Raw genomic sequence first — 57,352 nt, 5'->3', positions numbered from 1 at the left:
ATCGGCCTGCTGCGGACCATCGTCCTGGGCGTCGTCGGCTCGGTCGTGGGTGGCTTCCTGTTCGGCCTGCTGACCGTCGGCTTCCGTGGGTTCCAACCGGCGGGATGGATCGGGTCGGTCATCGGCGCGATCATCGTCCTGGTCATCTACAACAAGGTGACCGGCCGCAAGAGCCGTCCGCGCGGGTGAGCAGGGTGTCGCCGAGTACCAGGACTCCATCCGGGTGATCACGCTTGTCGGCGGCAACGCCCTAGTCGGCAGGTGCGTGAAGCCGGTGGTGAGCCATCCCACCCGACTGCAGGGTGTGGCGGAGTACGGGCTCTTGGGCGGTTTCGTCGAAGTGCACCCAGCGCGCACCAGGCCGCGGCGGAGGAATCGAAGGTGAACTGCCCGCAGGACACCACGGGTCTGCGGGGGATGAGCGTGGACCACCCGGACTGATCACGCGTCACAGGAAAGCGTGACGCCGGTCCACGGTCGACGTCCATCGACCGTGGAAGTCTTGACGAAGTCCGGCGCAGGTCACAATTCTTCCGCGACCTGAACGAGCTTCTTCCTCATCCAGGCTGCGCGACGGCACCTTCTCGATGCAGACTTGTCGGGGTTGACCGCGCTCAGCGAATGGAACAAGGGGCGATGTTCGAAGGTTTCGAGCTCGAAAACGTCGATGTCGGCGAGGTGACCTTGAGGGTCCGTCACGGCGGTTCAGGCCCGCCTCTCGTTCTCCTGCACGGTCATCCCCGCACCCACACCACCTGGTACGACGTCGCGCCCCGGCTCACGGACGCGTTCACCGTCGTCTGCCCGGATCTCCCCGGCTACGGCCAGTCCTCGAAACCCGAGTCCACCGAGGACCACTCCGCCCACTCGAAGCGCGCCATGGCCCGGCACATCGTCGCGCTCATGCGGCATCTCGGCCACGAACGGTTCGCCGTCGCGGGGCACGACCGGGGAAGCTCGGTCGCGTACCGGCTCACTCTCGATCACTCCGAGGCCGTCACGAAACTCGCGGTTCTCGACGGCCTTCCCCTCGGCGAGCACCTTTCTCGTGCTGATGCGACCTTCGCTCAAGCCTGGTGGCATTGGTTCTTCTTCGGCCAGCTCGCGAAACCCGCCGAGCGTGTGATCAACGCGGATCCGGACGCCTGGTACGGCGGCGATCCCGAAGCGATGGGCGCCGAGAACCACGCCGATTTCCTGCGCGCGATCCACGATCCCGAGACCGTCCACGCGATGCTCGAGGACTATCGCGCGGGCCTCGGGCCCGACCGCGAAGCCGACGACGCCGACAAAGCGGCTGGGAACAAGATCACCTGCCCCGTCCTCGTGCTGTGGTCCAGCCGCGACGATCTCGAAGACCTCTACGGCAATCCCGTCGCCGTCTGGCAGGAGTGGGCCGGGGACGTCCGCGGGCATCCCATCGAGTCCGGCCACCACATGGCCGAGGACAACCCCGCAGACCTCGCCGCAGCGCTCCGCGAATTCTTCCGATGACGGTGGAACGACGAATCGGAAGCGTAGTCATCCCCCCGTTTCTCGACAGTTTTCGCACGGCGCTTAGAGCACTGCGCGAGCGGGTAGATCACGCGGTATGAGTTGGTTGAAGTCGGTGCGTGGACGGCGCCAGTCTGGTCTGATCCCCTTCGCCGATGCGTTGGAGGCGGTGGGTGGCGACGGAGCCATGGGCACGTATGCGGATGAGGTTCCGCTGCCTCAGGTGCTTGGCTCGGTCTCGCGGTCCGACGATTTCGATCACCGGTTCAGGCCCCGCCGGCACACAGCCCGGTACGAATCCGTCCTCGCGCGGTTCCGTGCCGGGGAGGCCCCTCCGCCTGTCGAGATTGTTCGGCTCGGGCAGCTCTACTTCGTGTCCGACGGACACCATCGAGTGGCCGCGGCTCGAGCGCAGGGCTGGACCCACATCCCCGCCATCGTCCGGCGGATCTGTTCCGTCGCCTACGTGTGCAGTTGTGTGTCGGTAGTCGACCTGCCAGCCAAGGCAGCCGAACGGCGATTCCTGGAAGAGGTCCCGCTGCCCGCAGCTCTCCGCCGCGACCTGTGGCTCGACCGTCCCGCGGACTGGTCGCGACTGGCCGACTCCGCACTCGCGTGGGGATTCCGACGCCAACGCGACGGCGAGGCCACCCGTGCCGATGCCGACGCGCACAGCCTCGCCGGCACCTGGTGGGTCGAAGAGGTCGCACCGGCAGTCGACCGCATCCGCGGGAACGCCCCGACCGACCTCGTCGACGTGCAGCTCTACATCACCGAGCTGGCCCGCCGCGATGGCGTAGCGGAACTTCGCTGGCCGGCCCCTCATTGCTGCCCCGACCACACCCGGCAATCCTGAGAACCTCCAGCCAGAGGCCGGGCGAACGTCCAGCTCAGTGCCATGGTCCCGCCGTAGGCCACTGTCCACTCAGGATTTCACAAGCCGTTAGGCCGATCGTGATCAGGGTTCACTCGTCCTGGTCTCTCTCCCCGAACGGGGTTCCGGAAGAGGTGTGACTGCGAGGTCCTCGACCTATGGCGACGGAGGCGAAGGTGTGGAGTTTGCCGAAGCCGCGCGGTGCCTGAAGTGAGCGTCTTCTTCGGGTGATGGCCGACCGGAGGATTGCCCGGCGTCGGGAGCATAAGTCCGTCCGACCCACGACATGACCTTCACGTAGGCGGCGATGCGGCCGACCTGGGCCGAAAGCTGTCCCGTCAGAACGGCGACACCGACGTAGACGCTGGATAGCGGGTATCGCATCCCCACAGCTACCACGCCGCAGAACACGAGCCCGACGATGTCCAAGGACTCGACGCGCTTTCGTCGCCCGGCAGGCGCTGGCTCACAAATGAGTCGACAGCCAGATCGCCATCCATAACAGGCACCCCATCGCTCCCCCGACACCGAAAGCGAGCAGCATTCGCCGAATGGCGGCGATCTCACCTGACCGTCCGGTCGTTTCGGTCATCCCCACGCGTGTGCCGGCCATCTGGGTCATGCGACTGAACTTCCCCGCCGGCCGACGCTTTACACCTGGATCACCGTTTATGGTGAGGTCGCTCGTGCGCATGCGCCCAACCCGATGGCATCAGCGTAGTCGGCTAGGCCGCCTGTGCGACGAGAGTTCGCAGACCGCGCGGACGTCCTCACGCGAGAGCGGCCGTAGCGAGACGGTCATTGCTCAAGGGCGAGAAGGCTCGTGGGACGAGCGACATCTCAGCGGCAGCGTGGTCGGTGTGGACAGGAAGGACGCGTTCGAGGCGGAGTGCCTTGATGGGTCGCAGGACGGCATGATGGCTCGCGATGACCGCGCAGGCGATGCCATGCGAGTGGGCGGTGGTGACCGCCTCGAGCAGGATCGCCAGCCCACGGCCGGAGATGAAAGTGACGTCGGTGAGGTCGACGATCAGGGCAGCGGGTCGGCGATGTACTTCATCGGCGAGCTTTTCCCGGAAACGCGCGGTGACGGCTAGGGCGTGGCCCGTAAGTCTGTTCGATGGGCTTCGTGATCCAGGTGGTTCCTGACGGTGCGGGCGGATCGGCCTCGTACCGGGTCGTACTCGGCCGCGTCCGCCCGTGCCGTCAGGGGCCGCCTGGGCGCGGAGACCGCGAACATGGCTTATGAAACACGCCCTAGGTCCAGGTCGCCGGTGGCGGTGACGGTGGTGGTCACCGGGGGACGTGTAGATCGCCGTTCCGGGTTCCTCGTTCGTTGCCGAGGCGGCGTCGGCGCGACGGTGGTGGAAAGCATGTGGTGGCCTCCTCGTCCTGCGGGAAGCCACCGGCCTTCCGCAGGTGTCGGGCGGCCATGTGCGGGGCCGGACCAGGCAGATGTCGGGCGACGGCTGCTGGGCTCAACCGCTACGCCACGACGGATTCACCTACGTCTCGCCTGGCGCGGGCCCGGAACCGGGCACAGATGTAGTGCCCAGCCTCGCTCTCTCTTAATCGTCCGACGACCTGGCCTGCGAGAGAAGCCGTCCTCGCCGCGGTCGTGGGTCAGAGAGAGCAGGGCGAGCTGGGTGCGTCCTGGCTCATGATCATGACAGGGCGCAAGTACCCCGTCAGGCGCTCAGCGAGGGTCACATCGCTTTCCCTGATCCCGGTCGGAGTCGTACTGGAGCGGCCGTGGTCCTCACGCTCACATACTTCACGCGTGAATGCGGCGACGGCCGTCGGCGAGGGAAGAATCTCGAGCCCGTGGTAGGCCACCGTGACCAGGTCTTCGCTGCTGTTCGTCTCGAGCGCCAGGGACCAGCCGTACCGCTCGTCCCATACCAGCGCGACGTCCTGGTCGGGATGATCGGGTAGCTTCCGGTCCAGGGCGATGTACGCGCCAGCCGTCGGTTCGAGTTGAGCGTAGAAGGCGTCGCCGTGCATCCCGAGCTCTTCGATCACCAACCGGACGTAACGATGAAGTCCATGGATGACCGCTTCTCCGAATCCCGATTCCATCGTGAAAGCCACCTCGCACTGATCACTCTGCGGGCGCCGGCTGCTTGACGCGGAACGCGTGGAAAGTCCCCTCGGCGCACAGAATGACCACTGGGTGACGGCTTCAAACCTCATCGGCGGATCGGCCTGCACCTGCGTGAGGGAGCAGGAGGCGTGCCTCGTCCGGAAAGCCCGCGGTTCGACGCCGAAATACGCGGGTAACCGTGGAGTGGCCGAGTGGCAAGTTCGACGGCGGCTCCGGCAGGCCGGGCGTCAGTTCACTGAACGAAGATCCGCCACGGCGAGGGCGATGTGCCGATCGGGGTAGTGATCGAGAACGGCGATCATGCCGGTGGCGACCATCGCGCGGTAGGCGACAGAGCGCGGGCCGAGTGCTATCCGGAGCGTGACGCCTTTGGCGGCGGCTTGATCGACGGCGGCATGCAGCGCCTGAATGCCGGCCACACTCAGGAAAGTCACCTCGGCGAGATCCATCACGATCGCTCGAATTCCCCGGCTTCGGGCGAGTGCCGTCGCGACCGCCATTTCCACGACGATGGCGGTGTGCGAATCCAGTTCACCGGTCAAGACGATGACGGCCGGACGCGCCGGTGAACACGACATCCGCACAGCTGCCGCGGACGCGAGGCCCGGTATCCAGATTCTTTCCATGCGCACCCGATAACTCTCGCGTTCCCACGGGGGAACACTGGCGGTAACCCGGGCAGTCACGGTAAAACCAGCTCTCGGGATTTCGCAAGCGGTCGTGAGCCGACTCAGTCTCTTGGGTGTCCGGTGATCCTTGTGCTACAAGAAAAGGGCCGTGCTCGTGCTCCGCGTCGAATTCCTCTGGCGGGCAAGGAGAGCGTTACCCGATTGGACCACCGGTTGCGCGGTCAGGGGACCGCGGCGCCCACACGATGGTGGATCGGCATGGAAAAGAGCGGGTGACCTCAGTACGTTTCCGTGACACAGGACGAAAGCACACTTCTCTTGCCGTCCTGTTCAATGCAATCGCCTTTCAAGGAGAATCCATGCTGAAGAAGATCGGCTTCGTCGCGGCCGCCATGGCCGCCGGCGCCTTCGTCGGCGGTGGGGTCGCGTCCGCCGACACCCCCGACGACTACTACGACTACGGCCACGACGTGAGCGAGCAGGTCGGCCTGGTCAACCTGAACAACATCGACGCGCTGCACAACGTGAACGGCACGCTGGGTGTGTGCGGCAACGACGTGAACGTGCTCGGGGTCCAGGTCCCGATCCGTGACTCGCTCAACGGAATCGGTGTGCCGATCCTGTCGCCGGGTGCGCACGAGGCCAGCGGCGAGTCCCCGTACAACTGCGCCGCCGGTGGCATCACCGACGGCGGAACTTCTCAAGGCAACTAGTAACTTCTCTGCCGAGGCTGCCCGTTGTGTGTGCGGAAGCCGGCCGAGGCAGGGGATCCGGCGAGGCGCATCGGAGTCGTGAGGCGCGCCCGGAACACGGAGAAGAGATGCACACTCCGCTGCGTGTTCCGGGCCCGCTGCGACGCGAAGCGACGCCGGCACGGGTGGGGCCGGTTCATCCTGCCCAGGAGCTGACCGGCCCCATCCAGCGTGAACTGCACGATAGTCGATATCCCTGGGTGCGGCGAATCGAAGTTCGCCGCCCGGGTTCCCCCTCGCCGGGTTCATCCGGCGGGTTCCTCTAGGAGTTTTTCTGTGATCAAGCAGCTTGGGTTCGTCGCTACCGCTTTGGCGGCCGGAATGGCGATGGCCGGCGGGTCCGCGTCGGCGGCCGGTGTCACTGTGGCGGGTCAGCCGGTGGACCACAATGGTCAGCTGGGTCTGGCGAACGTGCAGAACCTCGACGCGGTGCACAACCTCAACGTCGTCGGTGGTGTCTGCGACAACAACGTGAACGTGCTCGGGGTTCAGGTCCCGGTCCGTGACGTCGCCGAGGGTATCGCCGTGCCGGTTCTGTCTCCGGGTGAGACCGAGGCCGAGGGTGCCACCCCGGACAACTGTGCCGGTGGCGGCATCGTCGACGGCGGGACCGTTCAGGAGAACTGACCGATCCCGCGAAACAGCCGCCGCACGGATGCCCCTCCGTGCGGCGGCTTTCTCGTGCGGTTGGAAGCCGGCTGTCTCTGCGGTGTACCGCGGGTGAGGTCAGGCTCCCGGCACGGCCCGGGCCGCCTGACCTCACCGCTTTCGCCGCCCCGAACAGCGACTGAGCAAAATTCTGCCCACAGGTCTTCGTCGTCGCGACTCGAGTCATCCGATCCGGGACGGCGTTGTTCCCCGAGTTGCAAAACGGTTCAGCCACACCGTTTCCGGCCGGGGCAACCGCGAAGGAACTTGACGACAGGACCTCGCGGGAGGACCTCGTGCAGGCCCGGTGCCCCGTCCGGCCATTCGATGGACAGGGCGATGGACGAGGAGTTGTTGCCGTAGTTCGACTCCGCCAAGGTCCGGTCGTCGTTCACGGTGTTCACCAGGTCGTAGGTTCCCGACGGCACATCGGTGATGTCCAGCCACTGGAAGTCGACGTCGTACTTGTAGTCGTCACCGGATCCGACGGAGATTCCCTCGACCACGTCGAGTGCGTCCGGTTCATGATGACGGCATTTGTTCGCTCGCAGGCGTTGGGCGAGTTCCGCGTCAGGGCCGAATTCGCCAGGGACCCGCCCGAGCTTGTCGATGTCCGCGACACGAAAGCGATCGCCGAGGCAGAAGCCGTTCTTGCGATCGGTGACGACGGTTTTTCCCTGCTTCGAGACGAGTGCGAAATGCTCGAAGTTCATCAGGTGCCAATGCTGGTGGTCCATGGCCGGTTCGTAGTAAGTGAAGGTGCGGGTGGAGCGTTGCGCTTCGTCGTAATTCGACGGTATCGACCCGTCCGCGGCGTTGCGCAGAGCTTGCCGGACGGTCATGCGGTTCTGCGCCGTGTCACCGCGTCGGCCGTAGAGCAGCAGCGGTCCGTCACCGATGTTCTCTTCTGAGCTGGTGAATCTCAGTCTGACGGCTTGCGCGGCGGCGGGGAGGACACAGCGGCCGTTCGGTGCCGCCGGATCGATCACCATGCACACGTCCCAGTCGACGCATTTCAGAACGTCCCCGGAGAAACCTCCAGCGCATCCCGGGGGAGTCTGCCGGAGATCGGGCAGCAGAACTTGCGGTGACGCGTCAGAGCTGGGAACGGCGGTCGTGACGGCCGTCATCAGTATCACCGCGGCGAGTGAGGCATATTTCTTGAGCAAAGGGATGGACCCGATCTGTGCTGACATCTTCGACAGGTTGACCCTATTCGAGTAAGCACTTTTCTGGTGAAACATATAACCGGATCACACCATGGATTGATTTTTTCACCATGACCGTGGGTCCGGTGAGTAGCGTGCGTGAAAACCCGCTCCGAAAGGACGTCCGAATGTCGATCGCCGCCGACCTCCGCGCACCGAAGACGGATCACCGAGGTGCGTCGCGCTCACAAACGGCCGGCGGTGTCGTACTGGTCTGCGGGACCCGGCCGGAACTCATCAAGCTGGCGCCGCTGATGCGTCACTTCGGGGAGAACGGTGCGATCGTCTACACAGGACAGCACTACGACGACTCGCTGTACTCGCGTATCCGGGCGGACTTGCCGCCCTCGAAGCAGTTCCACGAACTGGGGGTGACCGCCAGCGGCCGTGGCGCGCAGCTCGGTGAGGCGATCAGCGCCGTCGACGAGGTCCTGAACGCCTACCCGCACCCGGTCGTGCTGGTGCAGGGCGACACGACCTCCGCGCTCGCCGGTGCGCTGGCCGCCAACGCGCGCGCACTTCCGCTGGTGCACGTCGAGGCCGGGCTACGCAGTCACGACCGTGCGATGCCAGAGGAACACAACCGGGTCCTGATCGACCATGTCGCCGATCTCTGCTGCGCTCCGACCGATCTCAACCGGCTGAACCTCCTGGCCGAGAACATCCCGTCCGAGCGGATCGCCGTCACGGGCAACACCGTCGTGGAGGCACTGCGGGCGGCGCTCCCGGCCGCTGGGGATCGTGCCGACGTCTTGGCCGCTCGCGGACTGTATCGGGACGAGTACGTCCTCGCCACCATCCACCGGCCGGAGAACGTCGACGATCCCGAGCGCCTGGCGGAGATCCTGCGCGAGCTCGGTGAGCTGCCGCTCCCGGTCGTGTTCCCGTTGCACCCTCGGACCGGCAAGAGCGTGGAACGGTTCGGGCTGACCAGGCTTCTGGGACCTCTTATGGTTCTCGAGCCACAGGCCTATCCGGCGTTCCTCGCCTTGGCCGCCGAAGCCGCCGTGATCGTCTCGGATTCCGGTGGTATCCAAGAAGAAGTGAGCGTGCTGAAACGACCGGTGGTCGTGGTGCGGCGGAGCACCGAGCGCCCCGAAATCTCCGGCCTGTTCGGGGTTCTGGTACCGCCCGGACCACTTATCGGGGCGGAGACCGCGGTGTGGCTGAACGACGTCGCGGGGCACCGCGAGCGACTCAGCCGTCTTCCCTCGCCGTACGGGGACGGGTCGGCCTGCCGCCGGATCGCCGACGCGATCGAGGCGAGGTTCCCGCTGATATGAGGGACTGAGGTAAGCAAAGGGGTCGAGTTGGTCGTGGGGGGGGGGGGGGGGTTTTACCCCCAACCCCCCCCCCCCCCACGACCACCGGTCACGGTACCCGTGCTCCGACCTCACGCCGTCCGAGGTCGTCGAGGAGCCGGTCGGTCACGTCATTCACGAGCTTGACGCTCGAGTTCCAACTCGTCACGTCCGGGTAGACGTGTGCGGTGGTGGCCAACCGCAGGCTCGTTCCGTCCACAGTGGTGGGTGGTCGCTGCGCGAGATAGCCCAGTGGGTAGACCGGTTCGACGAACGGCGCCTTGAACACCCGCACGTCCTCGACATCGTCCGTCGTGAGTTCGGGGAAGAGGTCGATGAGCTGGGCCGTCCACTGTGCGGCGATCCCGGCCGTGTCACGGGCGAAGAGCCGCGAAGCGCGATCGGTGTAGCGCATGACATAGACGAGATGGGAGCCCCCGTAGGCTTCCGAGCCGGCGAGCGCGGACATTTCGACCACGCCGTCGAACCCGGTGCCCGAGCGCAGCACGGGGGTCCAGTAGTGCCCCGTCAACGGGCGGCGGAGGAAGAACGCGGCGGTGACCACACCCTGATAGGCGAGTTCGGTCCGGGGAAGGCGGACAGCGAGTTCCTCGTCGGCGAGTCCGCGCAGTACCGGCAGGGGCACCGTCGAAATCACCTGGTCGACGGTGAGTACTTCACCGTCGTTCAGGGTCAGGGAACTGCCGTCGGCGGTGCTGTGCAACCGATGGACCGGTACAGACGTGCGGACGGTCCCGCCGGCGTCCTCGATGGCCGCGCGCAACGCGTCGATGATCGCCTTGTAGCCGCCGCCGGGGTATCCCCGCGTCGCGACGTTCCGTTCGCGTCCCAGCCGTTGCCACAGGTACAGGGCGGGGACATCGCCGAAAGAGGAGCCGAACTTCGAACCGAACATCGGAGCGAAGAGCTCCTCCCACACGCGACGGCCGTAGAGCCCTCGCAACCAGTCCTCGGTGCGGAGCGTGTCGAGGTCTCGTCCCCGCCCCGATCGTCGCAACAACAGTGACACGGCGCCGAACCGCACCCTCTCGTGGAACCGGAGCGGTGTGAACCGCAGCAGGTCGAGTGCCGAGTTGAACCGGTGCCGTCGGCCGTCGACGACCATGCCCATGGTCGTTTTACGCCATCGGACCGAGTCTGCCAGGCCCAGCTCCTCCAGCAGCTGAAGGAGGTCGTCGTCGGTCGGCATGACGCAGTGGTAGAACCGCTCCACCCACTGGTCCTGATGCGCGAAGAAGCTTCCGAGGCCGCCGAGCTGGTCACTGGCTTCCAACAGCGTCACGCGGACACCGTGGCGGGCGAGCCGGTGAGCGGCGGCCAGGCCGCAGATGCCGCCGCCGATCACCGCGACGTGCGAGGAAGAGGTCGTCACCAGGTTCACAGCTTCCGGAAGGGCGCCGGGCTGAGCCGATCGCGGGCGAGCAATTTCACGTACTGCAGGATCGTCCGGCGGAGCTTCAGCTTGCTCGGCCCCTGTTTGCGGTCGTAGCGCAGCGCCAGCGGGATCTCCGTGATCACCGGGCTGCAGTGGCGGAGTTTGAGCAGCAGTTCCACCATGCAGGCGAAACCCTGTTCTTCGATGAGCCGCTCTCCCCAGTGGTCGGAAGCCCTCTTCAGAAGTGTGGCACGGTAAGCGCGGTAGCCACTGGTGAAGTCGCGGACTCCCTCGACGGCGAGCGCGCGCCGGAAGAGCTGTCCCGCCCCGCGGGAGAGTAGCCGCCTGCCGAAGGGAGCGGTCCGATCGTCGCCGCCGGCGACGAAACGCGAGCAGATGGCGACGTCCGAACCGGTCGCGATCTCCGCCTGCAGCAAGCTGATCAACCCGGGATCGTGAGTGTCGTCGGCGTCCATGACCACGACGATGTCGTCGGGACCCGACTCTCCCAGCGCCGCGCGGAGCCCGGACAGGACGGCACGACCCAATCCGAGATTGACCGCGTGCCGCACGACGCGTACCTCGAGCCCGCCGAAACCGGACTCCGCCACCGCCGCGGAACGGTCGGACGAACCGTCGTCGACGACCCAGACGGTGAGCTGTTCGGTGAGCGCCACGTCGGCGAGTCGCCGGAGCAGGGCGGGCAACGCCGCTTCTTCGTTGAACGCGGGCAGGACCACGTGCGCGCGTCCGCCTGTTCTCGCGTCTCGTTCTGGTTCCGCTCTGGTGGCCAGAGCGGTCTTCTCCACTGCCACGGTTCCCCTTCGGCGACTCGATATGGTCTGCGGCCGTAAACCTCAATTCGGCCGACAGCTCATATTCGGCTATGTTGAGCCCTTTCTTTAGGGCCTCCCAAGGTCCCCCGAAAGGAGGGTCAAACGTGCGACTACGTGGCGTTCACCTGCGTAGCTCAACGGGGTTCACCGTGTTCCCCGATCGTGCCTTTGCCTTGCAACAGAAGGTAAGCGCTCGTCGGCGGAACCGCACCGACCCCGAATGGATGAGCTTTGCCGGAGGCGGGGAATGACCATAGCGGAAGAAGTCATGAGATGTGGGACGTGCGACACGCGGCATTTCCGCGTATTTCGGAAAGGGTGGCGGCGGTGACCGAATTGAGAACGCCCACCCCAGCCGGGATGCTGCCGGGTCAGCGACGGCGCAAGCCTGCCGCGACACGGAAGCGGCCGTTGCTGATGAGGGTCAACGCCGTGGCGTTTCTGCTGCTGGCGGTCGATCTCGGCGCCTGGCTGGCGGCCACCGTGCTGACCGGCGCGGACCTGCCCGAAGCGGCCGTCGCCGGTGTGGCACTGGGGATCGCGCGGGTCGCCGGAAGAGTCCATCGGCGTCGCCTGTGGCTTTCCTGGTTGCAGGACCTGCCGCGATCGGTGGCCACGACCGGGATCGCGTTCACCTTGGTGGCCTGCGTGGCGCTGGTGGCCGACCCGCGGGCGCACGGGATGTCCGCGGCGCAGGAACTCGTGGTGATGTTCGCCCTGTTCAGTGAATGCGCCCGACCGTGGGTTTTCGCGCTCGGCCGGTGGGGACGCCGACGGCTCCGAAGGTGTGACCGTGCCATCGTCGTGGGAGCGGGGGAGAGTGGCGGCGAACTGATCCGGACCATGTTGCGGCACCCCGAATTCGGGCTGCTGCCGGTCGGCTTCGTTCCCTCCGACTCGGACCCGCGCAACGATCACCTCCCGGTGGAGGTGATTCACGATGGCCTGGCCGAAGCCATCACCCGTCATCACGCGGGGACGGTCGTGTTCGCTCACTCAAGTGACAGCGACAGCGCGGTCGTCGACGCGGCGGTCACGGCGCACAGGTTCGGTTGCGTCACACTGGTGCTGCCTCGTCTGTCGGTGCTCTGCCCGGACAGGTCAGGGACCGACCGGCTACGCAGTCATCCGTTGGTGTGGCTGGCCGGCGCGCCGACCCGTCGGCCCAGTTGGCGAATCAAGCGGGTGCTCGAGGCCGCCTTGGCGGCCGCCGCGCTCGGTGTCCTGGCGCCGGTCATCGCGGTATGCGCGCTGGCCGTCGTGATGGAGAGCGGGTTCCCGGTGATCTTCCGCCAGGTGCGGGTCGGGGTGGACGGCCGGACCTTTCTGCTCTACAAGATCCGCAGTGTGCGACAGGACACTGTGGACGACTCGCAGACGCGCTGGTCGGTGGCGGGGGATCGCCGGGTCGGCCCGGTCGGCCGGTTTCTTCGAAAGTCCTCTTTGGACGAGATACCGCAGTTGTGGAACGTCGTACGCGGGGACATGGCGCTCGTCGGCCCGCGCCCGGAGCGACCGGTGTTCGTCGAAGAGTTCTCCGCCGTCCATGATCTGTACTGGGCCAGGCACAGGGTCCCCACCGGCTTGACCGGCCTCGCGCAGGTGCACGGCCTCCGCGGGGACACCTCGATCGCGGACCGGGCACGCTACGACAACTATTACATCGCGAACTGGTCGCTTTGGCTGGACCTGAAGATCATCATCCTCACGGTGGGAGAACTGTGGTGCCGAAAGCAACGCTGAGGCGCGATCACCCGACGGCGACCAGGCTTTTCGCCGGATGCGCCGCGCTCGTACTGGCCGCGGGGTGCGTGGCCGGATGCACCTCGAGTTCGGCCGACGAGGTTTCGGCGCCGCCGCCGAAACCCTTGGCACCCTGCGCTTGGTGGTACGGGATCGGACAACCCCCGACGGCAGGCGACCTCGAACTGGCCGCGCGGCGCTATGACGTGGTGGTGCTCAACGCCGACCAGGCCCCGGCGATGCGGAAACTACGCGAACTCAACCCGCGGATCAAAATACTGGTGTACAAGGACTTGTCCAGCACCCGCAACTATGCGGGCGCGGTGAACGGCGGCGAGGACGCGGAGTTCCTGCCCAGCGGGATCGGCTACGTCGCGGCGCAGCGCGCGCACCCCGAGTGGTTCGCGACCGATACCCGCGGCGGCCGCATCGAGTGGCAGGGATACCCGAAACACTGGCAAATGACGGTGTGGGACGCGGCCTACCAGCAGGCATGGAAGACCGCCGTGGTGGCGGAGGTGACCCGGGAGGGCTGGGACGGAATCCTCGCCGACAACGACTTCAACTCGTTGAGTCACTACTCGTCGGCGATCCTCACCGGTACCGCGACCGCCGCCGAAACCGACCGGAAGCTGCGTGACGGTCTCGACGCTTTCCTGTCACTGGTGGGTGATGCGCTCCAGAAGGCGGGCAAACTGTTCGTACCGAACGTGTCCGAAACCCACCTGCTGCCAGGGCGCTGGACGGCGCACTCGCGGTTCGGCGGTGCCATGGAGGAGAACTTCGGCTTCCGCGAGAACGGGGGGAGCGGCGGTCTGCTCACCTTTCGCGGCAACGAGTTCCAGGAGCTACGAGCCCAGGCCGCGCTCGGTGAGTCCCTGTTGCTGCTGGTCACCCGGACGAGGTCGGCTCAGCAGGACAGGGCGGGATACGCCAGCGCGGCGCTGCTGGCGGGCCCCCGGACGTGCTGGACCCCGGCGACCACGGACGACTACCGCGATCCCGAATGGTCGAAACTGCAGGGCAGCGGCCTCGGAGAAGCGGTGGACGCCGCCGGCCGCCAGCCGAACGGGGTCTGGACCCGGACGTTCACCAGCGGCTGGGTCGCCGTGAACCCGACCTCGACGACACAGACCGTGACGCCTCCCGACGGTCTTGTGCCTGCGGGTAGTCCGCCCACCCGGTCCACGACTCCTGCACCGATCACGTCATCCGCGTCGTCGGCACCACCGTCATCTCCGCCACCGCCTGCCACCATCGACTTGGCGGCGGCCGACGCGGTGGTGATGGTCAAACCGAAGTAGCGACTCGTAGAGTTCGAGATGACGCCGCGCACAGACCTCCGGTGCGAACCGTTGCCGGGCTCGCGCGGCGAGCAGGACGCCGGTCCGGGCCTGAGCCGGATCGGCGAACAGCGTGCGCAAACGCGCAGCCAGTGCGCGAACGTCACCCGGCGGCACCACATGGCCCGGTCCCAGCATGTCGGCGACACCGCCGGTATCGGTGGCGATGACGGGCTTTCCGGCCGCCATCGCTTCCGCCACGACGAGGGGCTGCTGTTCCATGGTGGACGGCAGCACCAAGGCATCCGCGTTCGTCAGCAGCGCGGGAACGTCCGGCCGGAAGCCCAAGAACGTCACGCGCCCGCGCAAGGGAGGCTCCTGTGCGGCCTGTTCGGCTTCGGCCCGTTGCGGGCCGTCACCCACGACGGTCAGCCTGGCATCGCGGGGAAAGACACCGAGCGACGCGAGTGCGGCGAGCAGGTCGAGGATTCCTTTGCGTTCCACCAGCAATCCGACGAAGATCAGGTGACGGACCGGTCCTTTCGGTGGACTCGGCTCCGGCAGTTCGACACAGTTGTCGATCCGCGTCAGGCGTCCTGAGGGCACCCGAAGCCGTCGGTGCAGGAACCGGCCCATCGCTTCGGCGGGCACGATCGTGTGATCCAGGACCCGCGCGACCGCGGCGTCCCCGGTCAAGACCGCTCGCGTGTAGGCGGACGGCCCGTCAGCGCTCGGTGTGTCACGGAACCACGGTTCGGTCACGTCGTCCGGGACGCCGTGGTAGGTCTGTACGAGCGCCGGCCGGGTACCGAGCCCGGCGCGCAGGCCGGCGATCACGAGCCCCGCCCGCCGGTCCTGGGCGTGCACGACGTCCGGCCGCCACGCCCGGATCGCCGCCCGGGCACGACCGGCCGCGGACAGATTCTGTTTGCCTTCCACGAGAAGGTGTTCGTGATGGCCTTCGATCAACTCGGCTCCACGGGCGGGCACAGGACCGAAGACACGGACGTCGACACCCTCGTGGAGCAGGGTCGCGGCGAGACGCACGGTGACGTCCACCGGACCGCCCCGGTCCTGAGTCAGCAGATAGGCGATGCGTTTCACCGGATTCGCTCCGTGGAGGTGAGTTTGTCGACGAGGACGGCGAGCTGGTCGGTCATCCGGCTCCGGTCGAAGGACAGCTCCGCGCGGCGGCGTCCCCGTTCGCCTTCGCACCGGGCCAGTTCGGGGTCGGCGAGCCGGGCCGCCACCGCGTCGGCGAGCAGACCGAGATCACCCGGCGGCAGTACGGCTCCCGCGTCGGCGATGCTCTGACGTATCCCGCCGACGTCGAACGCGACCACCGACCGGGCGCACGCCATGGCCTCCAGCGGCACGAGCGCCATGCCTTCGGCCCGCGACGGGAGCACCACGACGTCCGCGGCCGTGTAGAACGCCGCGGAGTCGTCGGCATGGCCTGACCACCGCACCGAAGAATGCGTCGCGACGGGGTGACGTTCCCGCCACACGGCGCCCATCGGTCCGTCACCGGCGAGGACGAGCTTCGCGTTCGGAATGCGCCGCAGGACATCCGGCCAAGCGGACAAGAGCTGGTCCTGTCCTTTGAGCTCGGCCAGCCTGCCGAGGCAGACGACGATCGGCGCCTGTTCGGGCAAGCCGAGCCGTCGCCGCGCGGCCGCCCGGTCTCCCGGCGAGAACTTCGCCGTGTCGACGCCGTTGCAGACGACCTCCGCGTCGGCGGTGATGCCCGCACCCTGACCGGCGGCGAGTTCGTCGTCACTCACGCAGACGACGAGATCGGTCCACCGGGAGGCGACCCGTTCCCATGCGGCCGACGCCCGGCGCAGTGGTCCGCGCGCGGTTTCGAAGGACCACAGGTGCGGCTGGAACACTGTCGGACGGCTACCGCGCAGGGCCACGCGCCCGGCCAGGCCCGCCTTCGAGCTGTGCAGGTGCACGACGTCCGGCCGCAGCTCCGCCAAGAGCCGGTGCAGGCGTACCGTTTCCGCGATCGCACCGGGGCCGGGGGAGCGGCTGGCCCGCCAGCCGCGCACGTCGATGCCGAGACCGCGGGCGCTCGTGGCCAGCCAGCCGGAAGGCGGACACACCACGGTCACCGACCAGCCCCGATCCCGCTGCGCCACCGCGAGGTCCAGGACGACGACGGCCACTCCAGCCGTCGTCGGCTGGGAAACGTGCACGATCTTCACCGCGGCCCGCCTCGCCGTAGCGCGGACAGTTCGCCGCGCTGGAGCACGAGCGTCGCCCCGGCGTATCCGGCGAGGAGGACAACACCTTCACCGAGAGCGCCCGGAACCGAATCCGCGGGCCCGAACAATCCTGAGTTGGCCAGGAGCACGGCGGGCACCATGCCCACCGCGCACGCGCCGAGAACCCGAGCCGAGATCCCGGCCAATTCGCGCGCCGGTGGCGCGACGCGGAGTCCCGCCAGGACACGCCAAGCGATCGGCACCATCAACCAGGCGGCACCGAACTGGACGGCGGCGACGGCCGTGATCCCGAGCTGGGTCATCAGCACCAACCCCGCCGCGAGCAGCAGGAGATGAGCGCATTCCAGCGCCAGGTACCGCCGTGCGTGTCCGGTCGCCTTCACCGCCTGGTACCAGATCTGCAGCAGTCCGATCCCCAGGCCGTATCCCGCCAGCAGCGTCAGCGGGCCCGCCGCGTCCGCCCAGCGCGCGCCCAGCAGGACGACGCGATCGGCGAGGACGGCCAGTACGAGGTACAGGCCGCCGGTGACCACGAGCACGGCGCGGGTGAATCGGGTGACGGCCTCCGTCAGCGAACCGCGTTCGCGACGCAACCGCGTGAACACCGGGAAGGCGACCGCGCCCAGCACGACCGCCACCATGATGTACGGGACCCAGGCGAGCCGGTAGGCCAGCGAGTAGACGCCGACCGCATCCGGTCCGAGCACGTGCCCGACCGTCAAATAGTCGAGGTTGACCAGCAGCGCTCCCACCAGGGCGGCCGGTCCCACGACCGCGGCCCAGCGCAGCGCTTCACTCGCCGCGGCGGTGTCCCACTGAGGCCGCACTCCGCCGCCTGCCAGCGCACCGAACAGCGGTTGAGCGACGGCCGTGCACACGAGACCGATCACCAGCGAGGGAGGTCCGGCACCACCGGTGGCGAGCACGACCGTCACTACGGCACCGAGGATCGCGCTGCCGCCGTCGGGCAGCAGGCGGCGGCGGAAGTCCAGCTTCCGGTGCATCAAACCCATCTGCACCCCGCCCGCGGCCGAGAACGGCAGGCCGAGCGCGGCCAGCCGGACCAGCCCGGCGGCGTCCGGGGCACCGAGCAACGCGGTGATCGGCCCCGCCGCGGCGGCGAGGACGACGGCCAGGACCAGCCCGGCACCCACGCTCATCGTCAGTACCGTGCCCGCCATCCGGCGCGGATCCCGTTCGGTGCGGCCGATCACGTCGTAGACACCGACCGACTGCACCACCTGACCGAGGTTGACCAGCGACACCGCGAGTGCGACGACGCCGAGCTGGCCCTCCGTCAGCAGCGCCGCCAGCACCAGGGTGACCAGCATCTGGCTGCTCTTGCTGACCAGGTTGACAGCGCCGAGCCACAGCGAACCCCGTACCGCCCGGGTGCCGAGGTCGCCGGTCATCCGCCGCTCCCGGCCGCGACCGGCAGGGCGGTGGGCGCCCTGGTCAGCCGGACGGCGGTGGCGACGAGCAGGCACCACGCGGCGACGACGGCGACCCCGTCGACCGTGACGGCCGCGCGCGTGCCGAGCACCGAAACCACTGCCGAGTCCACTATGTACAGATGCGCGAACGGCACCGCCAGCGCGAGTACCGCGAACCCGGCCGCGCCCCACCCCGGCTCGGACCGGTTTCGCCACCACAGCGCGGCCACCGCCGCCAGCGCGGGCACGGTGATCAGCACGTCACCGGGCTGATGCACCACGCAGACCACCACGGCGAGACAGGTGAGCAGGTCCGCGACGGGCGTCGATCCCGCACGGTCCAGCCGCCGCACGAGCAGGACACTCGCGGCGAGCACACCGGCCAGGACGGTCAGCTCGATGCCGGACGGAACCCAGCCGGTGACCCGGAACAGTACGGCCGCGACGTCGATCCGTTGCGCTGTCGGGGAATCGACAGCGCCGTAGTCGGTGCCAGTGGCATGAGTGAGATTCGCTACGACGACGTCGAGGAACGCCCCGATCCCACCGCCACGGATCACCAGCAGCATCACGACCGGCAGGCTCGCGGCCGCCGCCACGGCGGTCCCGGCCAGTGCCACCCGCCGTGAACCCCTGGCGTACAACAGGATCGCCAGCGGAAAGCCGTACTGAGGTTTCAGCCACGCGAGAGCGAGGGCCAACGCCGCCCAGCCCGGCCGGTCCCGCCGGACGAGCAGCGCCCCCGCCGCGCCGACCGCGATCAGCGGATTGACCTGGCCGACGTAGAGCTGGGCCTTGCCGACCTGGCTCGCCAGCAGCAATGCCGCGACCACCGCGGTGGTGACCACGACCGGGACGGGAAGCAGCCGCCGGACCGCGTGCGCGGCCATCACCGCGAGCGCGAGCAGCAGCAGCGCGCCGAACACCGTGAAGGCCACCGCGCCCGCCCGGTAGCCGGGCAGCGCGAACGGCAGCTGGATCAACAGGTGGTACGGCTGGTAGAGATTGAAGTCCTGCCGCACCGGCCAGTGGGTGAACATCGCGGCCGGGTCGTAGGGGTTGCCGCCCGCGAGGAACTCCCGGATCGGGAAGTACAGCGCGTCACGGAAGTCCTGCAGCCGTTCCTCGGCCAGGTTCGCCGCATTCGGCAACGGCACCTGCCAGGAGGGCGCGAGGGCGTGCCAGGCGCTGAGCAAGCCGACGACGGCCGCGACGAGCACGACAACGCGGTGTCTCGTGCTCACGCCAGCACCACCGCCATGAGGACGGCACCGGACGGAAGCAGGCCGGCGACCGCGGTCAGCTCGTCGTATCGCCGTCCGGCTACCGCCACTACGGCGTCGCCGGTTCCGTTGCGGTCGGTCGAAAGCGAGGCAGCCAGCTTCGCGGCCGCCTCGCTGAATTCCGGAGCGACAGGCACCACGCGCAATGGTGAACCGGCCGCGAGCCCGAGCACGGCCAACCGATCGGCGGTTTCCGGGTCATCGGCCCGCAGCACCGTCACCGGACGGTGGATTCCCGCCGCGGCCAGTGATCGGCGCACTGAACCCACCTCACCGCGTAGCCTCCCCGGCGACAGCCGTCGGATCGCCGCCGTCGCGAGCCCTGCGGCCACCGCGGCGACCAAGGACAGCCCTGCCACCAAGGGCACGTCCGGTGCGATCACGGCCACGTCGGGCCGGGAGTCCAGCGGCCGCAGCCGACCCACCGGAGCCATCAGGTTCGCGTCGATCATCGCCTTGCCCAGTGCCGACGCGGTCGCTTCGGCTTGCCCCGCTGACGGCGCCCGCACGGAGAGACGCGCCAGCCCGGACGCCGGCACCAGCTCAACCGACACCTGTCGTCCGAGTTCTTCCGGTGAGAAGCCGGAAACAGGCGCCGCCGCCCGCAGAACCGAGGGGCTGCGGGCGAGTTCGACCAAGGCGGGCAAAGCAAGGGAGACGACCTCGCCGTACTGCGCGGTCGAGCCGTCTCCTTGGCCGGAAGGTTCGGCCAGCAAGCTCACCCGGCCCTGATACTGCTCTCCCCGGGTCAGGCCCACGGTCAGGACGAGGACGCCGATCGCGAGCGCCGCCGCACAGCTGATGACGGCGGTCCGCGCCGCCGGGTTCTTCACCGGCCACCTTCGATCGTGGTCCGGAGCAGTTCGTCGTAGGCCTTCATCACGGTGTGCGCGTCGTACTCCCGTTGGACGGTGCGCAGCCCCTCGGCGGCGACGTGCTCCCGGGCGGCCCGATCGTCCAGCAACAAGCCCAGCGCTTTCGCGGCGGCCGCAGGGTCACCGGGTGGCACCACCAGTCCGGCCCCGCCGGAGAGCACGTCACGGACGCCGCCGACATCGGTCGCGACGACCGGGCGCCCGGCCGCCATCGCTTCGAGCACGGCCAGTGGAAGCCCTTCCCAATCACTGGTCAGCACCATCACGTCGGCCGCCGCGAGCAGATCGGGCACATCTTTGCGAGTGCCGAGGAACCGGACCCGCCCGCCCAGCGGCTCGCTGAGTGCCTCGAGTTCCTCGCGAAGGCTCCCGTCGCCGGCCAGCCACAACACCGGCCCGCCTTCGAGCCGGGCCCAGGCGTCCAGGAGTACGTCGTGGCGCTTCTGCGGCTCCAGCCGGGCGAGGCAGAGCGCGACTGGTGTGTCATCCGCGACCCCGAGCGCGGCGCGGACCCTCGCGCGGCCGAACACCGGCCGCTGGGCGAACACGGCGTTGCGGATCACGGTCAGGTTGCTCAAACCCGCTTCGGCCAGCTGGTCGGCGGTGGCGGAGGAGACCGCGACGACGCGGTCCGACGTGCGCCGCACGATCCGCGCGGCCGCGGGGAGGTCGTGGGCGGCGACGCCGTGGAAGACGGTCACCAACGGCGGCCGTCGTCCGGGTATCAGCGCGAGCCGGGAGACCAGGCTCGCACCGACGTTGTGGGACAGCACGGCGTCCGGGCGGAACTCGGCGATCGCCCGGCGCACCGCCCACGCGGACCGCAGCGCGCCCGTCCTGCTGCGGAGGGCGAGCGGTACGGGGAAGGTCCGCACGCCGTCGTCGGCCAGCGTGTCGGCGCGGAATCCACCATTACTGGCGACAGCGGACGTCCAGCCGTACTCCTCACCGCGAGCCACCATGCCCGCCACGAGGGTTTCGGCCCCGCCGGCACCCATCTCACTGATCACGTGCAGGACACGCATCGGCACTATTCCTCTCCACGATCTTGTCGGCGAGCTCGGAGTTCGGCCGCCACGGCGAGCGCGGCCAACGACCACAACGGCAGGTAGTACTGCTCGGACAGGAACGTCGAGGCGACCAGCACGGCCAGCAACGACGCCTGGATCGCGACGGCCTCGATCCGGCCGGGGCTCCACAAGGCCATCAGCCGGATCGTCCGTTCGCTCGCCACTCCGGCGATACCGATCACCGACGCGAACAGCGCGAACCCCGGCAGCCCCAGTTCCGCGGCCACCTCGAGATACATGTTGTGCGCCACGGGTGTCTGCTCGTCGATCTCCGCGTTGTGCGACTCGGCCGCGTAGGACTCGCGGAAGCCGCCGGGACCCACACCCAGGACCGGTCGTTCCGTGACCATCCGGGCCGCGGCCTGCCAGCGCAGTTCCCGGGTGTCCACATTGGACGCGGCGATGAAGCTCTTTTCCTGTACCGCTCGCTCGATCTGCGGCCCGGCGAAATGGACGGCCCCGAGTCCCAGCAGCGCGACCGCCGAGGCGGTGACGGCGAGGGCGCGCCACGGCAGTACCCGGCGCAAGGCCAGCCAGCCGACCGCCGCGGTCAGTCCCAGTGCGCCGCCGCGGGAGAACGTGGCCATCGCGCCCGCCACCAGCACGGTACCGCCGAGTGCCGCGATGACCCGCTGATACAACGCCCTACCCGACAAGGAAAGGACGGGAATCGCGGCGACGAGAAAGTAGGCAAGGTCGTTCGGATCCGACTGCGGGCCGCTCGCCCGGGCCTCCCCGTCGACGATCAAGCTGTACAGCGCGCCGAGCCCGGCCACAGTGGCTCCCGTGGCCATGGCCAGCAGCAGCCCCCGGATCGGGACCTCTCGGCTGGCCACGTCCGCGAGAACCGCGGTGACGATGAGGAAGGGCAGCCAGCGCAGCGTGTATTCCGCGGTGAACGCGCCTGGCGAATGGATCGCGGCCGTCGTCGCCACGGTCACGGCGAGAAGTGCCAGCACCGCATGCAAGGGAGTCGGCCGGGGGAGTCGGCGTTCCCGGAGACGGACGACGAGCCAAGCGACGATCAGCAGCGCGGGAGCGACTTTGCCCAGGTGGGCGTTCACCGCCGTCAGGTAACCCTCGACCGGCGCCAGCCCCACCGTGGCGTACGCGAGAACCCGTAGTGTCATCTTCGGGGCTCCAGCCGCGTCACCGCGCGCTCCCGCCGCAACTCCGTCCGGCCGACGTACTCGCCGGTGCCGACGACGTCGAAGTGCTCGCGCAAGGTCTTCAGCACCCAGCCCAGCCAAGCGACTTTCCGGCTCCCCTGAACGGCCATGCCCGGGAAGAACTCCATACCGGGGGCTTCGGCACCACCGAGAACGTCGGTCGGGTGCAGGAGCAGGGAAGGCGCGACGCCACGGACGAGGCACAGCCGAAGCGCGGTCTTGAAGTACGCGCGCGCCAGACGAGGGGAGATTCCGTGCAGCTGGAGGAGATAGGAACCGTGGATGGGGGTGCGCAGCAGGGGCATCGTGGTCACCGGCAGTTCCACCAGAGTGCTGCCCGCGGCCGTCCGCCAGCGGTAGGCGTGAACCGGTGCCAGCACCCGGGAAAAGCCGCCGAACAGCTCGCCACGCCCGTCGTCGACCGACGGGGGCGCGGTGCGGTTGTGGTAGGCCCTGGCCACCGGGCCGATCCAGGTCGGCAAAGTGCTGGCATCGTAGGCGTAGCCTCGATCCTCCAGAACCTCGATGAGCTCGCGCGTGACACTGAAACCGGGACCGCGAAAGCCGACGGGAGGCGGCGCACCCGCCGTGACGATCGCGTCTTCGGTCCGCCGCAACTCTTCTTCGAGACGGTCACGCGAATACCGGTGCAGCCAGGGCTCGTGGCCGAAGGAGTGGTTGCCGATTTCGTGGCCCGCGGCGGCGATCTCGTTGACAGCCTTGGCACCGTCTTCACGGACGACGTCGGCGCCGACCGCGAACACCGTCGTCGTCAGCCGCTGATCACCGAGAACCTCCAGCAACCGAGGCACGGCCGAGGGAAGGAAACTGGGGTACCGGCGCCAGTCGGGGTCGCCATGTGTCTTGAGATAGGCCCACAGGTTGTCGAGATCGATCGACACACTCGCCAGCGGTCGCGCGATCATGCCGCGGTCTCCAACGCGTCGATCGGGGTGGTGGCCCGTGATCGCGAACCGAGCACCAGTACACCGATCACCACCGCGGTGAGCCCGAGGGTGACCCAGGCCTCGGTTCCCTCGGCGACTCGGTCGCCGAGCACCGTGATGCCGGTGACGGAGGACAACACGATCGTCGTTGCGTCGGCAGTGGCCACGACCGCGGTCGCCAGGCCGCGTTGCAGGGCGACCGCCATCGAGGCCTGCCCGAGCACGGCGGCGGCCAGCATCAACCAGGTCAGCGGGTTTCCCGGCAGTGCCGTCAAATCCAGATGCGCCAGTGTGCGGCTCGTGATCGCCACGACGGCGAACGCCGTACCGGAGAGGATCGCGGGGAGAAGGAACGTGGTGGTCCGGCTCACCTGGGCCATGGCGACGCCGATCCCGAGCAAGACGCCCGTCAGGACCAGAGCCGTGGCAGGCGAGAGATCCGCGGCGACCGACGGTTCCGAAGAACCGGCGAGGACGACGAGGCCGGCCGCCATCAGTACCAGCATCACCGTCTCGGTGGTCCGCAATCGCCACCGCAGCACCAGGATTCCGAATACGGTGGCCAGGCCGATCGCCGAGGACGAGGCGGTCTGGACCAGATACAGCGGCAACGACTCGCGAGCGAAGAAGGCGAGTGCGAAACCACCCGCCTGCCCGCCGAATCCCAGCAGGTACAAGGGATCGGAGGCAAGACGGGCGAGGAGCCCCAGCCCCGTGCCCGGCCGGCGTCCGGCCCGCCGGGCGGCGACGCTCTGGGCGACGATCCCCATCGCGTACAACGCGGCGGAAGCGATGAGTATCCCGTAAGCGACCACGAACGGCTCCTATACCCACGACGCGGACCGGCCCGAAAGACGGCCTCGTCACGCTGGTTTTCGGAAAGCGTAGAGGCGGAGCGGAAGCATCACTTTCGAAGGACGGATCGACGTTTTCGTCACGCAGGGAAAGAATTCGTGAAGGCGCCGACGGCACGGAAGTGTTTCAAGGCAGTACTTGATCTTCGGTCAAGTACTGCGCGTGACCGACGCGCGTCGAAGATCGCGGCTACAGTCGATTCTAGGGCAGCAGAACGCACGACGGCAAACGCGGGCAATACCCTTTCGGACTACAAGAACCTCGGTCAGCAGCCGTGCAGCACCACCCGATGATGCGAACGACGGCGAACAGTCGCTTTCGCCTCTGTACGTTTGCCCCCGCGGCACGGAGGCGTACTTTCCCCGGCGCCTCGCCGACACCATTCCGATTCGAGAGGTACTCATGCTGAAGAAGATCGGCTTCGTCACCGCCGCGATGGCGGCCGGAGCGTTCCTGACCGGCGGGATCGCGTCCGCCGGAACCCCGGACGAGGAGGGCCACGGCCACCCCACGCACGATGTGAGCGAGCAGGTCGGCCTGGCCAACCTGAACAACATCGACGTGCTGCACAACGTCAACGCCGTGGTCGGTGCGTGCGACAACAACGTGAACGTCCTCGGCGTCCAGGTGCCGGTCCGTGACGCGCTCAACGGCATCGGCGTGCCGGTCCTGTCGCCGGGCTCGCACGAAGCCAGCGGCGAGTCCCCGTACAACTGCGCCGCGGGCAGCGTGCTGGACGGCGGGTCGGCCCAGCACAACTGAGTCCAGGTACCCGTTGGGTGCACGGGAACCGACGATTCTTGTGTGAAGTGCCCGGTACGGGGTGAGCGATCCCTCCGTACCGGGCACTTCGCCTTTCTTGAGGGCATAAGGTGGGAGAATCCCGAGAACAGCAGCGTGCCCGTGAACTCGCTGCTCTGCGAGCCGCGCACCGGCCGGTTCCGCGCGCGACGCCGAAACTCGAGCGTGTCATCGAGATCAAGTTGTGTCGCGACACGAACAACACTCACGACCGTCCCTTGTGGAGTGCCGAATGGAGTCTTCGGGGGGCGAACCTGGGTATCGAGCGCAGCGACGAGGACATCGCGGACCTCGTCGAGAATGTCCTCAAGGACGCTCGGCTCCTGGCCGAACACTATGCCGTGCGACTCGAATGGTCCCTCGCCGGCGAAATCATCGAAGGCGGGATCGTGGAAGGCATCATGTTGCCGGATTTCGTTTCTTGACCCTTGGCCAAAATCGGTCAACCGCCTGACCGAGTGGTTTCCTGTAGCGGTGAGCGGGTAAATTTCGAGTGACCCCGGCTGGTGTTCCCGGGTCGGCGGTGAGTCGTTGCCCGACGTTCGCGCGGCCCACCAGACGTGGCCGGTTTCCCCGCTGTGCGCGCACGGGGAAGCCGGCCACTTCCACGTTTGTTCATCTTTCTCATAGTGAAGGCCCCCTTCCTTGGGCCTAGCAAGGAAGGAGGCCTTCGCGTGTTTCTAGTGAATTACGCCGCTCATCGACGGTCGAACGTGTGGCGGTCGTCGTTCCAGTCGTCCACGTCGGCGACCGAGCTCACCTCATGGGTGACGGCACCGTCCTCGTCGGCCGAGATGTTCCACTTGTGGTAGCTGGTGTACTGGGGCTTGGCGACAGCCTTGACACCTTCGGATTCGGCTCCGTCAGGACCCGCCGAGAGATCACTGGCTTCGTACACCGCGTGATTGTCGCCGGCGTGGCTGGCGACATGCGACGAGGTCGCACCGTCCTCGTCCGCCGTCTTGGTGGACTCGGCGTAGGCCACGTGACCGTGGTGAGCCTTCCGGACAGGGTGCGTGTCCCGGACGGGGTGGACCTCGCGGACGGGGCGGGCTTCCCGGACCGGGAGGGTCTTCGCGGGACGGGTGGACGAGACTTCGTCGACGTCGGTATGGGTGACCGGGCGCTTCCCGTGGAAGTGGCTCGGGCGACCGGGTTTGTCGTTGTCGTTCCAGTCGTTGTCGTTCCAGTCGTCGTCCGTGTCGAAGTCGGACTCCTCGTTGTGCCACACGACGGCACCCATGGGGCCCGCCAGAACCGCGCTTTCCTCCGTCCACCGATTTCCGTGGTGGTCGTAACCGGAATCACTGTGGATCGTCCCGGCACCACCGATACCGGCGTAGGTCGCCGACGTCTCGGAGGTACCGGCCGTCCAGGGGCTACCGCCCAGGTCGGCTGACGCGATGCCGGCGGAGGCGAGGGACAGCGGGATGGCGGCCGCCGCCGCGAGCGCCAAGCGACGCAATTCAGTCATGATTGTTGTGATCCTTTCCGGGTTGGTGATACCTAACACGAAATTGAGTCACGAGAATCGACTCCGGGCGAGAAGTCCGCCCGCTCAAGGACATTACCCGGATCTAACATGGGCAAAAGTACGGACGAGCCATCACACCCGTTCGGTACCTTCGGCATGTGGATCTTCCAGGGCGATCTGACCCGACGGCGGTACCGCTGTGTGTCCGGCTGTTGTCCTTGTGTGGCAACAAAGTCCACCGATCTGCACTGCGCCGTCGCTCGGGCGCTGGTGAGGGGAAAGGTGAAGGTCGCGTGCTCTCGGGTTGGTCGTGAGTGGCGATTCGTGTTCCAACCCGAACCGCCACTCACGGCCGCAGCCGCAAAGCGAACGTGCGCCCGTCTTCTCACTGACAGGCGAGAGTGTGAGCACTGGGGTTCGATGGCTCAAGGCTCTGTCGAACCGGGCTCGAGTGGGGCGGCACTGCCGACGAAAGAGCGTCCCGGCGCTGCCCGCGCCGGGACGCTCACCCCGCTGAATTCCGTCCGGCCGACGCTTTCGTGTCAGGTCCCAGCACCGGAGGTCGGGCTTTCAGCTGACTTCGACCTTAATGGACTGTTCGCCGCATTTGAAGTGGTGCGCGGTCGCGACATTCTTAAGAGTGTCTTTCCGGCGAAAGGAAAATAGAATGGTTACCCTGCTCGAAATGGGTCAAACTACTCTGATGGGGTGAAGCTGAAGTGGGGCCGGTACTTCGCCCTGTGTTGGGATGTCAGTGAAAAGTCAGCCAGGTTGAGGATCTTACGGCCCCAGCCGGGTGCTTTGGGTACACAGAGTGTTCATCCGCGTTCGAAGGCGGCAGAGAGTTTCACGCGAACCTCACGTTTATTTCGCCGTACCCGTTCCGGGTGTGCACTCTGTGAAATTGCCTCCAGCCCGAGGAGAGCGATGTCCGTTCGCGCTATTCGGGTGGAGGGCTCACGATGATTCCAGTCGACAGCGGAACCCAAAGGAGTGCGACATGAGGAGTCAACTGACGAGGGCTTTCACCATTCTCGTCACCGCCGCGTCCGTGACGCTGGCAGGTGCGGGCGTCGCCACGGCGGCCGGGCCCGGTGGTAACGGATCGTCCAGTACCACCAGTGTGGCCGCGGAAGTGCAGACGATGCGCGACGCGCTGGTCTCGCGTGCGGACAGCGGCGACGTGCCGGGGACGCAGGCCACCCTCGGCCGGCTCGCTCCTGTGCTCACCGAGCTGGCGCAGGGCCAGCGGTACATGATCCAGGCAGAGGCGAAGGACAGCGCGGCCACGGCCCGGCAGGAGAACGCCACGGCGAAACAGGGCGTCGACGAACTGGCGACGGACGTGGAATCCCGGGTGGGACTGCCGCCGGTGTCGGCGTTGCTCAACGCGCTGCTGCAACGACTCCTGATCAGCTTGTCGTCGCTGGTGAACGACCTCCTTGGTGGGCTGACCGTCCCGGTCGCTTAACGCGACCGGACCCCGGACGGGGGTGCCCCGGCGAAAGGCCCGGTGCGGGATTTCCTTCGCACCGGGCCTTCGTTGTGCCAGGGGATCGATCACCCCAGCTGAGGAACGTCGTTCGGGAAACCGAGGGGAAGTTCGTACAGACCGCGCGCCGCGCGCCCGCCACCAAGCCAGCCGTGGAAGAAGATGTGCCCGTCCACCACGTCGGCGCCGCCTGGCCCGTCGACCTTGCCGCCGAGAAGGTCGGTCGAAAGAAACTGGGCGTCTGCCTTCACGAACGGCCCGTTCAGTGTGGGCGCGGAGGCATAGCCCGTGTGATAGCCGGAACTCTGAAAGGTGTCGGCCGAATAGAAGAGCAGATAGCGACTGGGGGTCTTCACCACCGACGGAGCCTCGACGACCGCCTTCTCGGAAGTAAGGTCGGCGCGCAGGAGCTCGATTCGCGGACCGGTCGGTGTCCGGCCGTCGGGAAGCATCTTCTGTGACCAGATCGCCGCGGGCGGGCCTGTGGCCGCGCCGTCGCTCTTGTAGAGCAGGTATCGCGTCCCGTCGGTGTCCACAAAGGTCTGTGGATCGATGTCGCCGCCGTCGCCCGGAACGCAGACGAGGGGCGTGTCGCCGACGGGGGTATACGGGCCTTCGACTTTGGCCGAGGAGGCGGTCCCGATGCACATTTCCCCGCCGGGAGCGACCGCCGCGGAGAAGTAGAGCAGAAACGTGCCGTCCGGCAGCTGGGTCACGTCGGGAGCCCAGAATCCGCCGTCGGGTTTGGCCCACGTCGGTACGGACGCGAGAGCATCACCGATCACACGCCAAGGACCCTCGGGTGCCGGAGCACCGGCAAGGGGCACCTTCACCGCGCCGGTACTCGTGGAAAACGCGAAGTAGCCGGTGCCGGTCTTGACGACATCGGGATCGGGGAAGTCCTGTTGGAGAAGGAGCCGAGGTGCGCTGGCGGCGGATGCCGCAGGGCAGGTCGCGAGTGTCAGAAGGCCGACGGCGACGACAGCCAGCAGGCGAATCTTGTTTCTCATGAACGACTCATCTCGGATGACGCGCGAAAGCCGCCGCACGGAGGGGGCGTCCGTGCGGCGGCTGTTTCGCGGGATCGGTCAGTTCTCCTGGACGGTCCCGCCGTCGACGATGCCGCCACCGGCACAGTTGTCCGGGGTGGCACCCTCGGCTTCGGTCTCGCCCGGGGACAGGACCGGCACGGCGATCCCTTCGGCGACGTCACGGACCGGGACCTGGACCCCGAGCACGTTGACGTTGTTGTCGCAGACACCCACGACGGCGTTGAGGTTGTGCACCGCGTCGAGGTTCTGCACGTTCGCCACACCGAGCTGACCGTTGTGGTCCACCGGGTGGTCCGCGATGGTGGCACCGGCCGCCGAGGCGGACCCGCCGGCGATCGCCATTCCGGCGGCCAGAGCGGTAGCGACGAACCCAAGCTGCTTGATCACAGAAAAACTCCTAGCGAGGAAAGACACAGGACGGCGTGCCGTCGGCGCGCCGTCCCGGGAACGGTGGTCATGGTGCTTTTCACGCCGGGTGGGGCCGGTCAACTCCTGGGCAGGATGAACCGGCCCCACCCGTGCCGACGTCGCGTCCGCATCGCGGCGGCGCCGGAACACGCAGCGGAGTGTGCATCTCTTCTTCGTGTTCCGGGCCTTACGACTGTGACGCGAATCGCCGGACCCCATGCCTAAGCCGGTTTCCGCACACCACCGCGGAGGGCTTCGGCAGGGAGAATCAGTTGTCCTGGACGGTGCCGCCGTCGGTCACGGCACCCGCGGCGCAGTTGTACGGGGACTCGCCGCTGGCCTCGTGCGCACCCGGCGACAGGATCGGCACACCGATTCCGTTGAGCGAGTTCCGGATCGGGACCTGGACCCCGAGCACGTTCACATCGTTGCCGCAGGCGCCGACCACGGCGTTGACGTTGTGCAGTGCGTCGAGGTTGTTGACGTTGACCAAGCCCACCTGGCCGCTGTGGTCGTATCCACCGTCGTGGTCCCAGTCCGGGGTGTCGGCGGACGCGATGCCGCCGCTCAGGATCGCTCCGGCGGCCATGGTGGCCGCGACAAAACCGATTTTCTTCAGCATGGATTCTCCTTGAATCGACGATTGCGTCGTGCGGGACGGCAGTAAAGGTGTGTTCCCGTCCAGTGTGGGGAAACGTACTGACCATCGGCTGTCTTTTCCAACCCGGTCCACCATCGTGTGGGCACGGCGGTCCGCTGACCGCGTGAAAGGTGGTCCAATCGGGTTACGAGAATTCTCCTGTTGGCAACCGGTCAGCGAAATGAGTCCGAGGACGCTGTTTGCCGACAAGAAGGGGATCCTGGGCACGACAAGTAGCCTTGCTTCGCCGTGGAGTGCGCGAAGCAAGGCTGCTCGAATTCATATTTGTTTATCCGGGCCAGGCCTCGGCTTCCGCGGTGAGCGCCGTCGCGACGTCGATCTCCCTCGAGCGCACGCGCCAGGCCAGCGAACCCGGCCGGGGTTGCATGAGCAACCAGCCCGCGACGTCATTGTCCGTGTAGCAAGGGTTTTCGTCGTCGCCGATACCCAGCGAGGTGAAGTACTGACGGGCGGGCCAGGTCTCGGGAACCCAAGTGCGTGCCCAGCGCACCACAATGCGAGCGAGGTCGTTGTGGCTGTCCGCCGGATGTATGAGACGGTCGCCCGCCGTGCAGATCAGACGTGGCGTAAAAGCGGCGCCCAAAGGCGCGATCACATGACGGTCGTTCAATTCTCCCCCGATCCACGGATGTGGACCATGTTCATCGATGACAGATGCGCTAACCGCGCGAACAAGGAAGGACGGCCAGTGGAGGACTCGGTGACACGGGTCCGTACTTCCACGGCTCCTGTTTGAACCGATCGCCATCCTAGTAAAGGCTAAATCCGACCGGAAGCCGGGTCCTGCGAGTGAAGGGCCGACACGTTCCCGTGAAGGCGAGTGTGAACTCGTTCAGCCTGGGTATGCCATCGTTGATCGACCGTTCGTCGCCGAATTTCGAAAGAAGGATCGAAATGAAACAGGTACTACGGAAAACGACCTGTGCGGGTGTGCTGGCCGCCACCATCCTGCTGACCGGAGCGGGCCCCGCGGTCGCGACCGGCGAACCCGTTCCGACGGTGCCGGCTTCGTGGTACGCGGCCGACGACGGAAACGGGAGTCCGCGCGACGATCGGTCCGATGCCGACGGGGGTGACAACGGACTTTGGGGTCTACTCGGTTTGGTGGGCTTGCTCGGACTCGCCGGACTCGCCCGGCGAGGTCCGAAACCCGGCGCGATGGCCGGATACCCGGCTTCGGGCGCCGATGCTCCGCCCGTGAACACTTATCCGCCCGCTGAGCCGCGACGCCATCCTCCAGGCATCTGACCATGCTCTCCGCGGGAGCGGAACCGCCCAGTTCTTGTCTCCTCCGACGGACTCCGGCGCTCCGCGTCGGAGTCCGTGTACCCGACGGGATTCGCACCTTCTTGCTGCGTGCCAATGCCAGTGGGCCGTTTTTTCGACCGTTGCCGATAATAGCGCCGCGTTGCCGGGATGAGAAGGGATCCGGGTCAGAGCACTTCCTAAGGGTGTATTTCTGGGCAGGCAAAACCTTCAATGATTACCCACTGAATCGTGAGTGTAAACGACACGAACGAGTGGAGTCGGCGAGGCTTGTCAAGCTGGGGCGTACGGTTTCCTGCCAGGAACAACGTCTGATATGCGCATAAGAGTGATCAAGTCGGGCTAAGGTAACGGAAGGTGATCATGGAGAGAAAGGCGTGCACGGAAGAGAAGCAGATGCTGACGGGATGACGAAGCGCTATCGCATGATACGAATCGGTGTTTCACGAAAAAGGTAAACCACGCAAGGCGGGACGGCGGAAATCGTCGGCGTTACCGGATTGGCGTAGGTTCACCCTGGGCTATTCGTAGAGGACGTAAGCCGGGGTGGGCGCCAGCGCGAGGACCTCCGCCGGGGTCATCAGGGCCGCCCCTCGGCGGGTGTCCTCGTCGAAGAAGAGTTTGAAGCCCGCTCGCACGTGGCCGGGCTTGCTCGGCATGAGCGTTTTCCACGTCGCCTTCTTGGCGGCGGCGGAACCGATTCCGTCCACGACCTTCACCACGGAGACGCCAGGGTGGGGTTTCAGTAGTCCCTCGTCGCGTACCACCGACGAAGCCACCTGGTGGTAGACCATGACCTTGGCGGGTAGGCGGTGAAGCTGCGCCAGTTCGCCGAGGTAGTGGGCGACCCCGTCGAGTTCGGCGCCGGTGGTGCGTCCGAATTTCTTCCCGGGGACGACACCTGGTTCGACAGCCCACTCGGGATCGAGCGCGACCCCGACGTCGGGCTCCTTCAACCAGTGCTCGTAGGCCCGCACCTCAGGCAGGAAGTCCGCGCGACCGGGCTGAATATCGAGTAGCAGCAGGCCGTTCATCGCGCGTGCGGCGTCGAGGTATGCCCGCACGGTTTCGTCGCCGCATCGGCTGCGGTACATGCCGTCGGCACCAGGCGAGCGGTGCACGGTGGTCGCGATCAACTCCACCACCGGTGTGATCGGCCGCTCCTGTGGAAAGGTGCCGATTTGTTTCCGCAGCTCGCGGCTTGCGGCGGCGAGGTCCCCGGTCATCCGGCCGAGCGCCTTCGCGCCCGGCGCTCCACAAAAGCCGACCAGCAGGTTCGTCGCGAGTGGGTCGGCGGGCGGCTGGGCGACCGCCGGTGCCGCGGCCGGGGCGGACGCCATCGGCGCCGCGGCCGCGCTGCCTCGTCGGGGCGCGCCGCAGGCACTCGCCGCGAGTCCCGCCAGCCCGACGGTGAGGACGAAACGGCGGCTGTGGTCGGTCATCCGGTCTCCTTCAAAGCTGCGCTCATGTTTTCGTTGCCAGTCCAGGAAAGTACCCGTGTTGATCTTCGTGCAAACCCAGCCGCCGACGATCACCAGATCGTGCCGGGCCCGATTCCGGGCCGGATGCCCCGAGCTGCGAATACTTCGTTTTTCGCGTGAGTGAACCAAAATTCGCGCTCACCCGACTCGGTGCATCCGAGTGCTCTCGCGCGGTTCCGGCAGCAGACTTTCAGGATGTCTTTTCTCTTCCGGTTCGGCGCGGGTGCTGCCGTCGCCCTCGTGGCGGCATGTGGGGCCCCGGGACCGGCGGCTTCCCCGTCGCCGGAGCTGGGAACCGTTTCCGCGGTCGCACCGACACGCGTCACACCGGCGTTCGCGCGGCAGGTGGCCGCCGACGAACTCGGCCGGGTACCGATCCTGATGTACCACCGGCTCGTCGAGAAGCCGCGATCGGTCTACGACCGTACTCCCGCTGACTTCGCGGCGGAGCTGGAACGACTGGCCGCCGAGGACTACGTCCCGGTCACGACGGCCGACCTGGTGAACCGACGGCTCGATCTGCCCGCGGGCACGCATCCGGTCGTACTGACCTTCGACGACGGCGACCCGAGCGTCTTCGCGCTCACCCCGGCGGGACAGCCGGCGCCGGGCACCGCCGTACGGATCTTGCTGGACGTCGCGGCCGCGCACCCCCGATTCCGGCCGGTCGCCAGCCTGTATGTCAACGAGCACCCGTTCGGCGGTGACGAACGTGCTTTGCGCTGGTTGTCCGACCATCACTTCGAGATCGGCAACCACACCGCGCGGCACACGAACCTGCGCCGCGCGGACGAGGCCGCCGCCTCGGCGGCGATCGCCGAGGGAGACGGCCTGATCAGACGGGCGTTGCCCGGTTACGAACCCAGCACACTCGCACTGCCGTTCGGCGCGCAGCCTCGGCGAGAAGGACTGGCGCTGCAAGGACCGGGCTACACCTATCGCGGAGCGTTGCTCGTCGGGGCCGGGCCCGCGCCGTCTCCCTGTTCCCATGCGTTCGAACCCGCGGCGATCCCTCGGATCCGGTCACAGTCGACCGGGCCGGAGGCGGAATACGGCTCGGCTCACTGGCTCGACCAGCTCGGTTCGCCCACCGGGCATCGGTATACCTCGGACGGCGATCCGAAGACGGTGTCGTACCCGCGATCGGACGTCGTTCCCGCCGCGGCTTGCGAGAGTGTGAGTCTTGCCTACTGAGAGCCCTCATGTACGACGCGACGGAAGCCTCGTCGACTGGCTGCCACAGCCTCGCGCTCCCTTGACCAAGCCGCCGGTGCACGCGAGCACCAAACCGGCTCTGCCTCCCAAACACCGGTTGCCCACGCGTGGGCATGGGACGATCGCGATTCCGCCGCAGGAGCCGGCGCCTCGCCGGCGGCGGAAGGCTTCGGAGGCGGACCGGACGTGGTGGCCGTTGACCGTCATCTTTCTCGCCCTGGTGCTTTCGCTGGCGCTTTTCGTGGCACCTTTCGCCCTTGAGACTCCAGTCGCCCCAGGCCCGCCGGAGCCGAAACCGTCGCCGCAGCCGGCAAGTGGCCAGTCGATCGTGCCCCCGCCGGAGCCCGCCGCGTTACCGGACGGTGCTCCCTTCACACCGACCGGCGCGGGAGCCTGGCACGTCGTGCCCGGCGTGAGTGGTTCGGTGGCGGGCACCGGAACGCGGCAACTGACCTACACCGTCGAGATCGAGGACGGGGTGGATTTTCCCTCGTTCGCCCCGGAAGTGGAGGCCATTCTCGCGGACCCGCGCGGATGGATCGGGTCCGACGACGTGTCGCTCCGGCGGATCGACGACCTGGACGCCGCGCCGTCGTTCCGGATCAGTCTCACCAGCTCCGCCACGAGCCGCCGCCCGGACCTTTGCGGATTCGAGATTCCGTACGACTCGTCGTGCTATCTCACCCGTGATCGCCGGGTCGTCGTCAACCTCGCACGCTGGGTCCGTGGTGCCCATTCGTTCGAGGGCGATCTTCTGGCCTACCACCGGTACGCGGTCAATCACGAGGTCGGCCACGCGCTCGGTCATGGACATGTCGGCTGTCCCGCGGCGGGGGCCGTGGCGCCGGTGATGATGCAGCAGACCTTCGGACTGTCCAACAGCTACGTCGCGGACCTCAACCGTGCCGAGCCGGGCGCGGCGGTGAACGTACGTCCGGATGGAGCTGTCTGCCGTCCCAATCCGTGGGTCACGACGACGCGATGAGCCTCCGGCAGGGGCGGGAGCCAAGACCAGACCTGACGGCGGCGGCTCCCGCTGCCGAAGTGGAGCAGCTGAGACGGGCGTTGGCCACGCAGCCGACCATCGAACAGGCGAAGGGGATGTTGATGCTGTTGTGGCAGTGGACACCTGATGAGGCCTTCGCCGCGCTGAGGGTGATTTCCCAGCACACCAACGTCAAACTGCACGACGTGGCCACCGTGGTCGTCGCCGCGGGCAGCCGAGGCAGGCCCGAGTCGGTCGACGAGGTGACCAGTGGCGTGGTGCTGGCTGAAGTCCGCCGGCTCGTACTGGACCGGACGCGGCCTACGACTTCGCGGTGACTTCGATGGCCACGACACACGTGTCGTCGTCGGTATCGGCGGTGCTGTAGGTGAGCAAGGCATCGAGCTGCTGGTCCAGGTCGCCGTCGTGCTCGTCCACGAGACCGACGAGGTGGGTGATCGAATCCTGTACCGGTCGGTCGCGGCGCTCGATCAGGCCGTCGGTGTAGAGGAGCAGCACGTCGCCGTTGTCGAGATGCAGCTGTTCTTCCTGGTAGGTCACCTCTGGCACGGCTCCGAGCAAGGTGCCCTGGATGAGCGGGAGCGTCGTGGTCTGTCCCTGGTGCCGGAGGATCGGCGGGAGATGGCCTGCCCGCGCCCAGCGCAAGATCCTGGTCGCGGGGTTGTAGAGGGCCGCGACGGCGGTGGCGGTGACGTGGTTGGTGAGGTTGTAGGCGACCAGGTTGAGCCAGGTGAGCAACTGGGCGGGCCCGGCGCCGGTGGCGGCGAGCCCACGCAGGGCGTTGCGGAGGTTGACCATCCCGGTGGCCGCGTCGATGCCGTGCCCCGCGATGTCGCCGACGCAGAGCAGGATCTCGCCGCTGGGCAAGGCGACGGCGTCGTACCAGTCGCCGCCGACGAGGTTCTCCTTTTCCGCGGGCCGGTACCGGACTGCTGTCCGGATTCCGGCGACGTCCAGTGGATCTCGCGCGGGCGGCATGATCGCGTGCTGCAGTTGAAGGGTGAGGCGGTTGCGTTCGATCGCTTGTTGTTCGGTGGCGGCCAGCCGGTCGCGGGTGGCCGAGAGGGCGACTTCGGCCCAGTGTTGAGCGGAGACATCCTGATAGGCACCGCGGATGCTGAGAAGATTTCCCCGGCTGTCGGTGACCGGCTCGGCGACGACCCGGATGTACCGGGAGACGCCATCGGAGCGCTGAAGCCGGAACGCCGTCGAGGCGGATCGCCTGTGGTGCAGCAGGGTGCGGAGGAACCGGCCGATCGAGGGTGAATCGTCAGGGTGCGCGTAGTCGGCCAGCCGGGCCAGCGGCAGCGGGGAAGCCGTGGAAGGCAGTCCGTAGAGGGCGAACAGCTCCGAGTTCCACAGCACGGCTCCGGTCACCGGGTTCTCTTCGAAACCGCCGATCCGGCCGAGCCGCTGGGCGTGCTGCAGCAGCGTGGTCAGCTTCGCGGCGTCGTCCTGCAGGCGCAAGCCGAGCAGGACCGTGTCGGCGAGCCTGCTGATGGTGACGTCGGCCAGTACCGGCAGCGGAACCTGATCCACGGAGGTGGTGATCGTCGTGTTCCGGTCGCGGAACGGCTCTCCCGTCGCGTGGACGCGGTGGATCTTGTCCAGCAGACCGCCTTCCTCCGCCGCGAGCGGATACATCTCGAGCAACCGGGCTCCGATGAGCCGAGCCGGCGGCCGTCCACCCGGATCGACGAAGCGTGGGTTGGCGTGATGGATCCGAAAGTCGCTAAATCGGTCGTCGTCGAGGCAGGGAGAAAGCAGGAGAGCCGGGTCGGGCAGGCCGTCGACGAAATCGGCCAACTCACTGAGCAAGCCCGTGGCGGGGTGGACGGACGAGGCCGCGACGCTTCCCTCCGCGTTCTCCAAGGTGTGCGCGCACAGCTCGGCCAGTGCCTCCAGTTGCCGTCGCATCCGGCCTGCTTCGAGGTTCACCTGGTCCGGCCAGCAGATTTCCGCGACGCCGATGATCCTTCCGCCGGTTCCGGTCGGGATGGCGATCCGGGTGCCGACGGCCATGGCGTGCTGTCCGATCGAGGGCAAGCCGGAAGTGGACAGCGCCGGAAACCACACCGAGTCGCGTTCGGCCAGTGCGGCCTGCGCGGGAGTCGACACTCCGGGAGGTACGTACCGCCAGCGGGAGGCCTCCTCGGCGGAGAATCCGGCGGCCCCCGCCAGCGTGAGCGATCCGTCCGAACCCGCGAGCCAGACCGCGACCGCGGTCGCGCCGAGGGGGCGCAGGGCGTGCTCGAGGATCGCTTCGGCGGCCCGCTGGGTGTCGTCCGCCGCCAGTACGCCGCTTTCCGCCGTCCGCAGACGGACGGTGACCGAGGCGTCCTCGCCGGACTCGTCCGTACGAGCCACGAACTCCGCCGCTACTTCGCTCAGCCGGTCCTTGGCGGCGTCACCGACGACGTCGGCGGCGAACTCCAGCCGAGTCACCCCGGCGCGTTCGGCGAGGGTCGCGAGCTGTCGCGCGGCATCGCCCGGACCGCAGCCCAAGCGCTCCATCAACACACCTTTGGCGAGTTCGATCAAGGCGCGTCCGTCAGCGACGGCATGGGCGTGGTCGACCTCGTCGCGGAGGCGGACGACCGTGGCGGCCAGACGCGCCAGATTCGGGGAAAGGCCGGGAGAAGGCACCGAGCCGGGTTCGTCGACCGACATTCCAGTTCCCCGCTCAGACCGTCAGGTGCCGTTTGAGGCAGGCGATCAGCTCGTCCGTGTCGACAGGTTTGGTGACGTAGTCGTTCGCGCCAGAGGCGATGCTCTTTTCGCGGTCACCGGGCATCGCCTTCGCCGTGACGGCCACGATCGGCAGCCGGGCGTGCTCGGGCATGGCCCGGATCGTCGCGGTCGCGGTGTAGCCGTCCATTTCGGGCATCATGATGTCCATCAGGACCAGGTCGATGCCCGGATGAGTGGTCACCCGCTCGACACCCTTGCGGCCGTCTTCGGCGTGAAGAACCTGCAAACCGTGTAGTTCCAGGATTCCGGTGAGGGCGTAGACGTTGCGCGGGTCGTCATCGACGATCAGCACGGTGCGGCCGTGCAGGGTGTTGTCGACGGCTTGTGAGTGAACCGTCGTGGGCTTTTCTCCCGGGTGGACCAAAGGCAGCACCGACCCCGGCTCGTCCGCCGAAAGGTGCAGGGCGATCCGTTCCCGTAGTTCGTCCAGACCGGACAGCACTTCGAGCGAGAGCGTCTCGGCTCTCGTCTGCAGGAGCTGTTCCTGTTCGTGGTCGAGGCGTCTGCTGTTGTGGACCAGGATCGGGACCGTCCGCAGGGCGTTGTCACCCTGCATGGCATCGAGGAAGGCGAACGAGGTCCCTTCCCGCAGATCGAGGTCGAGCACGACACAGTGGTACGCGTCGGAGGCGAGGGCGGACGCTGCTTCCTCCGTGCCCGCCGCGGTCACCACCTCGACGTCGGCGGTGATGACACCGAAGTCCCTGCTGTCGGCCAGATCGCCGGCGGCGCTCTCGGCGACGAGCGTCAGCAGACCGCGTTGCCGCCCTTCGACCACGAGCAGGCGGCGATGCGCGCGGCGCGGGGATTCCCGCACCGGTTCGGCGCCCGGCGTGACGGCCGATTCCGTGCCGATGGCGGGTCGCACCGTGAAGTCCGGTCGTGCGACCGGCAGGTAGAAGGTGAACGTACTGCCCTCACCATGAGTGCTCTCCGCGGTGAGGTGGCCTCCCAGCAACTGCGCGATCTCCCGGCTGATCGACAATCCGAGACCGGTTCCGCCGTATTTGCGGCTGGTCGTGCCGTCCGCTTGCTGGAACGCGCCGAAGATCGATTCGAGCTGGTGTTCCGCGATCCCGATACCCGTGTCGATGACCCGGAAGGCGACGGCGGGTCCGTTCGTGCGCATGGACGGAGGCAGCTCTTCGATCCCGACCGGCTCGATGTGCAGCTCGATTCCGCCCGTGCTGGTGAATTTCACCGCGTTGGAGAGGAGGTTGCGCAGCACCTGCCGCAGCCGCGAATCGTCGGTTAGCACCTGCGAGGGGGCGTCCTGGCCGACGCGGATCCGGAAGTCGAGCTGCCGCTGCGAGGTCATCGGCCGGAAGGTCGCTTCGACGTAGTCCAGCAGCTGCCGCAAGGGGACCTGCTCCGGGGTGACGTCCATCTTCCCCGCCTCCACCTTGGACAGGTCGAGGATGTCGTTGATCAACTGCAGGAGATCCGAACCCGCCGAGTGGATGATGCCCGCGTACTCCACTTGCTTGGAGGTGAGGTTGCGAGTGGGGTTCTGGGCCAGCAGTTGCGCGAGGATCAACAGGCTGTTGAGCGGGGTCCGAAGTTCGTGGCTCATGTTGGCCAGGAATTCCGACTTGTACTTCGACGCCAGTGTCAGCTGGTGGGCACGGGTTTCGAGTTCTTGGCGCGCTTGCTCGATTTCGAGGTTCTTCGTCTCGATGTCACGGTTCTGGGTCGCCAGCAGCGCGGCCTTCTCCTCCAGCTCGGCGTTGGAACGCTGCAGTTCTTCCTGCTGTGACTGCAGTTCCTCCGAACGCGTCTGGAGCTCGGCGGTCAGTCGCTGCGATTCGTCGAGCAGCTCGTCCGTGCGCGCGTTGGCGACGATGCTGTTGACGTTGACGCCGATCTGTTCCATCAGCAGTTCGAGGAACGCCCGGTGCACTTCGGTGAAACCGTGGATCGAGGCCAGCTCGATCACGCCGAGAACCTGATCTTCCACCACGATCGGGAGCACGATCAGGTTCGCCGGTCTCGTCTTCCCCAGGCCGGACGAGATGGTCACATAGTCCTCCGGGACTTCGTCGACCATGATCGGGCGACGACTGCGTGCCGCCTGCCCGACCAGCGATTGGCCGATCCGGAAGCGCGCCACCGGACCATCGTCGGCGTCGGGATGCCCGTAGGCGCCGACAAGCCGCAGTTCCGGCCTTTCCGCCGTCTCGTCGGCGAGGTAGAACGCGCCGTACTGCGCGGCGACCAACGGGACCAGCTCGTCCATCACCGCCGCCGCGACCAGGGCGAGGTCGCGACGTCCCTGCATCAGGCCGGTGATGGTGGCCAGGTTCGACTTCAGCCAGTCTTGCTCGTGGTTGGCCCGCGTGGTCTCGCGCAGGGATTCCACCATCGAGTTGATGTTGTCCTTGAGTTCGGCGACCTCGCCGGACGCGTCCACGGTGATCGAGCGGGTGAGGTCGCCTTCCGCGACCGCGCTGGTGACCTTGGCGATGGCGCGGACCTGCCGGGTGAGGTTCCCGGCGAGTTCGTTGACGTTCTCCGTGAGCCGTTTCCAGGTGCCCGAGACGCCTTCGACCTCGGCCTGGCCGCCGAGCCGTCCCTCACTGCCGACCTCGCGCGCCACGCGGGTGACCTCCGCGGCGAAGGCGGAAAGCTGGTCGACCATCGTGTTGATGGTGGTCTTGAGCTCCAGGATCTCGCCCCGCGCGTCGACGTCGATCTTGCGCGTCAGGTCGCCCTGCGCGACCGCGGTGGTCACCTGGGCGATGTTGCGGACCTGCCCGGTGAGGTTGTTCGCCATCGAGTTGACGTTGTCGGTGAGGTCCTTCCAGGTACCGGCGACGTTCGGCACGCGGGCCTGCCCACCGAGGATGCCCTCGGTGCCCACCTCACGCGCCACCCGCGTGACCTCGTCCGCGAACGCCGACAGCGTGTCGACCATCGTGTTGATGACGTCGGCCAGCGCCGCGACCTCGCCCTTGGCCTCGACGGTGATCTTGCGGGACAGGTCGCCCCGGGCGACCGCCGTGGCGACCTGCGCGATCGAGCGCACCTGACCGGTGAGGTTGGACGCCATCACGTTGACGTTGTCGGTGAGGTCCTTCCAGGTTCCCGAGACACCCCGGACCGTCGCCTGTCCGCCGAGGTTGCCCTCGGTGCCGACCTCACGCGCGACGCGGGTGACTTCGTCGGCGAAGGCGGACAACTGGTCGACCATCGTGTTGATGGTGTCCTTCAGTTCCAGGATCTCGCCGCGCGCGTCGACCCGGATCTTCTGCGACAGGTCACCGCGGGCCACCGCGGTGGTGACCTCGGCGATCGAGCGGACCTGCGCCGTCAGGTTGTCCGCCATGAAGTTCACGGAGTCGGTGAGGTCGCGCCAGGTGCCGGAGACGCCCTTGACGTCGGCTTGGCCGCCGAGCCGTCCTTCGGTGCCGACCTCGCGGGCGACGCGGGTGACTTCGTCGGCGAAGGCGGAAAGCTGCCCCACCATGGTGTTCAGCGTGTTCTTCAGCTCCAGGACCTCGCCGCGCGCCGTCACGTTGATCTTCTGCGACAGATCGCCCTTGGCGACAGCGGTGGCGACCTGGGCGATGTTGCGGACCTGGTCGGTGAGGTTGCCCGCCATGAAGTTCACGGAGTCGGTGAGATCGCGCCAGGTGCCGGAGACGCCCTTGACGTCGGCCTGCCCACCCAGCCGTCCTTCGGTGCCGACTTCACGGGCGACGCGCGTGACCTCGTCGGCGAACGAGGACAGCTGGTCGACCATCGTGTTGATGGTGTTCTTGAGCTCGAGGATTTCGCCGCGCGCGTCCACCGTGATCTTCTGGGACAGATCGCCCTTCGCGACCGCCGTCGTCACCTGGGCGACATTGCGGACCTGGTCGGTGAGGTTGCCCGCCATGAAGTTCACCGAGTCGGTGAGATCGCGCCAGACGCCGCCGACGCCCGGCACCTCCGCCTGGCCGCCCAGTCGTCCCTCGCTACCGACCTCTCGTGCGACGCGGGTGACCTCGTCCGCGAACGAGGACAGCTGATCCACCATGGTGTTCACGGTGTCCTTGAGTTCGAGGATCTCGCCGCGGGCGTCGACGTCGATCTTCTGGGACAGGTCGCCTCGCGCCACCGCGGTCGCCACTTGGGCGATGTCACGCACCTGGGTGGTGAGGTTGCCCGCCATCGCGTTCACGGAGTCGGTGAGGTCTTTCCAGGTGCCGGAGACCCCGGGCACCTTCGCCTGTCCGCCCAGTTGCCCTTCGCTGCCGACTTCGCGGGCGACCCGGGTGACCTCCGAGGTGAACAAGGACAGCTGGTCCGCCATCCCGTTGAACACGGTGGCGATGTCGCCCAGCAGTCCGTCGGCGCCGTCCGGCAGCCTGATGCCGAAGTCCCCGTCCCGTACCGCCGTCAGCCCGGCCAGAAGCTGGCGCAGTTCTTCTTCTCCGGCACGACTCATCGTCGCAGTCGCCGACCCGCTCATCCGTCACCACGTCTCTTCATTTGTAGCGTCGAGGAAAGAACCGACAACCAGCCGAGGAGTGCGCGGGCGGAAGGAGCGGCCCGGGCGGTTCCCGAGCATAGCGAAGGTGTACTAGGCTATGCCGCAACGGTTGAGCAGCCAGCCGCATCCCGCCGAGCGAGAAGTTCTATTGCTCCCGTCAGCCACAGTGCTCCCGTCAATTGTTTTCCTGACGCTGACGTGAATCGTTTTCGGTCGAGATGTCCAGCCTGAGCCCGCGCGCTGTCGCCGGTAAGGGCGAATTTGGCATGCCCATTTCGGAAATCGAATTCGATTTCCGATGGAGAACAAGAAGTTTCGGTCAGTCGATCAGTGCGGTGTGAGAGGCCAGGAGACGCTGACGGTCGTGCCGGCCGAAGTGCTGGTCACAGTGGACTTCGGCGCGAAGGTGGTGATGATCGGGACCCCGCGACCGCCATCCGGCCGATGACCTTCCCGCCAGTGGCCGGAATCGGCGATGGTGACCGTGATCCAGCCTGCCCGGCGTACGGCGGTGACCCTCATGATGTTGGCGGTCCCGGCGGGATAAGCATGCCTGACGACGTTCGTCATCGCTTCGTACACGGTCAGCTTGAGGTCTTCTGCCAGCTCGGCAGGCATTCCTTGATAGCGGGCCCAGTCGGCGAGCACATTCCTCAGGCGAGCGGCCTGCGCCGGTACGGCCGCGACCGCGTGCACCAAGTCCTCGGCGGAGGCATCGGCTGGCATCCTGTGGAGTACTCCTGTCACCTGCCGCACTGCCTCCGGCTGTTCCTTGGGCTGGTCCAGACTACTCCTGCGGATCGGGCGCAAGTGACGTGTGGGCATGCTGCTTCGTCTATGTCCGCGTTTGCCGTCTTTTCGTTCGGGTATCTCCGACTTGACGACGAGAGCATGACCCTGGGGTGCAGGAGGCGGCGATCAACGCGATGAACAATGCTGCGTCCATTGTGGAGTCTGCCTTGGTGTCCCGCCGGGGTGTGACGGGCGAAGGTGTGGTGCCGACGCAACGCCGACGCGCTCGCGACGGCGCCGAGTACGCGCACTGCCGGCCGCTGTTCGAACAGCTGGCCGCTCTTCCGGCCGATCATCCGCGTCGCCAAGGGCTACGTGAACGCTTGATCCTTGAGTTGTCACCGCTCGCCGACCACGTCGCCCTGCGTTTCCTCGGCCGAGGCCAGGCGAAAGAAGATTTGGTCCAGGTGGCCCGGGTCGGCCTGGTGAAGGCCGTCGACCGATTCGACCCGGGCCGTGGTGGTGACTTCCTGTCGTTCGCCGTTCCGACGGTCATGGGTGAGGTTCGCCGGTTCTTCCGTGACACCGGCTGGGCGGTGCACGTCCCGCGGCGTATGCAGGAACTGAGCTTCCGGCTCAAGCAGGGCATCATGGAGCTCGCCGGGGTTCTCGGCCGCGCTCCGACGCCGAGCGAGCTGGCCGGTCACCTCGGGATCGACGTCGAAACGATCCATGAAGGTTTGCTGGCGGCGAACAGTTATCAGGCTTCGTCACTGGATCGACCGGCCACCAACGGCGAAGACACGAAGGACCTGGCCGACGTGATGGGTGAGGTGGACTCGCGCCTCGAACTCATCGAAGACCACCATACGGTGGCGCCCCTGCTGCACCGGTTGCCGGAACGGGAGCGGGAGATCGTGATGATGCGGTTCTTCGAAGGCATGACTCAATCGCGGATCGCGGCCCGGATCGGCGTCTCGCAGATGCACGTTTCCCGGTTGCTGGCGAAGGTGCTTCAGAGGCTGCGCGAGCAGCTGTCCGCCTGAGCGGCGTCGGCCCGGCCGCGCAACCGAGAATGCGGTTCCCGCGATCGTGTTACGCAGGGACGTTGCTCCGCCCGGCTTGCGGTCACTGATTCGAGTGTATCGGTTTTGCGTGTATTGACTTTGTCACCACGGTGACACTCGTTCGATCGTCGCTGGTCAGCTTCGAGTCGGTGGTCGCAGAAGGGCATAAATGGCGCCGCCATCGGATTTTCGGGCGAGGGGTGCGAGGTGGCCTTCGTACGAAACTCTTATGATTCGCACGGCACGAACGAGTTGACAAGAAACGGGAGCCAGGCGTGGGGAGTCGGACAATCGGCGCGATGCGTGTCGGTCGCCTTCTGGCCCGTGCGCTCGTTCTGGTGGGCGGTGTGGTCGCGGGTGCCGTCGAGGCATGGATCGCGGGCGATGTCGCCGCGAAGGCTGACACCCCGGTCATCGATGGCTCGAGTGGTCCGGCCATCGCTGTCGAGATGAGCCCCGCGCCCGCGATGGCGAACCGAACCCTGCCCGTGGCGGTGGCATCCGACGATGACGCCCCCGCGTCGGAGCCGGACATCGTCTCCTCCGCCCGGACCGCTCGGAGCGGTCATACTGCAGGGAAGACGACTCCGCTGTGGTCGCCGATGGCAGTGTGTGGAACACGGACAAGTCTCGCCGCGGCGGGCGCTGGTGATCGCGGGAGCGATGCTCTCATGTCAGGCAGTGCGGCGCGGAACGATCGGATTCCGCTGAGTGGCAGCGATTCCGAGAACCGATCTCCGCAGGCAGCGGTGATTTAGCCGGGCGTCAGGCCCGGCTGACCGGATAAACGATCGGCGTTCGGACTCGGTCGATCGTCATGACCAGGCGTCGCTTCCTCACAGCGTCAGGTCGCCATTGTTTCCTTTTTCTCATTCAAGGAGGAGTTTTTGTCATGCAAGATTGGGTGAAGTACGTCCTGCGGACCACGCTCGCCAGCGGTGGCCTGTTGATGCTGGGAAGCGGCGTCGCGTCGGCGGCCGAACACGTCGATCCAGAGCTGCCCGCCACCCCGGTGGATCAGCACATCGTCACTCCCGCCGTGAGCGGGCTGGCCGAGGCCCTGCGGCAAGCGCGACCGCTTGACCAGCTGGCCGCGGCGGACCAGGACTCCCTGCAGCCGGCCATCTCCACGGTGATGACCGATGTCCCGGCCGCGGTACCGCCCACCACGACACCGGTCGGGCAGGTTTACCCGGCGCCGGATCTGAACAGCCCGCTGGATGTTCAGCTGGATGAGGCCGAGTTGCCTGTTGTGCCGCTTCTCTCGCGGGTGGACCACGCGCAGGATGCGCTTACGGCACTGAAGCCGAACACTCCTGTCCACAGCGAATTCGAGTTGCTGCCCGCTCCGGTGAACGGGACCGTCGCCACGGATCCGCTCGACGCCGGTTCGGGCACCCGGGTGACCGCCGCCAACACTGAAACCTTGCTGCGAAAGTAGCGTCGACGTCACGCGGTCAGGGGCTGGAGAAAGCAGTACTCGAGCCACTGGCCGCCGATCACGCGCTCACTCGCAGCCAAGAGTAGAAGTAAGGGTAATGCCGTGACAGCGATCTTGATCTGTGACAGCCGGGGAAGAGTGCGGGACGCGGTCAGCCGTGCCATGTCCGCGGTTCCCGGCGTAGACCATGTCGACTGCGTAGCGGAGGCCGAGGGGCTGCTGGCCAAGTATTCCCGTCGGCCCGCCGATCTGGTTCTCGTCGGCCTGGAACGCGCCGCACCGAGCGGAGTGGAGGCCGTTCGACGGCTCGTCAAGGCGGACCTCCGCGCCAACATCCTGGTCTTCGGGGCCGCCAACGATCCTGTGGTCGTGGCCAACGCGATCATCGGCGGCGCCCGAGGTTACCTTCGCTGGAACACCTCCTGGCCGGAGGTCGTCTCGGCTCTCGCCGACACTCTCAACAGCATTTCCGTGCCGGTGCCGCGGCAGCCGTCCTCTGTCGGCGTCCAGCTGACGAGTCGTGAGCTGCAGGTACTGACCGGAATGAGCCAAGGCAAACGCAACGGAGAAATCGGCCGTGAGCTGCACCTGGCCGAAGATACGGTGAAGACCCACGCACAACGGCTTTTCCGCAAGCTCGGGGCACAGGACCGCGCCCAAGCCGTCGCCCACGGTTTCCGCCGAGGTGTTCTGCTCTAGCACGATCCGGCACGGCCTATACCGAGCCGGGGTGCTGGTGAATGGTGAGCAGGAGGTGGTCGAACTGGGTGCGTTGCTGCAGGGGGCCGCCGCCGAGGGTGGTGAGGGCGGTGGCGAGTTTCTCGGCGAGAACCCGCAGTTTGGTGTTGGTTTCCTGGGATCTCCATCGTAGGACGTGGAAGGCTTGTTCGGCGGTGATGCCGTAGACGAGCATGAGTGCGCCTTTGGCTTGTTCGATGCAGGCGCGGGTGTCGAGGAGGTCGGGGAGGTCTTCGGCGAGGATCTGCCGGCGGTGTTCGTCGCGGCTGGCGTCGAGGTCGATGTAGTAGCCGGTGGTGCCGACGGTGGTGCCGGTGCTGTCGTAGAGGCGGTCGCCGACGACGAGGACGTGGTGCACGGTCCCGGTGGTGTCGATGATGCGGTGGCGGCTGCAGAACGCGGTGCCGTCGCGGACTGTCGCGGCCAGTGTTCCGGCGACGGTGTCGCGGTCTTCGGGGTGTTTGTGTGACAGGAGCAGCTTGGTCGTGGGCTGGACGGTACCTGGCGCGTAGCCGTGGAGTCGTGCGACTTGGTCGGACCATTCCCAGGTTTGGTCGGCGAAGCGGAAGCGGAAGCTGCCGATGGTGTGCTGGCGTCCGCCCATGATCTCGTCCAGGCCGGAAGGCGAAGCGCCCGCGGCGTGCTCAGCGATGTCGGTCACCGGCCTATTCTGCCAAGACCGTCGGCCGACACGAAAGAGTTCACCAGCCAGGGGCTGTGACCAGCCGTGCCGGTTTCGAAACGGCAGAAGCGGGGTATGGCTCGGCGACAGGGCAAACAGGACAGGCGGTGAAGCCATGGCCATGACCGAATCGGCCGCTGAAGCCAGCACGATCGCCATTCGCGTCGACGGGACCTCGCGTCGGCTGACCGTCGATCCTCGGCGTACTTTGCTGGACCTGCTACGTGACCACCTCGATCTGTACAGCGTGAAAAAGGGGTGTGACCACGGTCAATGCGGAGCCTGCACGGTCCTGGTCAGGGGGCGTCGGGTGCTGGCCTGCCTGGTGCTCGCCGTGACCTGCGACGGCGCGGACGTCACCACGGCCGCGGGCCTGGCCTCCGAACGGGAGCTGCATCCTTTGCAGGAGGCGTTCCTCGACTGTGACGCTTACCAGTGTGGCTACTGCACGCCTGGTCAGATCTGCTCGGCCGCGGGGTTGTTGACGGAGTTCCGCGATGGTTCGCCCAGCCACGTCACCTCACCCGTGGCCGCGACTCCACAGTGGACGGAAGCGGAGGTCGCCGAACGGATGAGCGGCAACCTTTGCCGCTGCGGCGCCTACGCCGGCATCGTCGCGGCCATCCATCGGGCGGGGGAAGACGGATGAGGCCGTTCACCTTTGCCAGCCCAGCCACCCCCGCGGACGCTGTGCGGGCCGTGGCCGACGAGCCATCCGCCGTCTTCCTCGGTGGCGGGACCAATCTGGTCGATCACCTGAAACTCGGGATCGTGCGCCCGGCCCGTGTCATCGACATCACCGGAGTCACCCCTGCCGCGATCCGTGAGGCCGCCGACGGGACCCTGGTGATCGGAGCCGGTGTGCGCAACAGCGACCTGGCTGCCGACCGCCGCGTCCTGGAGAGGTACCCCGTCTTGGCCGAAGCGTTGCTGTCAGGCGCGTCGCCGCAGCTGCGGAACATGGCGACCGTCGGCGGCAATCCGTTGCAGCGGACCCGATGCGTGTATTTCCAGGACGTCACGACACCGTGCAACAAAAGGTCGCCCGGGTCCGGCTGCTCCGCGCTCGGCGGCTATACGCGGCACCACGCGATCCTCGGTGCGTCCGAACACTGTGCCGCGACGCATCCCTCGGACATGGCCGTCGCGCTGTCGGTGCTCGAGGCTCAAGTTCGAGTCCTCGGACCGTCGGGTGAGCGAATCGTCCCGTTCGGTGAGCTGCACCGGCTGCCGGGCGACCACCCGGAACGCGACACCGTGCTGGAGCACGGGGAGCTCATCACCGAAATCAGCCTGCCTGCGCCGTGGACCCGCCGGTCCGCCTACCGCAAGGTCCGGGACCGGGCCTCCTACGCCTTCGCCCTCGTGTCCGTCGCCGTCGCGGTGTCCATGTCGGAGGGGAGGATCGGGGACGTCCGCGTCGCTTTCGGGGGAGTGGCGCACAAACCCTGGCGTGCGCTGCGCGCCGAAGAGGTTCTCCGCGGCGCGCGGCCCGATGACGATCTCTTCCGGTCCGCCGCCGAAGCCGAACTCGCCGAGGCGCGACCGCTGGAGGGTCTCGACGGGGGCAACGCGTTCAAGATCCCGCTCGCCGCGCGCACCCTGGCCGCGGTGCTGCGCGAGCTGACAGCCGCGGAAGGTGAACGATGACCGGGTTGCTGGAACCACACGCGATCGGCCAGGGACGCACCCGCGACGACGGACCGAAGAAGGTCACCGGGACAGCGCCGTATGCCTACGAAGCCCCCGTCGAGCGGCCGGTTTACTGCCGGCTGATCCAAGCCGGCATCGCTCGCGGCAAGTGCACTCGATTCGTCACCGGCGCGGCGGAGGAGCTCGAGGGCGTGGTCAAGGTGATCACGCCCTCGACGGCCGAGCGGCTCGCATCCACCGAGGACGCGGAACTGGCGGTACTGCAGAACCGCGAGGTCGCGTTTCGCGGCCAGGTGATCGGCCTGATACTGGCCGAGACGCCCGAGATCGCGCGGCACGCCTCAGAGTTGGTGGAGGTGGAGTACGACACCGAGCCGCACGACGCCCGGCTCGCGGCGGACCGGCCCGATCTGCGCAAGCCGGACACCGTCAACGGCGATTTCCCGACCGACACCTCGGAAGGCGACGTCGAGAACGCGTTCGACGAAGCCGCGGTGACCGTGGCCGAGACCTACACGACGGCGATGTACCACAACAACCCGCTCGAGCCGCACGCCACGACAGCGTTGTGGGACGACGAAACGCTGACCCTGTGGGACTCGACCCAAGGCGTTCATCCGGTGCGGTCCACGATCGCGGAGGTGTTCGGCCTGGTCACTGAGCAAGTCCGGGTGATCTGCCCTTTCGTGGGCGGCGGCTTCGGTTCGAAAGGGAACCCGCACGCCAACGTGGTACTCGCGGCACTCGCTGCCCGCGCCCTGCCCGGTAGGCCGGTCAAGCTGGCGTTGACCCGGCAGCAGATGTTCAGCCTCACCGGCTATCGCACGCCCACGATCCAGCGCATCCGGCTCGGAGCCGACCCCGACGGCAGGCTGCGAGCCCTGCGGGTGGACGTCGTCGAACAGACCTCACGGATCAAGGAGTACGCGGAGCAGACCGCCGCGCCCACCCGGATGATGTACGCCGTCCCGAACCGGGCGACCACCCACCGCCTGGCCGCGCTCGACGTGCCGGTGCCGTCGTGGATGCGCGCGCCGGGCGAATGCCCCGGGATGTTCGGTTCCGAGGTGGCCATGGACGAACTCGCCGTCGCACTCGGACTCGACCCCATCGAGTTGCGCGTCCTCAACGAACCGGAGCGCGACCCCGAGACCGGCAACCCGTTCTCCAGCCGTCACCTCGTCGCGTGCCTGCGAACGGGCGCGGAGCGTTTCGGGTGGGCGAGCCGCGATCCCCGCCCAGGCAGCCGGCGCGACGGGCCATGGCTGATCGGCACGGGAGTCGCCGCGTCGGTGTACCCGGCGAAGCGGATGCCCGGCTCCACGGCGGTCATCCGCTTCGAAAACGGCCGGTACACCGCGGAAATCGGTGCCGCCGACCTGGGAACGGGCGCGTGGACCATCCTGCCGCAGATCACCGCCGACGCGCTGGAAGTACCCACGGGCTCGGTCGACGTCCGCATCGGCGACACGCTCTACCCGCCCGCCACTGTGGCGGGTGGCTCCACCGGGACCGCGTCCTGGGGTTCGACCCTGGTCGCGGCCGCGCGAGCGTTCCGCGACAAGTACGGCGCCGAGCCGGCAGAGGGCGACGAGATCAGCGCCGACACCCCGGACAACCCGGACGAGAACGACTACGCGATGTATGCGTTCGGCGCACAGTTCGCCGAGGTCCGAGTCGACGTCGACACCGGCGAGACACGGGTGTCACGACTGCACGGCACCTTCGACGTCGGACGCGTCATCAACCCGATCACCGCGCGATCGCAGTTGCTCGGCGGGATGATCATGGGCTTGTCGATGGCCCTGCACGAGAACAGCGTGCTGGACCCCCGCTTCGGGCACGTCGTCAACCACGATCTCGCCGAATACCACATCGCGACCAACGCGGACGTCGAAGATCTGCGCGCCGATTGGCTCGACGAGATCGATCCACACGTGAACCCCATGGGCAGCAAGGGAATCGGTGAAATCGGCATCGTCGGCACGGCGGCGGCCATCGCCAACGCCGTGCACCACGCCACCGGTGTCCGGGTTCGCGAACTGCCGATCACCCTCGACAAACTGCTGCCCGGCCTGCCGGAAGCCGACCGATGAGCAGCTCGGGCAACTCCGTTCCGCGCGGGTGAAGTCAGGCGTCCGAGGTGTGCGCGGTGCCGATCGCGGGTAGCCAGGCTGTGATCCATCCGGCGCCCGGCCGGATCATGCGAAAGGGAACCGACGTGAGCCTGAACGACGACGACATTTCCACCACATCGGACAAGGACAAGGAAGGTCCGGCCGACTCCGGCGCCGGCCAGGGGACTCCTGGTGAGCACGACGGCGGAGCCGACGGCGGTGCCGAAGGCCCTGCCGACTCCGGCGCCGGGCAGGGCACTCCCGGCCAGCACGACGGCGGAGCCGACGGCGGCGCGGACAGTGGCGCGAGCTGACCTGAACGAGCCGTCCACCGGTACCGAGGAAGTCCCGGTACCGGTGGGCGGCCGTATTTCTCCGAAGAGCCCCCTGACACGGCTGGTCGGATCCGACGTCGAAGAGTTCTCCACTCGGCACTGGGGCCGGAAGCCGTTGTTGCGGCGGACCGGCGACCGCTTCGATGATCTGCTCGACTTGGACGGCGTCGATGAAATGCTGTCCCGCCGTGGATTGCGTACGCCGTTCCTGCGCATGGCCCGTAACGGATCGGTGATCGATTCTCGTTCGTTCACCGGTGGCGGTGGTGTCGGCGCCGAGATCGGCGATCAGATTGTCGACGACAGGGTCGCCGCCCTTTTCGCCGAAGGCGGCACCATCGTGCTGCAGGCCCTGCACCGCATGTGGCCGGGCATCATCGACTTCACCACCGGCCTGACCGACGAGCTCGGCCACCCGGCGCAGGTCAACGCGTACATCACTCCGCCGTCTTCGCAGGGATTTTCCGCGCATTACGACGTGCACGACGTCTTCGTCCTTCAGTTCGCCGGTCGCAAGCACTGGAAGGTGCACGCGCCCGTTCACCCGGTGCCACTGCGCGACCAGCAGTGGCACGAGCACGCCGATGCTGTCGCGGCGCGGGCTCGTGACGATGCTCCGGTCATCGACGAAGTCCTCGAGGCCGGTGACGTGATGTACCTCCCGCGCGGCTGGCTGCATTCCGCGACCGCTCTCGGCGATGTTTCCGCGCATCTGACCATCGGCGTCCACGTCGTCACCAGGTTCGCTCTGGTGGAAGCACTCACCGCTCTCGTCGGCGCCGACGACCGGTTGCGTACCTCCCTGCCTTTGGGGATCGACATCGCTGATCCAGGGGTGCTGGACGATCATCTCGAGTCAGTCCGGGACGACCTGGTCACCGCGCTGAAAGCCGTGCCGGCCGAAGACATCGCCCGGTACGTCCGTGACAGGGCTTGGAAAGGAAGTCGACCGGAGCCACTGGCACCGGTCGCGGCCGCCACCTTCGCGCTGAACCTCGTCGACGGCGACTCCGTGCGACGCCGGGACGGTCTGCGTTTCCGCGTTCGGGACGCGAGGAACGGCCGCGTCGTCCTCGAACTCCCGGATCGGCACATCTCGCTTCCCGATTCCACCGCGACCGCCTTGTCGGCGTTGCTGGACGGGAATACGTGGCGAGTCGGGGAGGTTCCAGGGATGGATCGAACCGATCAGCTCGTGCTCGTCCGGCGCCTGCTCCGGGAAGGCGTGCTGATGGCCGCGGGCGCATGACCGCGATACCGGTGGAGCGAGGTCTTTGCGCGGACTTGGCCGATGCCGCGGGGGATCCCGGAGAAGGTACGGCTCCACCCGCGGAACACTGGCTGCTCATCGAGCATCCTGGCCCATGGGGGCGGCTCGCGCTCAAGGAGTCCGGTCTCGACCCGGCCGCGGTGGCTTCGTTGACCACTTGGGCGGCGCGTGTCAACGGCCGGATCGCTTTGGTGCGCAAGGTCGGCCGCCGTGCCCCCGTGCCGGAGCGGCCTTCGCGATGGTTCCGGATCGACGCACGCCCTGGACACGAAGAGATCCGCGCCGGGGAATTCGCGGACGCCGCCGAACTCTCCCGCGTCCCTTCCGCACAGGGGCACGTGGTGTCAGGGCCTCTCGCGCTCATCTGCGTTCACGGCAGGCACGACACGTGTTGCGCGATCCGCGGCCGATCACTCGCCGCCGCGGTGGCCGAGGAATTCCCTGAAGCCACTTGGGAATGCAGCCATGTCGGAGGCTGCCGCTTCGCTCCAGCGATGGTATTGCTACCGCATGGGTTCACCTTCGGTGGCCTGCGGCCGGACGGAGCGAACGGCATCGTCCACCGGTATCTGCGCGGCAAGCTCGACACCGAGTTCCTCCGCGGCCGGTCCTCGTTCGAGCCCATCGTTCAAGCTGCCCAGCATCACGCCCGCGCGGCTACCGGTGCCACCGGAATCGATGCGCTCCGTCTCGTGGAGGAGGTTCGCGAGAGCGGTTCCGATTGGCGGGTCGAGTTCGCCGATCCTCGTTGCACAGTGTACTTGCGCGAACGGTATTTCCCGGTGGATCGCCCGCTCACCTGCGCGTCCGAGCCCGCGAAAAGGATCCGTGTCTTCGAGTTGCTGGAGGTGACACGGGCGAGTAGCGCGTGTCACGGTCGTGACGAGTCGTGTTTCCGCGATCACCAGTCCGGGTAAGCGCAGGTTGTGCGGATTGTGATCACCGGGGCCACCGGAAATGTCGGGACGGCGTTGCTCCACGTCCTCGAACACGAAGACGACGAACTGGTCGGCTTGGCGAGAAGGCTGCCCGACACCACGGCCGCGCCGTATCGCGCGGCGGGCTGGTCGGCGCTGGATCTCGGGGGTGGCAGCGGCCGCGCGAAGTTGACCGACCTGGTGGAGGGAGCGGACGCGGTCGTCCATCTCGCCTGGGCGATTTCGCCGGAGCGCGGAGATCCGCCGATGTGGCGGACCAACGATCACGGCACCCGGAACGTGCTCGCCGCGGTGGCGGCGGCCGGGGTACCGCATCTGGTCGTCCTGTCGTCCGTCGCCGCCTATGGGCCGGCGCCGCGGTGGGAGAAGGTCACCGAGGACTGGCCGTGTGACGGCATCGCGACCAGTGCTTACAGCCGGGGCAAGGCCGGTCTGGAGGCGTTGCTCGACCGGTTCGAGGAAACCCATCCGGAGATCGGTGTGGCGCGGTTACGGCCGTGCGCGATCCTGCAGCGGCGGGCGGCAGGCGAGTTCGAGCGCTGGCTGCTGGGCCCGGCCGTACCCGCCGGCGTCGTGGGCCGCCGATGGCTGCCGATTCCCCTGTGGGCGGACCTGCGGGCGCAAGCGGTACACAGCACCGATGTCGCCGACGCCATCCGGCTGGTCCTCGAGAAGAGATTCACCGGAGCGGTGAATCTCGCCGCCCCGGGCGTCCTCTCGGCCGACGCGCTGACCGGCCTGCTCGGCGGGATCCGCGTTCCAGCGCCGCGATCACTCGTTCGTGCGACCGCATACGCGGCCTGGCGCACGGGCGCCTTGCCGCTGCACCCTGGTTGGCTGGATCTCGCCGACGGCGCGCCACTCGTGGACACCACACTCGCCGAGACCACTCTGGGCTGGAAACCCCGGCACGACGCGGCGAGCGTGGTCGCGGAGCTGGTCGCCGGACTCCGATCAGGTGAAGGCGCGGCGAGCCCGCCTCTGGCTCCGCCGCGTGGGCACGGCTTCCTGTCCCGGCTCCGCTCTCTGGCCCGCGGCAGGCCCAGTCACCAATCGCAATCCTGATGATCTGACGACCTGACGGCCGGGAGGCCTGGATGAGTACGGAAGTCTTCGACGCGGTCGTCATCGGGGCAGGCCACAACGGCCTGGTCGCGGCGAACCTCCTGGCCGACGAGGGCTGGTCGGTACTGGTGCTGGAGCAGGCCGAGAAACCAGGTGGCGCGGTGCGGACCGACGAAGTCACCGAGCCGGGCTTCCGCAACGACCTCTGCAGCGCCTTCTTCCCGCTCACCGCGGTGTCCCCGGTGATCAGGGAACTGCGCCTCGAAGATCACGGCCTGCGCTGGCGGCACGCTCCCGACGTGCTCGCTCATGTGCTACCGGATAACAGATGCGCTGTGCTCTCACGGAACATCGAGCGCACTGCCGCTTCCGTCGACGAGTTCGCGCCCGGGGACGGCGTCGCCTGGAAACGGCTTTTCGCGCAATGGCAGGACATCCGAGAGCCCTTGCTCAACGCCCTGTTCACTCCTTTCCCGCCGGTGCGTCCGGCTCTGCGACTGCTGCGGCGCACGGGGACCGCCGACGCGCTCCGCCTGGCCCGGATGCTCACCTTGCCCGCGCGCCGTTTCGGGGAAGAGCACTTCGACGGCGAAGGGGCGCGATTGCTGCTGGCCGGGAACGCCGCGCACAGCGACCTTTCCGTGGACAACGCCGGCAGTGCCGTGTTCGGCTGGCTGCTCGCGATGATCGGCCAGGACGCCGGTTTTCCCGTGCCCGTCGGCGGGGCGGGGGAGTTGATCGCGGCGTTGGTGCGACGGCTGATCGCTCGCGGCGGTGAGGTCCGGTGTCGTTGTCCGGTAACGGAAGTGCTCGTCGCCGGTGGACGGGCGATGGGAGTGCGGGATGGCGACGGCGACCCGATACGGGCCCGCAAGGCGGTGCTCGCGGACGTGGCGGCGCCGACGTTGTACGGCGAGATGGTCGCGCCGGAATGGCTGCCCTCCCGGCTGCTCGACGATCTCGGCCGGTTCCAGTGGGACAGCGCCACGGTGAAAGTGGACTGGGCGCTTTCCGGGCCCGTTCCCTGGATCGCGGAAGCCGCTCGCGGGGCGGGAACGATCCACCTCGGCACAGACCTGGACGGCCTGTCGGCGTTCGGAGGTGATCTCGTCAGGGGCCGCAGCCCGCGTGATCCGTTCCTGCTGTTCGGGCAGATGACGACGAGCGACCCGGACCGGTCGCCGCCGGGCACCGAGGCGGCGTGGGCGTACACCCACGCGCCACGAGGGGCGATGGAGAACCGCAAGGCGCTGAACTGGCAGGTCGCCCGGATCGAGAAGGTGGTGGAGGCGAACGCGCCGGGGTTCACCGACCTGATCCAGGGCCGATACGTGCAGGGCCCGCTAGAACTGGCGGCCCACGATCCCGGACTGGTCGGCGGTGCGATCAACGGCGGCACCACAGCCATTCACCAGCAGTTGTTCTTCCGCCCGGTCCCCGGCCTCGGTCGCGCGGACACCCCGGTGGACCGGCTTTTCCTGGCGGGCTCGGCGGCTCATCCGGGAGGGGCTGTCCATGGCGGTCCCGGAGCCAACGCGGCCCGCGCCGCACTGGCGCGGGCCGGTCGGCTCGGCGGTGGCTACGCGGCGGTCATCCGCGCGGCGAATAGGGCGGTCTACGACTGAGCGCTTTTGCGGTTCGCGTATTTCCCGGTCACCAGATCGGCCAGCCGGGCGAGGGCTTCGGTGTTGCGTGGCTTGGCGATCAGCGCTTGAACCGCTTCCGGCAGTACCTTGCCGGGACCGCGTACGACGAGCTCCCTCATCCGGACCTCGGTCCTGCCGTCGCCGTGGGGAACGAGTGTGAGTTCGACTTCAGCCGCGCCCAGCGGCCAGCCCCTTGCCTCCAGAGAAAGGGAAACGCCGGGCTCGACGGCCTTTACCACCGTGACGTCCTGAATGTGCAGAGGCCACGGACCGACGCTGTGGTGGATCCGGGAACCGACAGACGGCCAGTCTTCGTCGACGTCACGGATATGGGAGCTGCCGACCACCCAACTCGCGTAGAGCCAGCCGTCGGCGAGCACAGTGAAAATGGCGTCCGGTGGTACGTCGACGACTCGAGTGACGACTTCGCTCACGGTATCCTCCTGTTTCGGGGTGGCGAGCCCCGAGTACCCGGCGTGCGCGAGCTCAATCGGCGGGAGCGGTTTTCACCACCGTGTTGACGAACCTTTCGGCGCAGACGCGCAGCTTGACGTTCTCCCGCTGTGACTGCGCCGCGAGAAGTTCGAACGCTTGGTCGGCGGAGATCCCGTGCGCTCCCATGAGGATGCCTTTGGCCTGATCGATCACGGCGCGGGACACCAAGGCGATGGCCAGATGCTCGGTTTCCCGCCGAGCGGTGAGGTAGCGGGTGGTGGCCCGCATCGCGCCTTCGACCGCGGTGACGAACAACTCGAGCAGGACGGCGTCGATCTCACGATAGCCGTGGGAACGTAATCCGTAGAGGTTCAGCGATCCGAAGTGCTCCGCGTCGACCGTCAGCGGAGCGGACAGGAAACTGGCCACTCCGGCGGCCGCCGCTTGGCCGGCGAACTCGGGCCAACGGGCACGGGCGGTCTCGACGTCGACCCGGATCACCTCCCCCGTCTCGGCGGCTTCCAGGCAAGGTCCAGTCCCGGCGCGGTACTGGTCGATGTCGATGCCGAGGGCGTCATCCTCCTCGAGAATGTTGATCAGCACGTCAGCGCTGCCATCGCCTCGTTCAGCTGACGTCTGACGACGGTGGTCTCGTCGGGAATTGCCATGGCGGCCCCCTCCTCTGTCGAGTATGGGATTCCCGCTCGCGAATCCACGTTAACCACTTTCCGGACGGCGATCAGAACGTGTCGATCGCCAGCGAGCCAGGCCATCGAAGCGGTTTAGGCGTCCAGCGGCCCTGGACCTCGTGAGTGGTAAGGACGGTTAGAACCCAATGCCACGTAGCTTAAGTTGATCCTGGAATGTGCCCTTCGATGACTGTCGCTCTGATCGATCAGGCTGGATAAGTCGCCAGCACCGAACCCGGGCGCGACCGTCTACAGAGGACGCCAGCCGGGATCGAAGTGCCTGATTTGGGCGCTTTGCGTAGTCGTACGAGAGGGTCGTGAGTGGTAAAGAG

At 67.4% G+C, this 57,352-nt stretch carries 53 protein-coding genes (1 of these 53 cut by a window edge); 26 read left to right on the top strand and 27 right to left on the bottom strand.

Translation table 11 applies throughout. The features are described 5' to 3' along the window. From ACZ5IK_RS36370 to ACZ5IK_RS36360, 3 genes are all read left to right on the top strand, one after another. Positions 1–189, top strand: partial view of a GlsB/YeaQ/YmgE family stress response membrane protein gene (locus ACZ5IK_RS36370; RefSeq protein ID WP_465491813.1) — the 3' portion only. 84 nt of this gene lie to the left of the window's left edge; only the last 189 of its 273 coding nucleotides appear in the window; its start codon lies beyond the left edge, outside the window; it ends in the stop codon at positions 187–189. A 447-nt stretch (positions 190–636) separates the two neighbouring features. Next, positions 637–1,494, top strand: coding sequence for an alpha/beta fold hydrolase (locus tag ACZ5IK_RS36365; protein ID WP_465491812.1), 858 nt, complete (start codon positions 637–639; stop codon positions 1,492–1,494). Between the two features lie 97 nt (positions 1,495–1,591). Continuing rightward, on the top strand, positions 1,592–2,350 hold the full coding sequence (locus ACZ5IK_RS36360) for a ParB/RepB/Spo0J family partition protein (protein ID WP_465491811.1): 759 nt from the start codon (positions 1,592–1,594) through the stop codon (positions 2,348–2,350). Between the two features lie 788 nt (positions 2,351–3,138). On the opposite strand, the gene ACZ5IK_RS36355 is transcribed toward ACZ5IK_RS36360, so the two are convergent. The 3 genes from ACZ5IK_RS36355 to ACZ5IK_RS36345 form a co-directional block, all read right to left on the bottom strand. Continuing rightward, positions 3,139–3,774: an STAS domain-containing protein gene (locus ACZ5IK_RS36355; protein ID WP_465491810.1), complete on the bottom strand. Its 636-nt coding sequence runs from the start codon at positions 3,772–3,774 to the stop codon at positions 3,139–3,141. 217 nt (positions 3,775–3,991) lie between these two features. Further along, entirely contained in the window at positions 3,992–4,390 is a 399-nt protein-coding gene (locus ACZ5IK_RS36350) for a DUF6292 family protein (RefSeq protein ID WP_465491809.1), read from the bottom strand. Positions 4,391–4,699: 309 nt separating this feature from the next. Continuing rightward, positions 4,700–5,014, bottom strand: coding sequence for an STAS domain-containing protein (locus ACZ5IK_RS36345; RefSeq protein WP_465491808.1), 315 nt, complete (start codon positions 5,012–5,014; stop codon positions 4,700–4,702). 446 nt (positions 5,015–5,460) lie between these two features. Between ACZ5IK_RS36345 and ACZ5IK_RS36340 the strand changes: the two genes are divergently transcribed. Both ACZ5IK_RS36340 and ACZ5IK_RS36335 read left to right on the top strand, forming a co-directional pair. Beyond that, on the top strand, positions 5,461–5,814 hold the full coding sequence (locus ACZ5IK_RS36340) for a hypothetical protein (protein WP_465491807.1): 354 nt from the start codon (positions 5,461–5,463) through the stop codon (positions 5,812–5,814). A 315-nt stretch (positions 5,815–6,129) separates the two neighbouring features. Further along, the gene (locus tag ACZ5IK_RS36335; protein WP_465491806.1) at positions 6,130–6,480 is read left to right on the top strand and encodes a hypothetical protein; all 351 of its coding nucleotides are present in this window, start codon (positions 6,130–6,132) and stop codon (positions 6,478–6,480) included. 248 nt (positions 6,481–6,728) lie between these two features. Here the strand turns inward: ACZ5IK_RS36335 and ACZ5IK_RS36330 are convergent, their stop codons facing one another. Beyond that, positions 6,729–7,493 (bottom strand): lysyl oxidase family protein, encoded by a 765-nt coding sequence (locus ACZ5IK_RS36330; RefSeq protein ID WP_465491805.1) that lies wholly within the window; start codon positions 7,491–7,493, stop codon positions 6,729–6,731. Between the two features lie 344 nt (positions 7,494–7,837). On the opposite strand from ACZ5IK_RS36330, the gene wecB reads away from it, so the two are divergent. Further along, on the top strand, positions 7,838–8,992 hold the full coding sequence (gene wecB / locus ACZ5IK_RS36325; protein ID WP_465491804.1) for a non-hydrolyzing UDP-N-acetylglucosamine 2-epimerase: 1,155 nt from the start codon (positions 7,838–7,840) through the stop codon (positions 8,990–8,992). A gap of 88 nt (positions 8,993–9,080) precedes the next feature. Here the strand turns inward: wecB and ACZ5IK_RS36320 are convergent, their stop codons facing one another. Together ACZ5IK_RS36320 and ACZ5IK_RS36315 are read right to left on the bottom strand one after the other, a co-directional pair. Then, on the bottom strand, positions 9,081–10,403 hold the full coding sequence (locus ACZ5IK_RS36320; protein WP_465491803.1) for an NAD(P)/FAD-dependent oxidoreductase: 1,323 nt from the start codon (positions 10,401–10,403) through the stop codon (positions 9,081–9,083). Between the two features lie 5 nt (positions 10,404–10,408). After that, positions 10,409–11,221, bottom strand: coding sequence for a glycosyltransferase (locus ACZ5IK_RS36315; RefSeq protein WP_465491802.1), 813 nt, complete (start codon positions 11,219–11,221; stop codon positions 10,409–10,411). A 348-nt stretch (positions 11,222–11,569) separates the two neighbouring features. Between ACZ5IK_RS36315 and ACZ5IK_RS36310 the strand changes: the two genes are divergently transcribed. Both ACZ5IK_RS36310 and ACZ5IK_RS36305 read left to right on the top strand, forming a co-directional pair. Beyond that, entirely contained in the window at positions 11,570–12,985 is a 1,416-nt protein-coding gene (locus tag ACZ5IK_RS36310; protein ID WP_465491801.1) for an exopolysaccharide biosynthesis polyprenyl glycosylphosphotransferase, read from the top strand. Beyond that, positions 12,967–14,289 (top strand): putative glycoside hydrolase family 15 protein, encoded by a 1,323-nt coding sequence (locus ACZ5IK_RS36305; RefSeq protein WP_465491800.1) that lies wholly within the window; start codon positions 12,967–12,969, stop codon positions 14,287–14,289. The genes ACZ5IK_RS36310 and ACZ5IK_RS36305 overlap by 19 nt, the downstream gene beginning before the upstream one ends. On the opposite strand, the gene ACZ5IK_RS36300 is transcribed toward ACZ5IK_RS36305, so the two are convergent. From ACZ5IK_RS36300 to ACZ5IK_RS36260, 9 genes are read right to left on the bottom strand one after another with little or no spacing between them, the layout of a single operon-like run. After that, on the bottom strand, positions 14,218–15,372 hold the full coding sequence (locus ACZ5IK_RS36300) for a glycosyltransferase family 4 protein (RefSeq protein ID WP_465491799.1): 1,155 nt from the start codon (positions 15,370–15,372) through the stop codon (positions 14,218–14,220). The genes ACZ5IK_RS36305 and ACZ5IK_RS36300 overlap by 72 nt on opposite strands. Beyond that, on the bottom strand, positions 15,369–16,478 hold the full coding sequence (locus ACZ5IK_RS36295) for a glycosyltransferase (RefSeq protein WP_465491798.1): 1,110 nt from the start codon (positions 16,476–16,478) through the stop codon (positions 15,369–15,371). Before ACZ5IK_RS36295 ends, ACZ5IK_RS36300 begins: the two co-directional genes overlap by 4 nt. Next, a complete protein-coding gene (locus ACZ5IK_RS36290; RefSeq protein WP_465491797.1) occupies positions 16,475–17,911 on the bottom strand; it encodes an oligosaccharide flippase family protein in 1,437 nt (478 codons plus the stop codon). Before ACZ5IK_RS36290 ends, ACZ5IK_RS36295 begins: the two co-directional genes overlap by 4 nt. Next, positions 17,908–19,176 (bottom strand): glycosyltransferase 87 family protein, encoded by a 1,269-nt coding sequence (locus tag ACZ5IK_RS36285; RefSeq protein WP_465491796.1) that lies wholly within the window; start codon positions 19,174–19,176, stop codon positions 17,908–17,910. The genes ACZ5IK_RS36290 and ACZ5IK_RS36285 overlap by 4 nt, the downstream gene beginning before the upstream one ends. Continuing rightward, complete coding sequence (locus tag ACZ5IK_RS36280) at positions 19,173–20,048, bottom strand: YveK family protein (protein WP_465491795.1); 876 nt, start codon at positions 20,046–20,048, stop codon at positions 19,173–19,175. Before ACZ5IK_RS36280 ends, ACZ5IK_RS36285 begins: the two co-directional genes overlap by 4 nt. Continuing rightward, positions 20,045–21,115: a glycosyltransferase gene (locus ACZ5IK_RS36275; RefSeq protein WP_465491794.1), complete on the bottom strand. Its 1,071-nt coding sequence runs from the start codon at positions 21,113–21,115 to the stop codon at positions 20,045–20,047. The genes ACZ5IK_RS36280 and ACZ5IK_RS36275 overlap by 4 nt, the downstream gene beginning before the upstream one ends. A gap of 5 nt (positions 21,116–21,120) precedes the next feature. Then, positions 21,121–22,290, bottom strand: coding sequence for an O-antigen ligase family protein (locus ACZ5IK_RS36270; protein WP_465491793.1), 1,170 nt, complete (start codon positions 22,288–22,290; stop codon positions 21,121–21,123). Then, entirely contained in the window at positions 22,287–23,255 is a 969-nt protein-coding gene (locus tag ACZ5IK_RS36265; protein ID WP_465491792.1) for a polysaccharide deacetylase family protein, read from the bottom strand. The genes ACZ5IK_RS36270 and ACZ5IK_RS36265 overlap by 4 nt, the downstream gene beginning before the upstream one ends. Beyond that, the gene (locus tag ACZ5IK_RS36260; protein ID WP_465491791.1) at positions 23,252–24,091 is read right to left on the bottom strand and encodes a hypothetical protein; all 840 of its coding nucleotides are present in this window, start codon (positions 24,089–24,091) and stop codon (positions 23,252–23,254) included. Before ACZ5IK_RS36260 ends, ACZ5IK_RS36265 begins: the two co-directional genes overlap by 4 nt. A gap of 442 nt (positions 24,092–24,533) precedes the next feature. Between ACZ5IK_RS36260 and ACZ5IK_RS36255 the strand changes: the two genes are divergently transcribed. Together ACZ5IK_RS36255 and ACZ5IK_RS36250 are read left to right on the top strand one after the other, a co-directional pair. Continuing rightward, positions 24,534–24,893: a hypothetical protein gene (locus ACZ5IK_RS36255; RefSeq protein ID WP_410599650.1), complete on the top strand. Its 360-nt coding sequence runs from the start codon at positions 24,534–24,536 to the stop codon at positions 24,891–24,893. Positions 24,894–25,003: 110 nt separating this feature from the next. Next, positions 25,004–25,357, top strand: a complete 354-nt coding sequence (locus ACZ5IK_RS36250; protein WP_465491790.1) for a hypothetical protein — start codon at positions 25,004–25,006, stop codon at positions 25,355–25,357. A 272-nt stretch (positions 25,358–25,629) separates the two neighbouring features. On the opposite strand, the gene ACZ5IK_RS36245 is transcribed toward ACZ5IK_RS36250, so the two are convergent. Continuing rightward, entirely contained in the window at positions 25,630–26,406 is a 777-nt protein-coding gene (locus ACZ5IK_RS36245) for a hypothetical protein (protein ID WP_465491789.1), read from the bottom strand. Positions 26,407–27,406: 1,000 nt separating this feature from the next. Here ACZ5IK_RS36245 and ACZ5IK_RS36240 point away from each other — a divergent pair. Then, the gene (locus ACZ5IK_RS36240; protein WP_465491788.1) at positions 27,407–27,877 is read left to right on the top strand and encodes a hypothetical protein; all 471 of its coding nucleotides are present in this window, start codon (positions 27,407–27,409) and stop codon (positions 27,875–27,877) included. A gap of 89 nt (positions 27,878–27,966) precedes the next feature. On the opposite strand, the gene ACZ5IK_RS36235 is transcribed toward ACZ5IK_RS36240, so the two are convergent. From ACZ5IK_RS36235 to ACZ5IK_RS36220, 4 genes are all read right to left on the bottom strand, one after another. Further along, positions 27,967–28,947, bottom strand: coding sequence for a glycoside hydrolase family 43 protein (locus ACZ5IK_RS36235; protein WP_465491787.1), 981 nt, complete (start codon positions 28,945–28,947; stop codon positions 27,967–27,969). Positions 28,948–28,986: 39 nt separating this feature from the next. Beyond that, entirely contained in the window at positions 28,987–29,337 is a 351-nt protein-coding gene (locus ACZ5IK_RS36230) for a hypothetical protein (protein WP_410663522.1), read from the bottom strand. A 289-nt stretch (positions 29,338–29,626) separates the two neighbouring features. Further along, positions 29,627–29,980: a hypothetical protein gene (locus tag ACZ5IK_RS36225; protein WP_465491786.1), complete on the bottom strand. Its 354-nt coding sequence runs from the start codon at positions 29,978–29,980 to the stop codon at positions 29,627–29,629. A 307-nt stretch (positions 29,981–30,287) separates the two neighbouring features. Continuing rightward, positions 30,288–30,629 (bottom strand): hypothetical protein, encoded by a 342-nt coding sequence (locus ACZ5IK_RS36220; protein WP_465491785.1) that lies wholly within the window; start codon positions 30,627–30,629, stop codon positions 30,288–30,290. A gap of 284 nt (positions 30,630–30,913) precedes the next feature. Here ACZ5IK_RS36220 and ACZ5IK_RS36215 point away from each other — a divergent pair, with 284 nt between their 5' ends. After that, positions 30,914–31,267, top strand: coding sequence for a WGxxGxxG family protein (locus ACZ5IK_RS36215; protein ID WP_465491784.1), 354 nt, complete (start codon positions 30,914–30,916; stop codon positions 31,265–31,267). Between the two features lie 539 nt (positions 31,268–31,806). Here the strand turns inward: ACZ5IK_RS36215 and ACZ5IK_RS36210 are convergent. Beyond that, positions 31,807–32,727 (bottom strand): hypothetical protein, encoded by a 921-nt coding sequence (locus tag ACZ5IK_RS36210; protein ID WP_465491783.1) that lies wholly within the window; start codon positions 32,725–32,727, stop codon positions 31,807–31,809. Between the two features lie 234 nt (positions 32,728–32,961). Here ACZ5IK_RS36210 and ACZ5IK_RS36205 point away from each other — a divergent pair, with 234 nt between their 5' ends. The 3 genes from ACZ5IK_RS36205 to ACZ5IK_RS36195 all read left to right on the top strand — a co-directional run bounded on the left by ACZ5IK_RS36205 (position 32,962) and on the right by ACZ5IK_RS36195 (position 35,304). Then, the gene (locus ACZ5IK_RS36205; protein WP_465491782.1) at positions 32,962–33,960 is read left to right on the top strand and encodes a polysaccharide deacetylase family protein; all 999 of its coding nucleotides are present in this window, start codon (positions 32,962–32,964) and stop codon (positions 33,958–33,960) included. A 217-nt stretch (positions 33,961–34,177) separates the two neighbouring features. Next, positions 34,178–34,966 (top strand): DUF3152 domain-containing protein, encoded by a 789-nt coding sequence (locus tag ACZ5IK_RS36200; RefSeq protein WP_465491781.1) that lies wholly within the window; start codon positions 34,178–34,180, stop codon positions 34,964–34,966. 59 nt (positions 34,967–35,025) lie between these two features. Beyond that, positions 35,026–35,304, top strand: a complete 279-nt coding sequence (locus tag ACZ5IK_RS36195; protein WP_465491780.1) for an ANTAR domain-containing protein — start codon at positions 35,026–35,028, stop codon at positions 35,302–35,304. Here the strand turns inward: ACZ5IK_RS36195 and ACZ5IK_RS36190 are convergent. The 3 genes from ACZ5IK_RS36190 to ACZ5IK_RS36180 form a co-directional block, all read right to left on the bottom strand. After that, positions 35,288–37,657, bottom strand: coding sequence for a SpoIIE family protein phosphatase (locus ACZ5IK_RS36190; protein WP_465491779.1), 2,370 nt, complete (start codon positions 37,655–37,657; stop codon positions 35,288–35,290). The genes ACZ5IK_RS36195 and ACZ5IK_RS36190 overlap by 17 nt on opposite strands. 13 nt (positions 37,658–37,670) lie before the next feature. Next, entirely contained in the window at positions 37,671–42,167 is a 4,497-nt protein-coding gene (locus ACZ5IK_RS36185; protein ID WP_465491778.1) for a HAMP domain-containing protein, read from the bottom strand. 372 nt (positions 42,168–42,539) lie between these two features. After that, positions 42,540–42,938, bottom strand: coding sequence for an ATP-binding protein (locus tag ACZ5IK_RS36180; protein WP_465491777.1), 399 nt, complete (start codon positions 42,936–42,938; stop codon positions 42,540–42,542). 269 nt (positions 42,939–43,207) lie between these two features. Between ACZ5IK_RS36180 and ACZ5IK_RS36175 the strand changes: the two genes are divergently transcribed. The 3 genes from ACZ5IK_RS36175 (at position 43,208) to ACZ5IK_RS36165 (ending at position 46,151) form a co-directional block, all read left to right on the top strand. Continuing rightward, positions 43,208–43,990, top strand: a complete 783-nt coding sequence (locus tag ACZ5IK_RS36175) for a SigB/SigF/SigG family RNA polymerase sigma factor (protein ID WP_465491776.1) — start codon at positions 43,208–43,210, stop codon at positions 43,988–43,990. A 913-nt stretch (positions 43,991–44,903) separates the two neighbouring features. Further along, a complete protein-coding gene (locus ACZ5IK_RS36170; RefSeq protein WP_465491775.1) occupies positions 44,904–45,452 on the top strand; it encodes a hypothetical protein in 549 nt (182 codons plus the stop codon). Between the two features lie 102 nt (positions 45,453–45,554). Then, positions 45,555–46,151, top strand: coding sequence for a response regulator transcription factor (locus ACZ5IK_RS36165; protein WP_465491774.1), 597 nt, complete (start codon positions 45,555–45,557; stop codon positions 46,149–46,151). A gap of 16 nt (positions 46,152–46,167) precedes the next feature. On the opposite strand, the gene ACZ5IK_RS36160 is transcribed toward ACZ5IK_RS36165, so the two are convergent. Continuing rightward, a complete protein-coding gene (locus ACZ5IK_RS36160) occupies positions 46,168–46,851 on the bottom strand; it encodes a PAS and ANTAR domain-containing protein (protein ID WP_465491773.1) in 684 nt (227 codons plus the stop codon). Between the two features lie 136 nt (positions 46,852–46,987). Between ACZ5IK_RS36160 and ACZ5IK_RS36155 the strand changes: the two genes are divergently transcribed. The 8 genes from ACZ5IK_RS36155 to ACZ5IK_RS36120 are packed head-to-tail and all read left to right on the top strand — an operon-like array spanning position 46,988 to position 55,875. Beyond that, the gene (locus ACZ5IK_RS36155; RefSeq protein ID WP_465491772.1) at positions 46,988–47,521 is read left to right on the top strand and encodes a 2Fe-2S iron-sulfur cluster-binding protein; all 534 of its coding nucleotides are present in this window, start codon (positions 46,988–46,990) and stop codon (positions 47,519–47,521) included. Further along, entirely contained in the window at positions 47,518–48,522 is a 1,005-nt protein-coding gene (locus ACZ5IK_RS36150) for an FAD binding domain-containing protein (RefSeq protein WP_465491771.1), read from the top strand. The genes ACZ5IK_RS36155 and ACZ5IK_RS36150 overlap by 4 nt, the downstream gene beginning before the upstream one ends. After that, complete coding sequence (locus ACZ5IK_RS36145) at positions 48,519–50,621, top strand: xanthine dehydrogenase family protein molybdopterin-binding subunit (protein ID WP_465491770.1); 2,103 nt, start codon at positions 48,519–48,521, stop codon at positions 50,619–50,621. The genes ACZ5IK_RS36150 and ACZ5IK_RS36145 overlap by 4 nt, the downstream gene beginning before the upstream one ends. A gap of 56 nt (positions 50,622–50,677) precedes the next feature. Continuing rightward, positions 50,678–50,956 carry a hypothetical protein gene (locus ACZ5IK_RS36140; RefSeq protein ID WP_465491769.1) on the top strand — a complete coding sequence of 93 codons (279 nt, stop codon included), beginning with the start codon at positions 50,678–50,680 and terminating at the stop codon, positions 50,954–50,956. Beyond that, complete coding sequence (locus ACZ5IK_RS36135) at positions 50,862–52,226, top strand: cupin domain-containing protein (protein WP_465491891.1); 1,365 nt, start codon at positions 50,862–50,864, stop codon at positions 52,224–52,226. The genes ACZ5IK_RS36140 and ACZ5IK_RS36135 overlap by 95 nt, the downstream gene beginning before the upstream one ends. Beyond that, on the top strand, positions 52,223–53,164 hold the full coding sequence (locus ACZ5IK_RS36130) for a sucrase ferredoxin (protein WP_465491768.1): 942 nt from the start codon (positions 52,223–52,225) through the stop codon (positions 53,162–53,164). The genes ACZ5IK_RS36135 and ACZ5IK_RS36130 overlap by 4 nt, the downstream gene beginning before the upstream one ends. A 9-nt stretch (positions 53,165–53,173) precedes the next feature. Then, positions 53,174–54,250, top strand: coding sequence for an NAD-dependent epimerase/dehydratase family protein (locus ACZ5IK_RS36125; protein ID WP_465491767.1), 1,077 nt, complete (start codon positions 53,174–53,176; stop codon positions 54,248–54,250). A 32-nt stretch (positions 54,251–54,282) separates the two neighbouring features. Then, the gene (locus ACZ5IK_RS36120) at positions 54,283–55,875 is read left to right on the top strand and encodes a phytoene desaturase family protein (protein WP_465491766.1); all 1,593 of its coding nucleotides are present in this window, start codon (positions 54,283–54,285) and stop codon (positions 55,873–55,875) included. On the opposite strand, the gene ACZ5IK_RS36115 is transcribed toward ACZ5IK_RS36120, so the two are convergent. Then, positions 55,866–56,330, bottom strand: a complete 465-nt coding sequence (locus tag ACZ5IK_RS36115; protein ID WP_465491765.1) for an SRPBCC family protein — start codon at positions 56,328–56,330, stop codon at positions 55,866–55,868. The genes ACZ5IK_RS36120 and ACZ5IK_RS36115 overlap by 10 nt on opposite strands. A 52-nt stretch (positions 56,331–56,382) precedes the next feature. After that, a complete protein-coding gene (locus tag ACZ5IK_RS36110) occupies positions 56,383–56,934 on the bottom strand; it encodes a GAF and ANTAR domain-containing protein (protein WP_465491764.1) in 552 nt (183 codons plus the stop codon). Positions 56,935–57,352 lie beyond the last annotated feature (418 nt).

Source organism: Amycolatopsis sp. NPDC031561 (assembly GCF_055580625.1).
The sequence above is the reverse complement of the archived record's forward strand: the minus strand, read 5'-3'. Positions and strand labels throughout refer to the sequence as shown.

Coding starts and splice junctions, on each gene's coding strand:
- ACZ5IK_RS36365 (WP_465491812.1), top strand. CDS start 637: ATGTTCGAAGGTTTCGAGCTCGAAAACGTCGATGTCGGCGAGGTGACC.
- ACZ5IK_RS36360 (WP_465491811.1), top strand. CDS start 1,592: ATGAGTTGGTTGAAGTCGGTGCGTGGACGGCGCCAGTCTGGTCTGATC.
- ACZ5IK_RS36340 (WP_465491807.1), top strand. CDS start 5,461: ATGCTGAAGAAGATCGGCTTCGTCGCGGCCGCCATGGCCGCCGGCGCC.
- ACZ5IK_RS36330 (WP_465491805.1), bottom strand. CDS start 7,493: ATGGTGATCGATCCGGCGGCACCGAACGGCCGCTGTGTCCTCCCCGCC.
- wecB (WP_465491804.1), top strand. CDS start 7,838: ATGTCGATCGCCGCCGACCTCCGCGCACCGAAGACGGATCACCGAGGT.
- ACZ5IK_RS36290 (WP_465491797.1), bottom strand. CDS start 17,911: ATGACCGGCGACCTCGGCACCCGGGCGGTACGGGGTTCGCTGTGGCTC.
- ACZ5IK_RS36275 (WP_465491794.1), bottom strand. CDS start 21,115: ATGCGTGTCCTGCACGTGATCAGTGAGATGGGTGCCGGCGGGGCCGAA.
- ACZ5IK_RS36270 (WP_465491793.1), bottom strand. CDS start 22,290: ATGACACTACGGGTTCTCGCGTACGCCACGGTGGGGCTGGCGCCGGTC.
- ACZ5IK_RS36265 (WP_465491792.1), bottom strand. CDS start 23,255: ATGATCGCGCGACCGCTGGCGAGTGTGTCGATCGATCTCGACAACCTG.
- ACZ5IK_RS36255 (WP_410599650.1), top strand. CDS start 24,534: ATGCTGAAGAAGATCGGCTTCGTCACCGCCGCGATGGCGGCCGGAGCG.
- ACZ5IK_RS36245 (WP_465491789.1), bottom strand. CDS start 26,406: ATGACTGAATTGCGTCGCTTGGCGCTCGCGGCGGCGGCCGCCATCCCG.
- ACZ5IK_RS36240 (WP_465491788.1), top strand. CDS start 27,407: ATGAGGAGTCAACTGACGAGGGCTTTCACCATTCTCGTCACCGCCGCG.
- ACZ5IK_RS36225 (WP_465491786.1), bottom strand. CDS start 29,980: ATGCTGAAGAAAATCGGTTTTGTCGCGGCCACCATGGCCGCCGGAGCG.
- ACZ5IK_RS36215 (WP_465491784.1), top strand. CDS start 30,914: ATGAAACAGGTACTACGGAAAACGACCTGTGCGGGTGTGCTGGCCGCC.
- ACZ5IK_RS36210 (WP_465491783.1), bottom strand. CDS start 32,727: ATGACCGACCACAGCCGCCGTTTCGTCCTCACCGTCGGGCTGGCGGGA.
- ACZ5IK_RS36205 (WP_465491782.1), top strand. CDS start 32,962: ATGTCTTTTCTCTTCCGGTTCGGCGCGGGTGCTGCCGTCGCCCTCGTG.
- ACZ5IK_RS36190 (WP_465491779.1), bottom strand. CDS start 37,657: ATGTCGGTCGACGAACCCGGCTCGGTGCCTTCTCCCGGCCTTTCCCCG.
- ACZ5IK_RS36185 (WP_465491778.1), bottom strand. CDS start 42,167: ATGAGTCGTGCCGGAGAAGAAGAACTGCGCCAGCTTCTGGCCGGGCTG.
- ACZ5IK_RS36180 (WP_465491777.1), bottom strand. CDS start 42,938: ATGCCAGCCGATGCCTCCGCCGAGGACTTGGTGCACGCGGTCGCGGCC.
- ACZ5IK_RS36170 (WP_465491775.1), top strand. CDS start 44,904: ATGCAAGATTGGGTGAAGTACGTCCTGCGGACCACGCTCGCCAGCGGT.
- ACZ5IK_RS36155 (WP_465491772.1), top strand. CDS start 46,988: ATGGCCATGACCGAATCGGCCGCTGAAGCCAGCACGATCGCCATTCGC.
- ACZ5IK_RS36150 (WP_465491771.1), top strand. CDS start 47,518: ATGAGGCCGTTCACCTTTGCCAGCCCAGCCACCCCCGCGGACGCTGTG.
- ACZ5IK_RS36145 (WP_465491770.1), top strand. CDS start 48,519: ATGACCGGGTTGCTGGAACCACACGCGATCGGCCAGGGACGCACCCGC.
- ACZ5IK_RS36130 (WP_465491768.1), top strand. CDS start 52,223: ATGACCGCGATACCGGTGGAGCGAGGTCTTTGCGCGGACTTGGCCGAT.
- ACZ5IK_RS36120 (WP_465491766.1), top strand. CDS start 54,283: ATGAGTACGGAAGTCTTCGACGCGGTCGTCATCGGGGCAGGCCACAAC.